The following is a 57,671-nucleotide window of genomic DNA, read 5'->3' as shown; positions in this document are numbered from 1 at the left end:
TGCTCTTATAGTACCTGGAATCTTGTAATAATCCATAATAGGTTGGGCACAATGATGACCTGTACGCACAGCAATACCCATTTTATCTAAAATTGTTCCGATATCGTATGGATGAATATTACCTATATTAAATGAAATGACTGAAGTTTTGTTTTTAGCCGTTCCATAGATTTTTAAACCCTCTATTAGAAGTAGTTGCTCTGTTGCATATTCCAGAAGTTTGTTTTCGTAATTAGCTATGTTCTTAAAACCTATACTATTCATATAGTCAATAGCAGCACCAAAGGCAATTCCACCTGCAATATTAGGTGTACCTGCTTCAAATTTATGAGGTAAATCTGCATAGGTTGTTTTTTCAAAAGACACTTCAGCAATCATCTCACCTCCTCCTTGATAAGGTGGTAATTTCTTTAACCATTCTTCTTTACCATAGAGTATACCAACACCTGTTGGACCACACATTTTATGAGCTGAACACACATAGAAATCCACATCTAAAGCTTGTAGATCTGGTTTTATATGTGGACAAGATTGCGCTCCATCTACTAAAACAGCTGCTCCAACTTTATGAGCTTCTTTAATCATATACGCGATAGGATTGATCGTTCCTAGGGCATTAGAAATATGATTGACAAAAACCAATTTTGTGTTTTCGTTTAAAAGCGCATCAAATTCTGAAAGTATCAATTCCCCGTTTTCGTTCATAGGAATGACTTTCAATCTAGCACCTGTTCTCTCGCAAAGCATTTGCCAGGGCACTATATTACTATGGTGCTCTAAAGCAGAAACTATAATTTCATCCCCTTTTTTCAATAGCGAAGAGAAGCCATTGGCAACTAGGTTAATACCATGTGTTGTACCTGCTGTAAAAATAATCTCATGAGCATGTTTGGCATTAAAATGATGTTGTATTTTAATACGTGCTTGCTCATAAGCGTCGGTAGCTTCTTGACTTAGGCTATGTACACCTCTATGAATATTAGCGTTGTAGTTTGAATAATAATCTACTATAACATCAATAACCTGTTGTGGTGTTTGTGACGTTGCAGCATTATCAAAATAGATTAGTGGTTTTCCATTAACTTCACGATTGAGTATTGGGAAGTCTTGTCTTATGGTTTTAGCATTAAAATCCGTATGTTCTGCTAGTTTGCTCATTTACAAATCAAATCCAATACTCACACCTAATTTGTTAGCTATAATTTTAGTAATTCTGTTTTTAATTGCAGGAATTTTTACAGAATCTAAAACATTATTACTAAAAGCAAACATTAACAACGCCCTAGCCTCTTTTTCAGGAATACCTCGAGAACGTAAGTAGAACATGGCGCTTTCATCTAGCTGACCTATAGTACAACCATGAGAACATTTTACATCATCAGCAAAAATCTCTAACTGCGGTTTAGTATTGATACTTGCCTTATCACTAATAAGGATATTATTATTTGCCTGAAAGGCATTTGTCTTTTGAGCTTCTTTTTCTACAATAACTTTACCATTAAAAACACCTGTTGCATTATCATTAAAAATACCTTTATAATCCTGATGACTTTCGCAATTAGGTTCTATATGATGTACTAATGTATTATGATCGACATGTTGCTTATTACCAATAATGGTAATACCTTTCATAGTAGAATCTATGCGCTCACCATTTTGGTAAAAATTGAGGTTATTTCTAATAAGCTTACCTCCAAAAGAAAACGTGTGAACCTTTGCTAAACTTTCTTGCTTTTGATTTACAAACGTATTATCTATTAAAGATGCACTTTTTTTATCATTCTGAATTTTGTAATAATCTACAATAGCCCGTTTGTTTGTGAAAATTTCAGTAACACTATTAGTTAAAACAGGATTATCTGTTAAGCTCTGATGACGCTCTATAATTTGAACATGAGAATTTTCATCTACAACTATTAAGTTTCTTGGCTGAAGCATTAAAGCAGCTTCATTACCTGTAGAAAAATGTATAATCTGAATTGGTTTTTCAACCAATTTATTTTTTGGAATATGTATATAAGCGCCTTCTGCAGAAAATGCTGTATTTAAAGATGATAAACCATCTTTAGAAGCAATTTTGTTGAAGTAATTTTCAATCACCAATCTGTATTTTGGTTTTGATAGTGCTGCTGACATCAAACAAACATCAATACCATCATGTGTAGTTTGTGATAAATGCGATGAATATTTTCCATCAATAAAAATGATTTTATAACAATCAATCTCATGTATAAAATACTTCTTTACATCTTTATACTCCAGAGCATTTTCGTGTTTTGGGAATACGCTATAATCGTGTTTTAAAACCGAATTTAATGAGGTATACTTCCAGGCTTCTTGTCGCTTAGTAGGAAATCCTTCAATCTCAAAATTCTTGATAGCTTCAGTTCTAATATCATGAACAGGTGAATCTATGTCTACCATATTTTCAAAGGCCATGAAAGAGGATACTAATTTTTCTTTTAATTCCATTTTGCTTAGAGATTAAGCGTTTACTTCTTCTTTAATCCAATCGTACCCTTTAGCTTCTAACTCGTGAGCTAAATCTTTAGATCCAGATTTTACAATTTTTCCATCATGCAATACATGTACATAATCTGGAACGATATAATCTAATAATCTTTGGTAATGTGTAATAACAATGACTGCATTATCTTTAGATTTTAGTTTGTTTACACCATTAGCTACAATTCTAAGGGCATCAATATCCAATCCAGAATCGGTTTCATCTAATATTGCTAGTTTTGGTTCTAACATTGCCATCTGAAAGATTTCATTACGTTTTTTCTCACCACCAGAGAATCCTTCATTAAGTGAACGCGACAAAAACTTACGATCTATCTCTAACATCTCAGATTTTTCACGAATCATTTTAAGCATTTCATTAGCAGGCATATCTTCTAACCCTTTAGCTTTTCGTGTTTCGTTTATAGCAGTTTTCATAAAGTTAGTAACACTAACTCCAGGAATCTCTACAGGGTATTGAAACGATAAAAACACTCCTTGGTGAGCACGTTCTTCTGGTCCTAGTTCATCAATATTTTCACCATCTAATAAGATTTCACCTTCTTCAACTTCGTATTCTTCTTTACCCGCTATTACAGATGCTAATGTACTTTTACCAGAACCATTAGGTCCCATAATGGCATGCACCTCACCTGGTTTTACATTAAGGTTTATCCCTTTTAAAATTGGTTTGTCTTCTACACTTGCGTGTAAGTTGTTTATCTTTAACATAGTCTTTAATTTCCTAGTTTTATAACGTCTTCTTTCTTTGGGTCTGTAGCTTCTAGCTTTAAAATTTCTTTAATTTCTAATTTGTAAGGCCAACCCTCTTCATCTTCGTTTTTTTTAATTTTTTTGACTCTGGCAGTTAGCATTACACCATCTGTGGCTTCTTTTTTTAATGGCTTGGCTTGTTCGTTTAATCTTTTTAAGTTCTCATCCATTACAACACCGTAAATTTCTGTTGGTGTCTGAAAAACCGCAGCATCAGCATAATACAAATATTCACCTTTCATTGTAATGAAACCATCATTTGCATCATAAGATTTTGCACGATTGTCTTCTAAGTTTACTTCAGGCTTTGTTTCATTTTTACAAGCAACCAAAGTCAAAGCAATTAATAAAAGTGATGTTATTTTTTTCATATTTATTTTTAGAATTAATGAGATGCTTAGATTGAATCTCACACCTCAAATCATATTAACCTACAGATCCTTCTAAACTGATTTCTAATAATTTTTGAGCTTCAACAGCAAATTCCATAGGTAATTTGTTTAAGACTTCTTTGCTAAAACCATTAACAATTAATGCAATTGCTTTTTCAGTATCTATACCACGTTGGTTACAGTAAAAAATCTGGTCTTCACCAATTTTACTTGTTGTAGCTTCGTGTTCAATTTGAGCTGATTTATTTTTGGCTTCTATATAAGGAAAAGTATGTGCTCCACATTCATTACCCATTAATAAACTATCGCATTGCGAAAAGTTACGCGCATTGTCTGCTCTAGAACTTATCTGCACCAATCCACGGTAAGAATTCTGAGATTTCCCTGCCGAAATTCCTTTAGAAATAATGGTAGATTTGGTATTCTTACCCAAGTGAATCATTTTGGTACCTGTATCTGCTTGCTGATAATTATTAGTTACAGCTATAGAATAGAATTCGCCAACAGAATTATCTCCTTTTAATACACAAGAAGGGTATTTCCATGTTACAGCAGAACCTGTCTCTACCTGAGTCCATGAAATTTTAGCATTGTTTTCGCAAAGCCCTCTTTTGGTTACAAAATTGTAAACACCACCTTTACCTTCGGCATTACCAGGAAACCAATTTTGAACTGTTGAGTATTTTATTTCTGCATCGTCTAGTGCAATCAATTCTACTACTGCTGCATGCAATTGATTCTCATCTCTGCTTGGCGCTGTACAACCCTCCAGATAACTTACGTAGCTACCTTTATCTGCTATCACTAAGGTTCTTTCGAATTGACCTGTACCAGCTTGATTAATTCTAAAATAAGTAGATAATTCCATTGGGCAACGCACACCTTTAGGAATATAGCAGAAAGAACCATCACTAAAAACGGCAGAATTTAAAGCCGCATAAAAGTTGTCTTTTTGAGGTACAACTGTACCAATGTATTTCTTTACCAATTCAGGATGCTCTTGAATAGCTTCAGAAATACTCATAAAAATTATGCCTTTTTCTGCTAAAGTCTTTTTAAAGGTTGTCGCAACAGAAACAGAATCTACAACCACATCCATTGCTACACCTGCAAGTTTCTTTTGCTCATCTAGAGAAATACCCAGTTTTTCAAAAGTTGCCAAAAGTTCTGGATCTACCTCATCTATACTATCATATTTTGGTTTGCTATTTGGTGCAGAGTAATAAGAAATAGCTTGAAAATCTGGTTTCTCATAATGCACATTAGCCCATTCTGGTTCGGTCATTTCTTTCCAAACTTTAAAGGCTTTAAGTCGCCATTCGGTCATCCATTCTGGCTCCTCCTTTTTCTTAGAAATTGCTCTAACAATATCTTCATTTAAACCATTAGGAAATGTTTCAGATTCTATATCTGTATAAAAACCATATTCATATTCTTTGGTTTTTAACTCTTCCCTTAAATCGTCTTCTGTATATTTACTCATCAGTATTTTTTAAAGTGAAAATGATTCCCCACAGCCACAAGTGCGGTTTGCATTAGGATTATTGAATACAAACCCAGTACCATTTAATCCCCCTGAATATTCTAATGTTGTACCAATTAAGTACAAGAAACTTTTTTTGTCTACAATGATTTTTATACCATTATCTTCAAAAACCTTATCTCCTTCTACTTGGGTATTATCGAATTTTAAATCGTAAGACAAGCCTGAGCAACCACCACTCTTAACACCTACTCTAACATAGTCATTTTGTGGATTATAGCCATCGTCGGTCATGAGTTCCATGACTTTTTTCTTTGCTTGTTCAGAAACTTTAATCATAATGTTTAACTAGATTAGTTCTAAATAGAATGCAAATATACAATATAACAAAGGTTAAACCATATTTACTAACATTATATTAGCATATGATTTAATAGAATTTACCTATTGGTTATTATAAAAAATTTGGTTTGGAAATCTGGAGCTTTAAATGAAATAACCGCCTAAGTGTAGATTGAATATCTTTATTAGTAATACTAAGTTCTTCAAAGTTACCATGAGTATCCGTTTTTACAACTGTATTACAATGACTACATGTTAGCTCTGCGGTTTGGTCAGTATATGTTTTGGACTTCACATAATTATGACCAAACACTGCACAAGGTAGTGCTTTGTTTGAAGTAGGTTTCATTTAAAAAAATTTGGGATTGAAAATTTAGAAAATTCACTTCATAATAATGCTTAAATACTCTAATTTTCGACAAAATACACTAAAAAAGTAGATTATTCTTACAAAACTTAATTATGGAAGTCTGGATTATTCAAAAATGACGGATCTGAAAGTGTTAGTAAAAATGCTTTTAAATCAGCTTTTTCCTGCAAGGTTAATTGTACTCCTCCTTGTGCTAATTGTTTCATTAAAGGATCAATTGTTGGTGAATTTTGAAGTCCTTCACTATAATGATCAATGACCTCATCTAGGGTTGTAAATCTACCATCGTGCATGTAAGGTGCTGTATATGCTAAGTTACGTAAAGAAGGGGAACGAAATTTACCATTATCGTTTGGGTCGCCCGTTACAGCTCCTAATCCTAAATCCGAAAAATTACTATCTAAACCATTGTTATGAAAATCATTATCTGTCCAAAGTGGATTATTAGGATTGCCATGACAATGAAAACAATCTCCTTTATCTTCTCTGAGAAAAATATCTAAACCGTTTAACTCTTGTGATGTTAACGTTGCCTGACCTAGAGAATACCTATCAAATTTAGAATTCGCAGAGATGAGTGTTCGCTCAAATTGAGCTATAGCTTTTGTGGTTAACTCTTTAGTTATTGTTGATGTCTTAAATGCCAACCTAAAGAGTTCAGGGTATTCGGGATGTGCCTGTAATCGCTCAATAACATTATCCCAATTACTATGCAACTCAATTGGATTTTGCACAGGTTCTTCCGCTTGGCGTTCTAGGCTAAGTTCTTTTCCGTCCCAGGTAAAGCGTTCGTTGTAATTCCAGGCCAGATTGAATATTGGCATTGAGTTACGTATTCCTGCTATACCATCAATACCAATACTTGTTGGCGAATTATCTGTAAATGCACTTTGAGGTGAATGGCAAGAAGCACAAGATTTTGTACCGTCAGCCGATAGAATTTCATCAAAAAAGAGCTTTTTCCCTAGCGCTACTCCCTCAAGGGTTTGCCTATTATCAGTGGGTATAACAGGTGGAATAATATTATCAGAAAAAATTTCGGGAATACTTAAAGGTTGAGGAGTGGGTTCGTAACCCGAATCATCATTTGAGCAATTCAAACACGTCAAAAGAATTAAAAAAAAACACCTTTTCCTCATCTCCCATTTTATTGCTGAGTTACATCACCTAATGAAAATACATTTTGCCCATTTTCGAACATCATAATCTGAGCATCAGAGTTTGGCATTAGCATTTGATTGTAGATATTTAGGTCCCATGTATTAGGGTTTTTAAACCATTCTGCTAAATCAGCTTCTACTTCAATCTCTGTAACATTTGCTATAGCTACAGGACCTAGATTTACTGTAAAAAAAGTATCCTGAGGAAATATTGGGTTAGGCCCTGGATTATCCACAGCTCTAATCGCGTGGTAATTAAAACCTTGCTCATCTGAATTTGTATCCAAATATTTACCATCAAACTGCATATAATGATAACCACCACCTAAATTGTCTGGGACATTAAAATTAGCAGCGTTTAAGTCTGGATAATTCCCTGTATTATAGGTATTGTTTAATCCAAATGTAAACGACACATTACTATAATTACCTATTGGAACTAACGTGCTTAATGTGTAAAGTAACCCATTATCATTTGTAACATCTACTAGATTATGTGCTTCGAATGTTAAAATTTCTCCTTGTGCTCCAGTAAATGTAATATCTGAGATGACATAACGTAAGCGCTCTATGCTTAACATCTCCCCATTTTCATTGGTATATTGAATCGTATTAAAATCTGAATTTGTCACTGGTGCGCCATCCCAATTATGAGTGAACTTAAATGTCGTTGCTACCTGAAAATTTTGAGTAGAGTCACCATCAGTACTACAGGAAAAAAAACTTAAACCTAAAGTTACAAGGATGATTAAAACCTGTTTTTGTAATTTGTTTTCGTAAGGAGCTTTCTTTTTCATTTTTTTATTTTTTAATCGATTTTTATAACTAGTAAATCAGTAAACCCTTTGTTTTCTATTATGTCACCATCACTACTGGTAGAATCTCCAACTGCGATTATGGAGCCATCATTAAGCTCAGCTATACCATATGTAAAATCAATATTTGAGCCTCCTACAGTAGTTTCCCATTTTAAGTTACCGTTAGTATCAACTTTTAATAGCCATGCGTCATTTTGACCTTGATTAATGGCTACATCTATATCGTTACTTCGAGAACTGCCAGCCAGTAAAAAACCATCGTTTTGAGACTTAACCAAAGCACGAGATACATCAAAGTTACTACCACCAATTGTCTTTTCCCAAATTAAATCGCCATCTGAAGATATTTTTATAAGCCACAAATCAGCAGCACCATTGTTTTTTGAAACATTATTATCATTACTTCTTGTATCTCCAGCAATGAGATAATTACCATCATTTGTTTTTACAATTGCTCTTGCTTCGTCTATTTGAGTTCCACCAAAAGATCTTTCCCAAATCATTTCACCTGTCGAAGAAATTCTGAGTACCCAGAAATCATAAGTTCCTAGATTACCAGAAATATCAGTATCATCACTGTCAGAGCTACCTACAATTACAAAACCATTATCATTAGTTTGAATAACATCGTTAGGAGTATCTGTAAAATTTCCTCCAAAATATCTGCTCCATTCTATGTTTCCAAAAGCATCTAGTTTTAAAGCCCAATAATCGCCACCTGCATGTCTATTGGCTGTACGTGATGAATTACCTTCTCCACCAGAGGCAGTGACATCTAACACACCTGTAATCAGATAACCTTGATCATTGGTTTGGATTACTGATATTCCTGTATCTGCACCTTGGTATCCGAACGATTTTTGCCATGTCATATTACCATCAAAATCTAGCTTTGTAAGCCAATAGTCTTGTGATCCTGCATTTTCAGTAACATCACCATCACTGCTAAAGCTATAACCTAAAAGTGCATAACCACCATCTTGAGTTTGAATGATATCACTCCCTCTTTCATCTAAAGAGCCTCCAAAGGTTTTTTGCCATTGTAAATTATCTTGGGCATCAAATTTCATTACCCAGTAATCAAAGCTTTCGTTTAGCTTATCAGTAATATCCTCATCGTTACTTTGTGTATACCCTAAAATAGCATAACCGCCATCAGTTGTATTTACAACGGCTTGTCCACTATCGTTTTTAGTACCACCAAAAGTTTTAACAAAAGTAGCCTCTATATCTATAGAGCGATTTGTAGAATCGTCATTACTACAGCAAAAAAGTATTAAAAAAGAAAGCGTAGTACACAGATATGATAACCTTTTAATAAACATATCATTTAGTTAGGTCTAACTATATATAAACCACCATCAATATCGCTTACAACTATATTTCCACTATCAAAAAAAGGATAGATATTCCAAGCACCATTAAATGCTGTATTGTCATTTGGTATATAGGTATCAATAAAACCTGATTCTACCATAACACCAGAAGCAATATTTGAAATATCTATAGCTCTAACTCCAGCTGTATAATTAGCCACGTAGAAAGTATTACCAACAACGTAACCATTATGGTCGATAGCTCCTGTTGGCCCAAGATATTCCATATGAAATACCGGATCATCTAGATCAGTAAAATCAAAAACAATAGTTCTTGAATTGAGTCCAAAGTCAATCTCATCAGTCTCGTCTCCTAATAAAAAATATTCCATGTTTTCGGTAAACCACCCTTGGTGCGTATAGCCAATATTACTGTAATCTATTGTAGAAATCTGAACTGGATTATCTTTATCTGTGACATCCACAATTACCACTTCATTTTCGTTACTTCCAATTAAAATCTCTTTACCTGTATGGTCTGTATCTGGTCCATTATAGGTAACCACCTGTGCATCATGAGAGTATGCATCATCAGCATAACCACCAGCTGCAACAGGACTGGTTGGGTTTTGAATATTTATAAAATGAGGCCCACCATTAAAAGTTGTAGTTCCTACAGCATAAGCAAAACCACTTTCTTCATTAATAACAATATTATGCGCCTTTCCAAATTCAGTGTATGTGGCATCTGCTGTGAATGTTTCAGGAGGATTTGCAACATTTCTTAAACGTGTTAAATCGAAGACCTGCATACCATGACCAGCAGCTTCGCTTACAATAAAAGCGTGATTATTATAAGTCTTAATATCTCTCCAATCACTATTTACTGTAGCTGTAGGTAATACACCAAGTAAAACAGGATTAGCAGGATCGGTCATATCTACAAAAGCCGCATTAGTTGATGTACCGACTAAAGCATATTCTCTCCCTGTTTGTGGATCTGTCCAACCCCAAGAATCGTTACCTTCTGCACCATCACCACCAAGCACATCAATTGGGATATGACTCATTAAATCAAAACCGTTACATGGATGACCATTAGCAAAACCATTAACGCATGGAAAATTAGCGGTTTGATTATTACCCGAATTATCATCGTCGTCCGAACAGTTAAATGAAAACAATACCAGTAATGCTACCAGTATACGAAGCGTAAATTTCATAATCTTTTTTTTAGCAATTTACAGTAAATTTTGCATTTGATGGTAAATCCAAATATAATTAACGCTAATTATCACTAAATTATTTAAAAAAGCATAATACTTTTGCAATATGATAGAAGATAAAAATCCGAAACGTACACCATTGAGTGAATTAGGTGAATTTAAACTCATTGAGCACCTTACTGAACATTTTGAAGTCACTCAAAAATCTACTGTGAAAGGTATAGGTGATGATGCTGCAGTTTTAAATTTTAAGAATAAAGACATTGTTGTTTCTACAGACTTGTTGGTTGAGGGAGTGCATTTTGATCTAAGCTATGTACCATTAAAACATTTAGGTTACAAAGCTATAATAGTAAATTTATCTGATATTTATGCAATGAATGCCAAGGCCACTCAAGTTACGGTATCGATTGCTGTTTCTAACCGTTTTCCTTTAGAAGCCCTAGAAGAAATCTATGCTGGTATAACTACCGCTGCTAAATTATATAATATAGATGTTGTCGGAGGAGACACAACGTCTTCAACTTCTGGACTGGTTATTTCTGTTACAGCAATAGGTGAAGTTGACAAGGATAATAAAGTATTGCGCTCTGGTGCCAAACCTAATGATTTGCTAGTAGTTTCTGGAGATATAGGTGGTGCCTACATGGGATTACAAGTGCTAGAACGCGAAAAAGAGGTCTTTAAAGTTAATCCAAACAATCAACCTGACCTCTCCATGTACAGCTATATTGTTGAACGTCAGTTGAAACCAGAAGCCAGAAAAGATATTGTAGAGTTATTGCATACACTTGAAGTAAAACCAACCAGTATGATAGACATAAGCGATGGATTATCTTCTGAGGTTATTCATTTGTGTAAACAAAGTAAAGTTGGTGTTGATGTATACGAAAATAAAATCCCATTAGACCCTCAGGTAATTTCTACTTGCGAAGAATTCAATATAGATAGCACCACAATAGCTTTAAATGGTGGTGAGGATTACGAATTATTAATGACGATTTCTCAAGAAGATTTTCCAAAGATAAAAGGAAACCCAAATCTTACGGTTATAGGTTATATGACTGAACAAGATAGAGGAATGCACTTGGTAACAAGAGCTGAGGAGAAAATACCGATAATTGCAAAAGGATGGAATGCGCTTAAAAATCCATCATAAGAAGCTTTTGACTTCTCTCTAAGCGTTTGTTATGAACGCGATTTAATACTGAATTTATTTCTTTGAATTTTGGCGTTAGCGGAATGAATTTTCCGTTACCATCTATAGTCATTTCTGACTTGCAGTTTTTGCACTTGTATTCTTTTACGTGGTAAGTCACATTTTTTGATACTGAATAATCATGACCAAATAATGAGCAGTAAACATTTTTCATTTTAACTTCGTAGTCTTATAGAGATTAAGATCAATTAGGATACTTAAATATAAGAAAACAAGTTATTCACAGGTTATTAACAATCAACAAATCGATGAACTGATTGATTTCTGCTTCAAACGCATCATTCTGTTGTTATAAATACGCTCTAAAGCAGAATTTATTTCTTGAAATTTTGGAGTCAATTCTGTAAGCTTACCATTGCTATTAGTGGTGAGTTGTTTTTTACAACGTGTACAAGTATATTCTTTAACGTGGTTGGTTACCTTCTTTGTCACTTCGTAATTATGGCCAAAAAAGTCGCAATATAATTTATTAGGCATAAGTAGGTTGTTTAAGCTAGATTTGTTTCAGTGGGATAAACTTAGGAAAAAAAATATCAAAAAAACGCCAAAGAGTTTTATTTTTCGATAAAATGTTTTAAAAAGTAGGATAAATCTGATTTATTTTCAATATGACTCATATGACCTTCAGATAATTCTCCATGATTAATAGACGTGTTTTTTATTTGAGCTTTAATCTTATCCGGATTAATTAGTGCGTCTTTGCTTCCTGTTAAGATAAGTTTTTCACCATCGAGCTGCTTAAAAATCTTTAACCGATTTGGTCTTAGAATCATTCCTTCTTGTGCTGCTATGTAACCTTGCACCGAAGTTTTTAAAGCAATTTGTAAAGCTTCCTCGTAATCTTGTTTATAGGTTATTTTGCTTTTTGGGGCAAATAAATTAGCAAAAGACATACGCACTAAATTCTCATAATTAGTATGCGCCATTTTTATAGCACGTGTCCTCATTAACTTTCGCACTTCAGTATCTGCTTCAAATGTAGAATTCATCAAACACAAACCTTCAAAAAGATGAGGCTGTTCTTCAGCTAATGCTACATAACCTCCCATAGAATGTCCAATAAATTTTGCCCTTTTAATTTTTAAATGATTTAAAACACTATGAACAGCTTTGGCCATGTTTTCCATAGTATGTACATAACCTACACAATCGGTTTGTCCATGACCCAATAAATCAACACAAATAACGCGATTGTTTTTAGTTAATTCTGGAATAAATTCGGTCCACATTGTACTGGTTTCCAAAAAACCATGTAACAAGACAATCACGGAACCTTTGCCAGATTCAGTATAATGAATATTACTGTTTTTATAGTCTAAAATCACAAATGCAAAGATAGGTTTTGAAATTATTTTAACAGACTAATCATCACTAACATTTAGTATATTTGAAGCTTCTCATTATAAATCAAAATTCACATGATTTTAAAACGATTATTGATCTTAGTTTTTGTCTTAAGTAGTATGACTGTATCTGCTCAAATGGAAGAGGCAGAACTCGATAAACTGATTAAAGAAACACTTATCACTTTTGACGTTCCTGGTATTTCTGTTGGAATATTTAAAGATGGGAAAGAAGTCTATGCGAAAGGCCATGGTGTACGCTCATTGACAACTAAAAAGGATATGAATTCTAACACCTTAGTTGGTGTGGCTTCTAACAGTAAAGGCTTTACCTGTTTTGCTTTAGCCATGATGGTGGATGCCGGGAAATTAAAGTGGGATGATCCTGTGCGTAAGTATATTCCAGAATTTCAATTACACGATTCCTGGGTTACTGAAAATTTTACGGTTAGAGATTTGGTGACACATCGCAGTGGCATGGGATTAGGTGCAGGAGATTTAATGTTCTTTCCAGAAGGCAATGATTTTACAGTACAGGATGTAATCAATAATGTCAAATATTTAGAGCCTGAAACCTCTTTTAGAAGCAAGTTTGCTTATAACAATAACATGTTCATTATTGCAGGTGAAGTGTTGAAGCGTGTGAGCGGTTTGTCTTGGGAAGAATTTATCGAATCCAAGATTATGAAACCTGTTGGGATGAAAAATTCCAAAGCATCCTACAATAGAGTCACTGATAAGTCTAACATTATTGATGCACATACCAGAGCAGAAGGTAAGGTGATTCAAATTCCGCATGATTGGAGTGAAACGGCAAATGCTGCTGGTGGTATTGTGAGTAATGTGCATGATATGATGACCTGGGCAAAATTCTTAATGAATGATGCTGTGACGGAAAGTGGAGAACGCTTATTAGATGAACGCCTATTTCATGAGTTATGGCAATTGCAAACTCCGTTGTCTGTTAGAAAAGGAGATTGGTATAACTCTAATTTTAGAGGATACGGATTGGGTTGGTTTGTCACTGACGTTAAAGGAGGCCACAAACAAGTCTATCATACAGGAGGCTTGATTGGGACTGTGACACAATTTACCATGATTCCAGATTTAGATTTAGCCATCGTAGTCTTAACCAATCAGATGAATGGTTCGGCGTTTAACACCATTACCAATACCATTAAAGATTCGTATTTGGGTTATGAAAATAGAGATTGGTTAACAATGTTGGGTGCTCGAAATGCCAACTACTTAAAATATAATGACAGCATAAAAGCTGATGTTTATGCTAAGGTTGAAAACTTGCAAAGAGCTACTTTCCCAACTCCAAAATCAATTGAAGGCACATACACTGACGATTGGTTTGGTGACATAATTATTACGGATATTAATGGGTATAAGTTTAAGATTGAATGCAAACGCTCTCCAAGATTGTTTGGAGAATTATTACCCTATAATGCAACGACTTTTGTAGCCAAGTGGAACGATCGAAGTTATGATGCCGATGTCTTTGTTCAGTTTACTTTTGATGAAAAGGGGAATGCCGTTTCTGCTACTATGAAATACATAGCGCCTATAACAGATTTTAGTTTCGATTTCCATGATTTAGAACTTGCAAAGACCAACTAAGTGAACATACAACGCAAAGAACTTTTAGTCACAAGTTTTGCTTTATTCTCGCTTTTTTTTGGAGCAGGAAACTTGTTATTACCTCCATTATTAGGTTATAATGCAGGTGATAACTGGCTTTGGGTGACTATAGGTTTTATGATTACAGCAGTGCTCATTCCGATTATAGGGATTTTAGCACATTCGAAATTACAAGGCACGATGTACAATTTTGGAAAAAAGGTCTCGCCTTGGTTCAGCTCTGTTTATTGTGTTATTGTTTATATCATTTCGGTAGCAATTCCTTCTCCACGAACAGCTTCCGCAACGCACGAAATTGCGATTCATCCAGCCTTTGGAACGAGCCCATTATTGACCAGTGCTATTTACTTCGCTTTGGTTTTGGTGTTTGTTTTGAACCGTTCTAAGATTCTGAATTTAATCGGAAAGTTTTTAACGCCATTTATTGTCATCATGCTTTTGGCAGTGATTAGTATAGGTTTATCGTCTTCGGCTTTTACAACAGGAACATCAACATTTAAAACGCCTTTGGTTTCAGGAATTTTGGAAGGTTACCAAACCTTTGATGCCATTGGAGCTGTGGTTGTTGGAGCTGTGATTATTGTGTCGCTCAATTTTAAAAATATGAAGGTGAGTCAGTTTGAATCTAAACGCAAACTCATACGACAATCTGGTTTTATAGCAGGTGGAGGTTTGTTTATTATTTATGCAGGACTTATAGCTACAGGCGCTTATTATGGCTCTGAGATTAAAGTGGATACAGCCTTAAGTTCTGATATGCAACGTGCTAGTTTATTACGAGGGATTAGTATTGCCGCTTTAGGTAATTTTGGAAATACCGTTTTGAGTATTCTCATCTCTCTGGCATGTTTTACCACAGCGGTTGGTATTGTGGCTGGAACAGCAGATTATTTTAGAGGCTTGTTCAATAAATCGAATACCGCTTATATCATCACCGCTGTTATTGCGTGTATTGCAGGAGTTGGAGTTGGGCAATTAGATTTTAATACTATTATTCATATTGCACTGCCAGTATTGATGTTTATTTATCCAATTACAATTGTTCTTATAATTTTAAATGTGCTGCCTAATCGCATAGCAACACCATTAGTGTTTAGAGCTGTAGTTATGGTGACCTTTATTTTTAGCATTCCTGATTTTTTAAGTTTTATTTTATCAAAAGGAAGCTTAGATTCTATTGTAGAAATTATTCCTTTGGCAAAATATAATTTGGGTTGGGTCTTACCAGCAGTATTAGCTTTGGTGATTACAGCGCTTGTGCAACCAAAACAAAAGGATATTTAAGATGAAGTACATGGGAAGCAAGGCACGTTTTGCCAAAGACTTATTACCCATTATTTTAAAGGACAGGCAACCTAACCAAGTCTATCTCGAACCTTTTGCTGGTGGTATGAATATGATAGACAAGGTCGATGGCATCCGCATTGCTAATGACCAACACGAGGAACTCATGGCCATGTGGCAAGCTTTGATTTATGACCATTGGGATCCGCCAAAATCCGTAAGTGAAGACGAGTATAGACATATTAAATATAAGCCAGAGGAATACCCAAAACATCTGGTCGCTTATGTTGGCTTTAATTCGTTTGGAGGTAAATGGTTTGCAGGTTACCGACGCGATAAACAAGGGAAGCGCGATTATTGGTCTGAACATTATCGAAACATTACCAAACAAGTGCCCAGCTTAGAAGGCGTACAACTCTCATGTCAATCCTATCTCGATTTAGAAATACCAGAAAACAGTATCATTTACTGCGACCCTCCTTATGCAGCGACCACCAAATACAGAGATGGGTTTGACCATGATGTATTTTGGGACTGGTGTCGCCAACAAAGTAAAGCAGGTCACCAGGTTTTTATAAGTGAATATAAGGCTCCTGAAGACTTTACCTGCATTTGGGAAAAAGGTGCTAAAACCACCTTCTCCTGGCATGCTAAAAACCTATCCACTAAAGAGAGTGTGGAGCGGTTGTTTGTTTTTAACTAGTAAACTAATAAATTAATGAAATTTTGTATTTATCCACTTGTTTATCCCATTCATCATCTTTGAGAATAGACTCAAAGGGGTTCTGCTTCATTATTGGGTGATAGCTTTTTTTGTTTATTTCTTTCCTATTCACAAGATATATCCAATATTCATTTTTTTTGACTTTAGCAACTTCATATTCATTTTTGGACCAAAAAAAGTATGGTGTATCACCTTCATATGATTTTACTTCTATAAATCGATTCTGATTATCGTCATACTCATTATCATAGGAAGCAATGTCATAACCAGCGTTTACGACATACTCAGCTACCCAATCAATCTTCTTTTTTTGATTTAATCTTTTAGTTTCAAAATTCAATACAAATTTTTCAGCTTCTTCTCCATAAATTTGCTTTTGTTCCATTGATTCGCGAAACTCTTCAATTCCAATTTTTCTTTTTTTGATTTCAGGCAATACAGATTTATCAAATAGCCTTTTATACCTTGAATTTATAATGAAGCAATTAATTTGTGGTGTAGGATGATTTTTAATTGTTTTAAAATCAATAAGTAGTTGCTTGAAATTAGAGTATTTTAATCCAAAAGCTGCATTATTGATTTGTAGTGATTTATAAATTATATCGTGCGATAAATGTTCTGAACAAAAAATATTGTGGAATTCATCATCATTCTTTAGTGCTTGAAATAAATGCTCATTAAATTTATCAACCATTTGATTGACACTGTTTAGATAATTATAAATTCCTGTATTTAAAGTGATCAAACCCTCTGAATTATTCAGTATATCTATTTTTAATGCTAGTTCAACACACCCATCAAAAACACTTCTATCATCTATTATTTTATTAAAAAAAAGTTTATCTATATCTCTTCGTCGGAAACTTACATCTTGATTTTTTTTAAGTGTGGTAAGTAATTCAAAGAAATAATTTGGAGTCCCAAAATTGCTGTATTTTCTAAGTTCTCTGAGCATAATTGGAAATCAGTTCTTTGATAATATCAGTTTCATCGCTATCATCAATTTGCTTAAATAAAGGAATTTCATCGTTTATTATTTCCTCCATTCGTTGGATTTTTAAATGAAGCCTTGAATTAATTACTTCATCTATAGAGTTAGTAGATACGAAATAATAATATTTTGTAATCTGGTCGTTATTTAATCCAACTCTATGTATTCGATCCTTAGATTGTAAAAAATTAGAGCAATTATAATCTCTTTCAAGATAAATGGCATTGTGACAACCTTTATGAAGCGATATTGATTCTGCGACAGAAAATGGGTTAGCTATAACTACACTAAAATCATCGTTTTTAGGATTATTGAATGCTTTTATTGTTATTTCCCTTTCATCTTGCGGAACTAATCCAATTAGAAGTTTTGATTTAATATGATTATCCTTTAGATATGATTGAAGTTCAAGAGCATTTTGAATAAAAATAGTCCAAATAATGACTTTTCCATTTTCAGGAAAAATTTTAGTTTTAAGAGTATTTAAAATGGCATCAAACTTTTTAGGAACTTCAAAAGTTGAATAGTTGACTATTTTATTAAAGAATTCTGAATCATTTACAAACTCATCAGTGTCCGCAGTAAAAACTGCATTTGGGTCATATTCACCAGTTAATTCGTTATTTTCTAATGAATCTTTAAGTGTTTTGGATAGTAAAGAAGGATTGGTTGCTGCTTGTCTTAAACGAATAAGTTTTGCCTTATTGAGAACATCTTTAACTGTTGCTGAACTATTTACTTTAAAATGCTCAATGTATTGAGATTCTATAAAATCATATATCTCTCGTTGATATGGTTCCATATCAATTTGAATATAGTTTTCTTCAATTGGCGGAAGCTTTAAATCATCTTTTTTTATTCGGATAAAATATGGCGAAATATTTTCTTTTAACTCCTGTACACGATTGGAGTCAATTGAACTATTTGCGGTCATATCTTCTAAATTGTGATAATGGAACTTGAGTATTTGCTTAAACTTAAAAGGGTATATAAACTTATATAGATTAAAAATATCTTGATAGCCATTTGGCACAGGTGTTCCAGTAAGAATAACTCTTGAAACGGCCTCTTTTGATATTTCGGTAACGCTTCTTCCCCAAACACCTTCAGGGTTCTTTATTCTGTGAGCTTCATCTACAACTACCATTGTTTTATTTCGCTTTAAGAAGTCAATAATATCAGTTTGAAATCGATCAACTCCTCCGTGAAAAATAAGTGACAATTCAGGCGCATTTGGAGAGTAAAAATGTTCTAATTTTTTCTCAAAAGAAATGCTTGGGTCCCCAGATAATCTAAAAGAACTTGTTTTTATTCCAAAGCATTCTTCGTATTCATTTTCCCAAGGAGCAAATGAAGAAAGAGGACCAATAACAAGAAGTTTATCTACGTGCTTATGGTCTTCATTTGGTAAACTTTTTAGATACGCATAAGCTCCGTAAACGATAGAAGTTTTTCCTGCTCCAGGAACTGCAAAATTGCATGAGTTTTGAGCAAAAGCCATATGGAAAGCAGAGAGTAATTGAAGAGGATAGAGTCTTCTATCCATTATATCTTTTAATACGTTTTGAAATTGGTCAAATTGTTGAATTAAAAGTTCATTTTTTTTAAATTCGTTATTTCGGATTGATTTTGCATTTTCACTAAATAATTCAAAGTTTTCTTCTTCTTTATGGTATGATTTTAATTCATCTTTTATTGCTTCTGAAGCTGAATAACTTATATCAAATTTCTTTAGTAATCTTTGGACTTCTTGAAGAGTTTTTATTTGGGTTTCTTCACGAAACGGAATTGAAATTACTTGATTTTCTAATTCATAACCAAGTCTTTTAAATGAAAATAAGAGTCTTTTGTTGTTTAATAGAGTTTCATCAAATCCAAATAATGCAAAAGAGTTTTCTTCTTTATTAATATCAATTTCTAATGGCATTATAGATTTTTATTTATTTGATAACCAATTTGTTGAATTCTCTTGGTTTTATCTTGTACATCTTTTATTTCATTATCCGGAATTTGTTTAATATCAATACTTTCCAATAAATTAATAATATGAGATAAAACTCTTGAAGGTGATTTCTTTTGAAGGGAATCAAAAACTTTGTTTCCAAGTTCTTCAACAAGTTTTTGGACAGATTTTGAATTGAAGTTTTTATTGTTTTTATTTATTGAATTAAAGGAATCTAGCGCTTTATTGATTAATTTTTCTGGTTGATCCTGAGATTGTTTATTTCTTAATTTTGTATAATGATTATCTACATTCTCGTCTAGTTTTTCTCCAATTTCATCTTTGAATTTACTATCTATACTATTTAAGTGAGCTTCTAAGTTTTTGACATTAACATCAATTTTAGGTTCAATAAATGCATTTGTTATACTTCTGTGTTCATTATGAAATGAATCCCATATTTCTTTATTTCCAAAGAAATGATTTTGTTTCTGTCCTTGTGCTACATATCTGAATTTTTCATTTTTATATTTAATTCTAATCAAATCATAGCAAAGAGTTTTTAAGTCGTCAACATCATCATCCTTATAATAATCAAACGCTTTTCTTGAATTCTCTCCATATAGATTTATTAACCAAGTAGTTAATCCTCTAAATTGTTCTTCTCTTTCGTCAAGAGTTGTATAAATTCCATTGTATTCGAACCAATCAAGGTATTCATCCATTGAATTCATTACTGCTAATGTATATTCAATATCATTAGAGCTTTTTATATTTTTATAGTTTCCAATCCACTCGTAAATTCTTTTAATAGCCTTTTTATCGACCGTTTCTGGTGAGTAAAATGATTTACCACTAAGTTGCATATATAGACTCTGTACTTTTAAATAAATCTCAATTGGATTGTAATCAAGTTTTCTTTCTTCTCCTAATTGGTATTTGGTCTCAAATTTTTCGATTTCTAGAGGATTCCCCTCATATTCTACAGGTAAAATAACAGCTTTGAAATAATCTATGTGATCAATTTTATTAAGAAGCATTGCTCTTCTGTTTCCATCTATTATTATTCCGTCTTGAGTAATAATTCCAACTTTTTCTTGCCCAATTTTATTTAGACTCGCAAGAGTTTCTTTGTTTTTTTGAGCCTTTGAATTCCATAATAAATCTTCTATTAGCTTTTTGCCCACATCACTTTCAACATCTATTTTCAAGTTTTGGTTTTCATATGATTTTGTGCGACTTAGAATCCTTCCATTATATTTGTTGTAAACAAGATAGTCTAATGGTATTTGATATACATCCATTGGTTCTAATTTGTCTTTCCATGGTATATCAATTCGACCAACAGGTTTTTCTGTTTTAATAATATTTTCAATCTGTTGAATTCTAACTTTTTTACTCATATTTATTTCTGATTGGCTTTTGTTGATATTTTATTTATGGCGTAAAGAGCAAATAGTTGTTCAACAGGGATAATATTTTTGTGTTTAAAAATTAAGGTTTCATTTTGGATAAAATCAGTTGTTTCAAATTCAATATTATTTATAATTCTAGATAATTCTTCAACTAACTCCGTTGGTTCAAGAAGTATATCATTCGAAACTTGCATCTCATAAAGTTCTTGAATTTGTTCGGATGAACCTATTTTTTCAGAAAACCCATTATTAATAGTTTTAATAAAATTTGGACCTGAATTCTTTTCAGCAATTATAGGTTCTATTGTTTTGTAAAACCCATCAATAACATTTTGATTTTTAAAACCTTCGCCTGTTCCATACTGAATTGAAGTAAACCATTTATCATCGGTTTGAGAATTTTTTTCAATATCAAAGTTTGAGAGTGTTACAGTTAAGTTACCGGTTTTAATAGGATGTCTTCTAAATCTTGAGTTTTTAGTTCGTCTTGGTTGGTTGTCAAATTTTCTCTCTTTAAAATCATTAAGGTTTTGAACTCCTTTAAGTTTAGGTTCTTTTTCTATTTTTAATTGTTCAGGAGTGTTAAAATCAAGTTGAACCAAAAGCTCGTTTGCAAAGGCTCTGCTAACCGATGGGCATACCGCATTTCCGACCAATCTCCATTTACTATTTATTGTGCCTAAGAATTGATATGTAAATGGGAAGCCCATAATACTTGCTACTTCTCTCACAGTTGGACTTCTATACTCTCCATTTCCTTTTCTAGAATATTCTGATTTGTATACTAATGATTCTCTAGATGTTCCACTTTTTGTAGCGGTTACTGTCCTACTTGGTTTGTTCTTGTTTTCTGGGAAAGACATTTTTCCCATACAATAATGATTTAGCTTGTATTCCTTTGATTGCCTCCACTCGCTTTTATAAAGTCCACTATCGTAGAAATGATCACTTAATGAGTTGAGAGTAATTTCGATTTTGTATATAGGGTCTAATATCTTTCTTGAAGACTTTTTACAATTTGGTTTAGGAATTTTTTGTATTAGTTTACCTAGAGTATTCCATTTTTGAAGAGAATCGTTTTCATTATTTGAATGTGACGGTTTTGGAACAATCAACTTTCCCTTATTGATAATTTCTCCCGAAATAACTCTCTTTCTGGCTTGATAAGAGCCATAGTCAGCAGAGTTAATTATTTCAGTGTTTTCTTTTAAGTTAAGGGCAATTGTATTTGGTTTTATATAATGAGCATATGCCCAATATTCTAGGCCAAGATTTTCAAAAGTATATGATTCTTTTAAATGTTTTCTAGAATTGACTACGTTTTCCATAAACCAACCTTTGAGTTTAGAATTTGGTTGGTGTTTTTTGACAGCGACAACTTTCAAAAATGTTTCAGTAAGTTTAACCCCAAGAGACTTATCAGCTTTTCCTGATTTATTAGAGTTAGAAAAACTCACACATGGTGGGCTTCCAAGTATTATGTCTGTGTCAGGAGTTTTGTCAATTTCTTCAATGGAGTTTTCAAAATCAAGAATATTTTTAGGATTACAGTTTAAGCCGAAATTATGATTATAGGTTTCAATAGCTGGTTTCCAATGGTCATAACCTTTGATTATTTCAAAGCCCATTTGTCTAAACCCTTCTGAAAACCCACCAGCACCACAAAAGAAGTCAATTACACTTAAACTTGGCATATGTATACAGTTTTTCAAACTTAATCAAAGAATATAGATCAAACAATACGTAAGCCTACGTATTTTTAAACAAATGAATAAATTATAATAATTTTATTATTGAGGGAAACCGTAAAATGACTTAAGCATTCATAATATCCTCAATCTCCTCAATGGCAATTGGAATATTACGCATCAAATTAAACGGTTCTCCAGACTCTTGGATAACCACATCATCTTCTAAACGAATCCCAAAGCCTTCGTCTGGGATATAAATACCAGGTTCAACCGTAAAAACCATATTAGCTTGCATGGGTTCGTGGAGTAACCCATAATCGTGTGTGTCTAAACCAATATGATGCGACGTGCCATGCATAAAGTATTTTTTATACGCTGGCCAGTCTGGATTTTCGTTTTGTACATCAGCTTTGTCAATAAGACCTAAACCTAGCAATTCAGAGGTCATCAGTTTGCCAACTTCTACATGGTATTGCTCCCAAAGCGTTCCGGGAACCAGCATTTTAGTAGCTTCGTCTTTAACACGGTTCACCGCATTATACACCGCTTTTTGTCTATCGGTAAATTTTCCTGAGACTGGTATGGTACGCGTCATATCACTAGAGTAGTTCGCATACTCGGCACCAACATCCATTAAAATCAAATCACCTGCTTTACACTGTTGGTTGTTTTCTATATAGTGTAAGACATTGGCATTATTGCCTGCGGCAATAATAGGTGTGTAAGCAAAACCTTTAGAACGGTTGTTTAAAAACTCGTGCATAAACTCAGCTTCGATATTGTATTCCCAAACGTCTGGTTTTACAAAATTAAGCACACGTCTAAACCCTTTTTCGGTAATATCACAGGCCTTTTGCATCAGGTCTAATTCTATTGGGTCTTTTACTGATCGTAGACGTTGTAAAATAGGATTGCTCTTAGCTACACTATGCGCAGCATATTTGTCTTTTAACCATTTCGTAAAACGATCTTCGCGCGTTTCGGTGTCTACATTAGCGCGGTAATGTTCGTTAGTGTTAATGTATACGGTGTCACATTGGGTCATGAGTTCAAACATAATCTTTTCCATGTCCTGTAACCAATACACGGTTGTAATACCAGAAGTTTTTAAAGCAGCCTCCTTTGTGAGTTTTTCACCTTCCCAAACGGCAATATGCTCGTTCGTTTCTTTTAAGAATAGAATTTCACGATGTTTTTCCTTTGGGCAATCTGGGAATAGCACCAAAATACTTTCTTCCTGATCCACACCACTTAAATAAAAGATATCTCTGTGCTGTTCAAAAGGCATCGTACTGTCTGCACTTACAGGATAAATATCATTAGAATTAAATACCGCTAAACTGCTTGGCTTCATCTGAGCCATAAAGTTTTTACGGTTATTTATAAAGAGGTTGCGGTCTATTAAATCGTATTTCATTTGGTCGCTATTTATTGTTATAATTTGGTCAAATGTTATGCTTAATTCATGTTCTTAGAAAAGGATCAAACGTTATTTTGACAGCATTTCATCGAAAAAGAATTTTTCGTTCCCGCGAAATCGGGAACCTTATTATTGAACTACCCAAAAATAATTAAATGAAGTTTTAATCCACCAGCCAAATGTCCTTATTTTATGTTTTTCCGAATTCTACTCATATGACGCGAAGAAATACCCAGAAAAGAGGCTAAATAATGTAGAGGTACTTTTTGGAGAAGCTCACTTTCGTTGTTCAATAGTTTTTTATAACGTTCTTCCGGAGTAAGCGTCAACAGGTCGATTCTATAATCATCAATTCTAAAAATTTGATGTTCAATAAGGTTGTAATAAAAGCGATTAAACGCCACATTAGTATTGAGTAAATCATTAAAGGTTTCGATATCTATAACCCAGAGTTGACAATCAAATAAGGCTTTAATACTTTTTCGGGAAGGGACTTTATTTTTAAAACTATTGAGGGCTGAGGTCAATGAATTCTTTAATGCGAGATAGGTGGTTTTTTCTTCGCCCAAAACGTCAATAGCATGTTGTAAAATTCCGCTTTCTATATAACAGAAATATTTGCAAACATTACCCGCTTTGACAAAGAAGTCATTTTTTTGAAGTGCTAATAGTTGAAAATGATCTAGTATTTCTGGAACATGATGTTCTAAGTCCTTATCGTTAAGAACGGATTTAAAATAGATTTCAAAATTGACTTTTGAAGCTTGCATTGTTTTTCGTTATTCCTTACTTAGGGATGTTTTTAATGAATCTAATAACATTCATTAATATGTGCTGTAGTTGATTCATTATTCTAAAGTTATTATAGTTTTTTTATAAAGCGTTTGTTAGTGAAATTGTATTTCTTTTCTTACTAATTGCGTGAAAAAAGTGATGTTTTTCTTCAAAAACATCGGTAAATTGCTATATTAGCCCGATGAAACGAATTAAACCCTAACTCTAATATGAAAAAAATTACTCTAAAATTCTGTTTATTCGCAATGTTTTGCCTTTTTGTAAAACAGCAAACAATAAACGCTCAGGAATTAACTTTCGAAGTTCCTTTGAACGCTCAGGTTCAGGCTTCATCTCAAATCGTTGAAGGTAAAGTTATCTCAAAAAAATCATATTGGGATACCAATCGCGAAAATATTTATACTGTAAATGTTATCGATGTTTATAAAGTATTTAAAGGATCGCAATTATCTACTGTTGAAATAATTACTCCGGGAGGAACTGTTGGTTTGGAGGCTCAGGTTATAACTCCAAGTCTTCAGCTACATAAAAATGACGTTGGTGTTTTTATCTTAAAAAATAACACAGTAAACATTACTACTCAGCACAGTGCTTTTGAAACCTACAGTGATGCACAAGGCTTTTATAAGTACAATGTTTTTAATAACACCGTTGTTAATCCCTATACTAGAAAAGAAGGTATCGCTAACTTCTATAACGATATTACTAACCTTACCAATACTAGTTATTCTAATGTTAAGGATTTTAGTATTGATACAACGGCCAACAGAGGTGGAGTTAGTATTACCTCGATTAGTCCAACAACTGCAACTGCAGGGACATTGACCGAGCTGGTTATTACAGGATCTGGTTTTGGTACAACAGCTCAAAATGTTGGATTTTCTAATGCAGATGATGGTGGTGCTACATTCGCTATAGCTTTACAAACTGAGATTATTAGCTGGACGGATAACCAAATTACAGTATTGATTCCAACAGATGCTGGTACAGGATCTATAGCTATTATTAATTCTGCTGTAACAGCAATATTAGACACCTCAGCTCAAACTCTTAATATAGAATATGCGCAATTAAATGTTGTATCTGATGGAGTATCAGCAGGGACTAACGTTGCCTATCCAACTCAACACATTAATGATGATGGCAATGGTGGGTATACATGGCAGATGTTTACAGATTTTGATGCTGATGCTTTAGCAAATGCATCATTTTTAAGAGCATTAGACACTTGGAGGTGCGAAACAGGTATCTATTGGACGATTGGCTCAGTAACTACTACAGATGTGGTAGCAAGCGATGGTATTAATATTGTACGTATGGATAATGGTAGTGAATTACCAAATGGTGTGCTTGGGCGTTGTACATCTCGATTTTCGGGTTGCTTCACCAATGGTGGTACAGACTTAGATTGGAGAGTAGTAGAATTAGATATTGTATTTGATGATGGTATCAACTGGCAATATGGACCTTCTGCTCCTTCATTTTCACAATTTGATTTTGAAAGTGTTGCCGTGCACGAACTGGGTCATGGCCATCAATTAGGACACGTCATAGATAGTAATGTAGTAATGCATTATGCATTGTCTAATGGAGAATCTCAAAGAAGCTTAAGTACAGGAGATATTAACGGTGCAGGTGATGTGCAAACCCGAAGTACTACTGCAGTAGTTTGTGGTGAATCATTAATGCAAAACTTTGACTGTGCAGTACTTTCTGTTTCTTCTGAAGAACTAAGTGCTGTAATCAATATCTATCCAAATCCATCTAAAGGTACTTTTTATATTAACAATTCGGGGGTTATAACTCTAAACAATGCAGAAGTATACGATATTAATGGTAGACTCATTATGCAAAAGCCGTTAGCTAATACACCGCTAAACCAAATTGACTTAACCAATGTTAGTAATGGGGTTTATTTTTTAACAATACGTAGTAATGAAGCTTCAATAACAAAGAAACTTATTATAGATTAGTTCTTAATCTTAAAATAGATTAAAAAAAGACAACTCTTAAAGTTGTCTTTTTTGTTTCTTATATTTTGAAATTTACCTTTTCGTAAATCTATAATATTGCCACCTGTGCTTTTCTGAAGTAATTAATTATAGAATACTAGGAACGATTAGGAATCGTTGGCAAGTCTGCAGGAATAATTAATTGATAGTCATAAGCATATATAAGTTGTCTTAGTTTGTGATATGAACCATCCTTAGGTAGTGCAATAGCTTTATTTTCAATAGCAGCTCTAATGGCTTTTAGATTTATGATGGTCCACTGATCTTGTTTTGCTAGTGGCATAAATAGTTTATAGCGTTTGTAACTACGCTTATACTTTTCAAAATAATTAATAATACTTCCATCTTCAGAAACTTCATAAGGTATCCAAGACCCAATTGTTGTGGCTTTGGTTCCATTTTCATTTGCTAAGTACTCTACTAATTCACCTATATCATATGCACCATTAGACAAGATTTTTCTAGCATGTAAGCTTCCTATTTTGGTATAAACTTTAGGTTGCTCTTCAGTCTTTAGGGCTTTTTTATAATTCTTCATAAAATTATCTCGCATGTAACTAATGCGGTCAGCATGAGAATCATTTCGCCAATGAATATAAATATCCCAACTGATTTTTAAATCTTTTATAATAGCCTGCGCTTTTTTATTAGATGTGTCAAAGGCATTAAAATAATTTGTTACAGCTGGCTCTTTGATTATAAGACTATAAGCTCCCTCATTTTCTTTCTTAAACTCTCCTATAAAATGTTTGAACATAATAGCTTTTGCTTTATTTTGTAATTGAACAATATCTTGATAATTGGCATTGTTTTTAGCAGTTTTTGTGAGCTCGTCCATTAAGTAAAAGGTAGAAAAATAAAACTCTTGATCAAGCCCCCAAAGATGCATTCCGTTGCTACGAGCAGCTTGCAAAAATTTCGCATCACTTACATTGTCAAAAAACGGAATTGGTACTGCAGTGTCGCCCCCTTGCGATACAGTGTAAGCAGAATTGAATGCTTTTAATTGAGCTGTCGTTTTGTTTGCAGGAGTGGACAGCACAGTAAGTTTTTCTGCAGAATGAGGCCCTACTTCTATTGCAAAATACTTAAATCCAGAATCAGCTAACAAAGGCATTAATGCTTCATTAATGATTGAGGTTTGCCTAGAACCATGTATTTCTCCATATACTACAAATTGAGAAGTACGAATAATATCTTTTAAGACCTCAGCGCCTTCACCACTTAATTTAGTATTTTCAATAGTAAAGTAATTAGTGTATGTCTTTAAGAGTTCAGTATCTAACTGTTTTGCAACTTTCTGTGCACTCATGGAAAGACACATTATTAATAATAGTGTTGTGATAATGTTTTTCATGATATGGTGTTTTTAAAATTAATATCTGTACAATGATAATTGTCCTAAAGTCCAAAATTGTTCCTACTTAGATCAGTAGTATCTATAACTCCATCAACTGTTATAATTTTTACATCAATGTGTTCGTCCTAAAAACAAATAAGTTGATGGTATAAGACATAAAGTTGGTATAATCGTATCGTTATTTTCATAGAATCCTATTAAATTCGTTCAATGCGATTATCTAAAGAATTAAAATATAACATCGTTTTTGCCATTCTCCTTATGGTTGTAAGTGTAACATGGGAGTACTCTAATGACATCATTTTCAATCAGTCAACTGACATGTGGTTTAAGCCAGCTTCAATTGTGCTTTTTACAACAATGCATATTACCTATTTTTCAGTATATGCTATAAACTACCTGATATTTGCACCACGATTTTTAAAACCTAATAAAATAATAGAATATTGCTTGTCTTTTGTCTTTATGGTTTTTTGTTTTGCTGGTATTCGTTTTCTTTTTGAAGAGGTTTTATTGTTAGCATTATTCGATTTTCATAATTACAACCTCGACCGACCTAACATTGTGGCTATTTATTTAACAGACAGTGCTGTATATACCATTAGACCTTGTTTGTTTAGTAGTCTAATGTTCTTGTTTTTTAGGTTTAATGAGAATAAATCAAAAATGCACCAAATTCAATTACAACATCAAGATGCCCAAATGGCTATGTTACGATCTCAGATAAGCCCTCATTTTTTGTTTAATACTTTAAATGGGTTTTATTCAGATTTATATGAAGACAAACCTAAGACTGCTGAAGATATATTAAAACTATCCCATCTTTTGAGATATGTTACTTATGATGCTAAAGAAAATTATATGCCCTTGGATAAGGAAATTGCATTTATTAAAGACTATCTTTATTTTTACAGGAAGCGTTATGAACATGAATTCTATGTTGATTTTAGAATAAAAGGAAAAATCGAAGGGCAGAAAATACCTGCATTAATGCTCATCCATTTTGTAGAAAACTTATGTAAACACGGAATTATTAATGATGCCGACCAACCTGCAACAATTGAAGTTAACATTAATCAGCATAGTCTTGAGATTAAGACCGAAAATGCTGTAGATCCTTCAGAAAACTATATGGATAAAGGCATAGGAACCAAAAACATAAATAAAAGATTGAAACTCCTTTTTGGTGAACAATTTACACTCTATTCTAAAACACAAAATAACATCTACCAATCTTACCTAAAACTACCGTTGTAATGCAAAAACTAAACTGTATTATAGTAGATGATGAACCTGCTGCAATTAGATTATTGGAGCGGTATATTGCAGATGTTTCTTTTTTAAATTTTCAGGCTTCTTTTACAAAACCTCTAGAAGCCCTGGCTTATATAGAATCGAATACTATCGACTTAGTTTTATTAGATGTGCAAATGCCTCAATTAACTGGTGTTCAACTCTCTAGGATTATTAACCCAAAAACAAAAATCATCTTTACTACAGCCTATTCGGAGTTTGCTTTAGATAGCTACGAAGTAGCAGCAATAGATTATTTACTAAAACCTATAGCTTTTGAGCGTTTTTATAAGGCTGTATCCAAAGCTCAACCATCTAACAAAGATGTTTTGGCACCAAATAGAGATACCGAAGATTATATTTTTATAAAGACCGATGGAAAACACAATTTCAACAAAGTTTTTTTAGAAGATATCCATTTTATTGAAGGTTTAAAAAACTATGTTTCCGTACAATTAAACAAAGAGCAAATTATTACTTATAGTACTTTAAAGCACTTGTCTAAACGATTACCAAGCAATCAGTTTATCCAAATTCACAAATCATATATTATTGCACTAACACATATCAAAAGAATAGAAAATGATGCTGTTTGGATGGAGGGTCGACAATTACCAATTGGTAATACTTATCGAAAAAAGTTCTTTGAAATGATTAATAAGCGACAGCTTTAAGCTAAAAATAATGTAACTTAACTAAAGGTTCGTTTTCACAATTACAACAATAGTTTAGTCTTTGATTTACATAAAGACTTTTTTGATGCTTCAAGCAATATTCATTAATTTCATGCCACATAAAACCAACCAAAAATGTCCTATATAAAATTTCTTTCTTTTGTAGTATTTCTGAGTACTTATTTAGCATTTTCACAACAACCTGCAACTTCGGCAGAAATTGTAGCACAAGCCTTAACGCAAAAACGACAGATGGCTCAATCGTCATTGGTTAAAAATGTACCCTTTAAAAATATTGGTCCTACAATTATGAGTGGTCGTGTGGTAGATGTGGATGTAAACCCAGAAATGCCCTCAGAGTTTTATGTAGGATATGCATCAGGTGGTGTGTGGCATACAACTAATAACGGAACTTCATTTACTCCTGTTTTAGATCGTTCAGATACGCAAAATGTAGGTGATATTGCTGTGCATTGGCCAACCAGAACTATCTATGTTGGTACTGGTGAAAACAATGCATCGCGTTCATCATATGCTGGTATTGGGATTTTAAAATCAACAGATAACGGAAAAACATGGTCTAATGTTGGTCTTATGGATGCACATCATTTTGCTCCAATTTTAATCCATCCCGATAATCCCGATGTAGTTACTATTGGTATAACTGGTCATTTATACTCCCCAAATAACGAACGTGGTGTTTACAAAACTATAGATGGAGGAAAAACATGGACGCAAACACTTTTTGTAGATAATATGAGTGGTGTAATTGACTTGCAACACAGTCCAGATAATTATAACGTTATGTATGCTACATCTTGGACAAAGGATAGAAAAGCATGGAATTTTACTGGTAATGGAACAAATTCAGGTATTTATAAAAGTACTGATGCTGGCGAAAACTGGACAAAAATTTCAACTGCAGATAGTGGTTTTCCAACTGGTGAAGGAGTGGGTAGAATAGGTGTAGCCGTTTTTAATGATGATATCGTTTATGCAGTACACGATAGCCAATTTAGAAGACCTGATGATAAAAAGAAAGATGATAAACGTGGGTTGACAAAAGAAGATTTTAAAACAATGTCTAATACAGATTTTTTAGAATTAGACGATAAGAAACTCAATAGATTTCTAAAAATAAATGGTTTTCAGGAAAAATACAGAGCAGAAAATGTAAAGCAAATGGTGCGCTCTGGCAATGTAAAACCTATAGATTTAGCTAAATATTTAGAAGATGCCAATTCTATGTTATTTGACACTCCTGTGGTTGGAGCTGAGGTTTATAAAAGTATTGACGGAGGAAAAACATGGAAAAAAACACACGAGGATTACTTAGATGGGATTTATTTTAGTTATGGCTATTACTTTGGGCATATCCATGTATCTCCTGTCAATGAAAATGATATCTACATCTATGGTGTACCAATTGTGAAATCTAAGGACGGAGGAAAAACATGGACATCGATTAGTGCAGAAAATGTACATGCAGATCATCATGCACTTTGGATCAACCCTAAGAATCCAAACCATTTAGTAGATGGAAATGACGGTGGAATAAATATTACTTACGATGATGGCGAAAACTGGATAAAAAACAACTCACCTTCCGTTGGGCAATTTTATGCCATTAATATCGATAATGAAAAACCTTATAATGTATATGGAGGCCTACAAGATAATGGTGTTTGGAAAGGACCTCACAATGCACGCGAAAACAAAGCCTGGCATCAACAAGGGCAATACCCATGGGAATCTATAATGGGAGGTGATGGGATGCAAATTCAGATTGACAATCGTAATTCTAATATTGTATATACAGGTTACCAGTTTGGAAACTATTTTAGATTAAATTTAGAAGCCAATACACAAACCTACATTCAACCCAAACACACTTTAGGTGAAAATCCATACCGATTTAACTGGCAAACACCTATTTTACTTTCTCCGCATAACCAGGACATCTTATACTTAGGTGGTAATAAACTCATGCGATCTATGAATCAAGGCAGAGATTGGAAAGCCATAAGTGACGATTTAACCAATGGTGGTAAAAAAGGAAATGTAGCCTATGGCACATTAACATCTATTAGCGAAAGTCCATTTGAATTCGGATTAATTTATACAGGTAGCGATGATGGTTTAGTGCATGTCACTAAAAATGCGGGAAGTAGTTGGACAAATGTTTCAAGTACTTTCCCAAAAGATTTGTGGGTAAGTCGTGTCATTGCTTCTCAACACAAAAAAGAACGGGTTTTTGTTACATTAAATGGTTACCGTTGGGATGATTTTAAAGTTTATGTCTATATGAGTAATGATTATGGACAAACGTGGAAAGATATTAGCGGTAATATTCCTGTCTCGCCAGTTAATGTTATTAAAGAAGATTCTGAAAACGAAAATGTACTGTATTTAGGAACCGATAATGGAGCCTACGTATCCTTTAATATGGGTGAATCTTGGGATGCGTTTTCAAATGGAGTTCCTAATGTTGCTGTACACGATATTGTTATTCAACCTAAGGCCAAAGACCTATTATTAGGAACTCATGGGCGCAGTATATACAAAGCCAATATTGCTCCATTACAGCAAATGAATACAGATATAGCATCGAAAACTATTACAATTTTCAATCTAAGTCCAATACATCATTCGAGCCGTTGGGGAAATTCTTGGAGCCAATGGTTAGAGGCCTACGAACCAGAAAAGACAATTCAGTTTTACTGTAATACTTCAGAAGAAAAAACCATTAAAATTCTTTCTGAGAATGGGAAAGAATTAAATAGCATAAAGATGAACGCAGATAAGGGTTTTAATTATGTGGGTTATAATTTAGAATTAACAGAAAAAGGAAAAAAGGCTTTGATGAAAGAAGATACGAGTATTGATATCAAAGAAGCCAGCAACGGAAAATATTATTTACCTAAAGGCGTTTATACTATACAAATAGATAATTCCAAGACTAAGCTTGAAATAAAATAATATTTTATGAATCCAGGTAGAATTCTACTATTGTTAAGTTTTATAATTTGCTGCTCTTGTAGTGAAGACCAAGATGATAATCCGCAACCCAATCTCATCATTAAATTCAATTTTGACACCAATCAAATACGCTTAGATAATTTGGGACAACCAGCAACGATCCCTAATGGCAATGCTGCTCAAACTCCATTAATTAAAAGAATGAGTGCCAATTATATTGAATTTGCTCCAACGGCAACAACACTATTAGGTCAGGGAGAAGTAATTTATGAAGGAGCAGAAACAAATGAAGGTGGTGATATAGCCATAGATTTTCAACAATCCATTTTCGCAGGTGATGATGAGATATTTTTAAGTATGCCTTTAAGCCAGGTTGAAGCAGGAACCTACAAATGGGTAAGAGTATCTCTAGCCTATCAGGAAGGCGACATCCAGGTTTTAGCAGATAATACAGGTGAAGTTACTGGGCGCTTGGCCAGTTTTGTTGGTTATAATAACTATATAACAGATTTAGACTTAAATGAAAGTACCATTACAGTCAATGATGATAAACTACAAGGGTTTTGGGCCTTTGAAGCGCTTGGGTTTACCACTCAAGGCCAAGCACCAGAAGGTGCAACAACTGTGCCCAATCCATTATTTGCGACTTCACCTGTACCACAAGGTTCATGTATAATCACTGGGCAATTTTCTAATGCTTTTACTGTAACAGGAAATGAAAACCAAGATATTACCATAACATTGTCTTTTTCAATAAACGATAGTTTTGAATGGATCGAAGTCAATAACGATGGAAAATATGAGCCGTCGGCAGGTGAGCAAGTTGTAGATATGGGACTTAGAGGGTTAATTCCTAGCGTTTCTAATTAAAACCATTCTAAATAAATAATTATGACATACGTCAGTTGCTAAAACGTGTATTCTACTGTATTTTTGTAGAACTAACAAAAAGATTAGATCTACAATGAGCGGAATTCTAAATTCGTCGATTGGAAGAAAGTTTGCCATGGCGCTTTCGGCACTCTTCCTAATGGTTTTTTTATTACAACATTTTGCAATTAACATTCTTTCAGTTTTTAGCCCAGATACATTTAATGATGTCTCACACTTTATGGGAACGTTTTGGGTAATTCAATATCTTTTACAACCCGTACTGATTTTTGGTGTTCTATTTCATTTTGTAATGGGTTTTATACTTGAATATAAAAACTGGAGTGCAAGAAAAATTGGTTATGCAAAAACAAGTCGAGCTGCAACCTCTACATGGATGAGCAGAAATATGTTGTTAACTGGAGCTGTAGTATTAGCATTTATGGTACTACACTTTATTGATTTTTGGATTCCTGAAATCAACACAAAATATATTGTTGGTGATATGAGCGGTCTTATAGATCCAGCAAATGCTGAAAGTGGATTAAGGTACTATGAGGAACTAGTACATAAGTTTCATCATCCATTACGTGTGGGTGCTTATGTAATATCATTCGTGCTGTTAAGCTTACACCTTTTACATGGCTTTAATTCAGCTTTTCAATCTGTCGGAGCTAATAATAAATATACAAAAGGACTTAAAGGTTTTAGTAAAGTATATGCTATTGGTGTGCCTTTAGGGTTTGTTTTTATAGCTTTATTTCATCATTTCACCCACTAAACAAAAGATAATATGTCAATATTAGATTCTAAAATACCAGAAGGTCCTTTAGCGGACAAGTGGACAAATCATAAAAATAAAATAGACCTTGTAAATCCAGCTAATAAACGTCTTATAGATGTTATTATCGTTGGTACAGGTTTAGCAGGTGGTTCAGCTGCCGCTACTTTAGCCGAGTTAGGTTATAACGTAAAAGCATTTTGTTTTCAAGATTCACCAAGAAGAGCACATTCAATTGCAGCTCAAGGTGGAATTAATGCAGCAAAAAATTATCAAGGTGATGGTGATTCCACATACCGATTGTTTTATGATACTGTGAAAGGTGGTGATTACCGTTCGCGTGAAGCCAATGTCTATCGTCTAGCGGAAGTATCAACAAATATTATTGATCAATGCGTAGCACAAGGTGTACCATTTGCTAGAGAATACGGAGGACTCTTAGATAACCGTTCATTTGGCGGTGTACTTGTATCCCGTACATTTTATGCAAAGGGTCAAACTGGTCAACAATTACTCTTAGGTGCTTATGCTGCTATGAATCGTCAAATTGGTCGTGGTAAGATTAAGATGTATACACGTCATGAAATGTTAGATGTGGTTATTGTAGATGGAAAAGCAAGAGGTATTATAGCGCGTAACTTGGTAACAGGTGAAATAGAAAGACATTCAGCTCACGCAGTTGTATTAGGAACTGGAGGTTACGGTAATGCATTTTACCTCTCAACTTACGCAATGGGTTCTAACGTTACTGCAGCTTGGAAGGCCCACAAACGTGGAGCATTCTTTGCTAATCCTTGTTATACACAAATTCATCCAACTTGTATTCCTGTTTCAGGTGATCATCAATCTAAATTAACATTGATGTCAGAATCATTAAGAAATGATGGACGTATTTGGGTGCCAAAACATAAAAAAGATGTTGAAGCTATTAGAAATGGTAGTTTAAAACCAACAGATTTAGCAGAAGACGATAGAGATTATTATTTAGAAAGACGATATCCAGCCTTTGGTAACTTGGTCCCTAGAGATGTTGCGTCTCGTGCAGCCAAAGAACGTTGTGATGCAGGTTATGGTGTTAACCAAACGGGGGAAGCTGTTTACTTAGATTTTGCTTCTGCCATAGAGCGTTATGGAAAAGAGCAAGCTTATGTAAAAGGCTTAAATGTTGATGATAAAGCTATCGTTACAAAACTAGGAAAGGAAGTTGTAGAGAATAAGTACGGAAACTTATTTCAGATGTATGAGAAAATTGTAGATCAAAACCCATATGAAACACCAATGATGATTTATCCTGCGGTTCATTATACCATGGGAGGCCTTTGGGTAGATTACAATTTAATGACAACAGTACCTGGTTTATATGCTATAGGAGAGGCTAATTTCTCTGATCATGGTGCCAACCGATTAGGAGCTTCGGCATTAATGCAAGGGCTGGCTGATGGATACTTTGTGTTACCGTATACTATAGGTGATTATTTAGCACACGATATTAGAACAGGTGAAATTCCAACAGACACAAAAGAATTTGAGGAAGCTGAGAAAAATGTCCGTGCTGATATCGATAAGTTTATCAATAATAAAGGAACTAAATCTGTAGATCATTTCCACAAACGTTTAGGAAAGATAATGTGGAATAAATGTGGAATGGCGCGTAATGAAAAAGATTTAAAAGAAGCTATTACTGAGATTGCTTCACTAAGAGAAGAATTTTATAAAGATGTATTTGTTCCGGGAACAGAGCATGAATATAACGAAGAATTAGCTAAAGCAGGTCGCGTTGCTGACTTCTTAGAGCTTGGTGAGTTATTTGCTAAAGATGCATTAGAACGTAATGAGTCTGCTGGTGGACACTTTAGAGAAGAATATCAGACTGAAGGTGGTGAAGCTTTGCGTGTAAAGGATTACCAGTATGTATCAGCATGGGAATATAAAGGACAACCTAGTGATGCCGTTCATCATAAAGAACCTCTAGAGTATAAAAACATTGAAGTAAAAGAAAGGAGCTACAAATAATATTATATTAATGAATAATTCAATCTTAAAATTAAAGCTAAAACGCGTAGATCCAGTTAAATACGCCATGATTGCAACATTGACATATCTGGCTATAATATTATTAATATTTGTTCCGATGATGTTAATCGCATCAGTTGTTGGTGCTACTCAAGATTTAGTTGGTGGTTTTGCCATGCTTGGCGGTGGTATCTTTGCTATAATATTTATTTTAATTTTTTATGGAGTTATCATATTTATCGTAACATTATTAGCAGCTTTACTTTTAAATTTTATTCTGAAAAAAACTGGTGGCTTACCAATTGAATTTGAGAATACAGAAGTAGATGTTACCCAAGTTGGTCAAGACTTTTTAAAAGAAAAATATTAGACATTAAATTCATAATCGCATGAATCTTACACTTAAAATATGGCGTCAAAAAAACGCAAATGATAAAGGAAAAATAGTTGATTATCCTATTAGTGATATTTCTCCAGACATGTCTTTTTTAGAGATGTTAGATGTTCTTAACCAAGAATTAATTGAGAAAGGAGAATCACCAGTAGCATTTGATCATGACTGTAGAGAAGGTATTTGTGGTACTTGTTCTTTATATATTAACGGTAGAGCTCATGGTCCTGAAACCAAAATTACAGTATGTCAATTACACATGCGTAGTTTTAAAGATGGAGATACCATTTACATAGAGCCTTGGAGAGCTGAAGCATTTCCTGTAATTAAGGATTTAGTAGTAGATCGCACATCTTTTGATCGTATACAACAAGCTGGTGGATTTATTTCGGTAAATACTTCGGGTAATACACAAGATGCAAATGCTATTCCTATTAAAAAAGAAAATGCAGATAAGGCATTTGATGCAGCAACTTGTATTGGTTGTGGTGCTTGTGTAGCGAGTTGTAAAAATTCGTCAGCCATGTTATTTGTATCTGCAAAAGTATCTCAGTTTGCTTTATTACCACAAGGACAGGTTGAAGCAACAGATAGAGTACTAAATATGGTAAAGCAAATGGATGATGAAGGTTTTGGTAACTGTACCAATACTGGAGCTTGCGAAGTAGAATGCCCAAAAGGTATTTCTTTAGAAAATATTGCACGTATGAATCGCGAATATTTAGCAGCAAGCTTAAAAGGCTAAAAATTATAACATATATTTATAAAAAATCCTGAGTTAATCCTCAGGATTTTTCTTTTATTTGATAGCAATCAAATCCCTAACATGAAATACAAGTTACTTTCTTTATTATTCTGTGTATTGTCTATTACATATAGCTGTGCGCAAACTACAGATACAAAAAAAGCTACGTTTAATGAAGCCAAACTTCTCGAACGGTTAGAAGAATTAAGCTCTGATAAGTACGAAGGACGAGAAACAGGTAAAAAAGGTAATGACTCTGCAAGAGCATACATCATAAATGAGTTTAAGTCATTAAACATTTCGGGGTTTAATGGTAAATTTGAGCAGACATTCACGTTTAGTTCCAGAAACAAAGGTTATCGAGGGGTTAATATTTTAGCAGAAATTAAAGGCGCAAAATATCCTGATAAATATATTATTATAAGTGCGCATTACGATCATTTAGGCATACGCGATGGAATAATATACAATGGGGCAGATGATGATGCTTCTGGTGTTTCGGCATTAATCAGCTTTGCAGAAAGCATGATTAAAAACCCACCTAATCATTCTGTAATTCTGGCAGCATTTGATGCTGAAGAAATAGGGCTACAAGGAGCTAAACATTTTGTAAAAACTATAGAAAAAGACAAGGTCATTCTTAACATAAATATGGATATGATAAGTCGTAGCCAAAAGGATGAGCTATATGTTGTTGGCGGAAGGTATAATGATAAATTAAAATCGATTATTGACAATTTTGAAAACCAGACCTCAACCAAATTATTACAAGGACACGATGGGACTGATGGAAAACAAAACTGGACAATGGCTTCGGACCATGGTCCATTTCATTTAGCAAAAATTCCTTTTTTATATTTTGGAAATGAAGACCATGAAGCTTACCATAAGCCAACAGACGATTTCGAAGATATCACGCCACAGTTTTATAAAAATGCCGTTAATATTATTTTAGCTGTTTTTAATACTATTGATGCATCCGGACTGTAAATTATAAAAATGCAAAATCCTAATTCATTTTACAAAGAACAATTAGAAAAACATAAAGCTGAATCTAAACGCATATACAAACAAATGGGATTGTATAGCCTGCTTAGGCTTTCAATTTTTGTAATAGCAGCATTTGGTGTTTACTTAACGTTTCAAAAATGGCAAATCGCAACTATCATAGCTGTTATAGGAATCGCTGTTTTCTTGTTTTTACTTTCAAGGTATACGGATTTAAAAGCAAAGCGGTTTTTGCATAAAAGATTAGCAATAATTAACGAAGAAGAGCTTAAAATAGCGTCAGGCGATTTCCATAATAGACCTTCTGGTTTGCAATTTCAAAACCCAAAACATTATTATAGTTTAGATATCGATTTATTTGGAAAAGGTTCTTTCTTTCAGTTTATAAATAGAACAACTATTAAAGAAGGAACAGAAACACTTGTTAAACATTTACTTGCAAACAATATCTCCAATATTGAGAACAGACAAGAAGCTGTAAAAGAATTAGCAGCATTGCCAGAATGGAGGCAGCATTATTCTGGAGTTGCACAAGGAGTTGAAATAGAGCATTCAGCAAATTCAATAATTAAATGGCTAAAGGATTACCAACCATTTTTAAATACAACACTTTATTGGTTAACTATTAGTTTTAGCGTAGCATCAGTTGCTGTTCTATTTTTAGGTGTTATGGAGATCATTCCTATAAAGTATGCCGGTTATTGGTTGCTTTTGGGTCTTGCTATTACAGGTAAATATTTAAAGAAGATTAATAACGTTGCTCAAAATACAGAGAAAACAAAAGATACATTTAGACAATATGCTTTATTATTAGAACAAATTGAACAAAAAGAATTTACATCGCAATTACTAAAAGCCCAACAACAGAAAATACAATCTAAAAGCTTAAAGGCCTCTCAAATATTTTCGAAATTCTCAAAAACTTTAGACGCTCTAGATAATAGAAATAATTTTATTTCTGCCATTTTTGGTAATGGCTATTTACTGTGGGATATTAGGCAAACCTATCATGTAGAACAATGGATTTCCACATATGCTGATAAGGTAGAAGACTGGTTTGAAGTCGTTACATTTTTCGATGCCTTTAATAGTTTAGGAAACTATGCGTATAACCATCAGCAGTTTACCTACCCCATTATAACTAAGCAAAATACTACAATTACGGCTAAAGAATTAGGGCATCCATTACTAAACTCAGAGAAACGAATTGACAGTAATTTAAAGCTAAATGAAGAACAGTTTTTTATTATTACCGGAGCAAATATGGCTGGTAAAAGTACCTTTTTAAGAACCGTTGCACTACATATAGTTATGGCTAATGTAGGTTTACCCGTTTGTGCTAAACAAAGTAAGTACAAGCCTATTAAACTTATTACAAGTATGCGAACCACAGATTCGTTAACTGATGATAGTTCGTATTTTTTTAGTGAACTTACTCGCCTAAAATTTGTTGTAGATACTATTGAAAAAGACAAAAACTATTTTGTAATCCTCGATGAAATCTTAAAAGGCACCAATAGCACAGATAAAGCCATTGGTTCTAGAAAATTTGTAGAAAAATTAGTGAAGCTTAATGCTACAGGTATCATAGCCACACACGATCTAAGTTTAACTAAAATTGAAGTCGAATTAGAAGCTGTTAAAAACTATTTCTTTGATGCTGAAATTATAAATGATGAACTTTTCTTCGATTATAAACTCAAACAAGGTGTTTGCCAAAACATGAATGCTAGTTTCCTGTTGAAGAAGATGGATATTGTTTAATATACCGTTTAGAACAAAGCCAAAAAATCTCTATTCCAATACATTAATAAAGAGATTAGATTTACTATGGCTTTGAGTGAAAATAAACAAAAAACCCTCTCTAAAATAGAAAGGGTTTAAATTTTATAAGAACTATTATTTCTTAAGCCTCAAACGGCTCAATAGAAACGTAAGACTTGTTGTCTTTTTTCTTAGTAAATTTTACGATACCATCAACTTGGGCATGTAAAGTATGATCTTTTCCTTGGTATACATTCTCACCAGGATGATGTGTGTTACCACGTTGTCTTATGATAATGTTTCCTGCAACAGCAGCTTGTCCACCAAAAATCTTAACACCTAAGCGTTTCGATTCTGATTCTCTACCATTTTTCGAACTTCCGACTCCTTTTTTATGTGCCATTTTATTTCGATTTTAGATTTTTTAAAATTAACTTAAAGCTGCAATTAAATCAGCTTTCTTCATAGAAGAAATACCAGTAATTCCTTTTGCTTTAGCCATCTCTTTTAATTCAGCAACAGTCATTTTGCTTAAATCTTGAGTAACTTCTACTTTTTCAGTAGCTTTCTTAGCTTCTGGCTTTGCAGCAGCTTTAGGTTCAGCTTTTTTAGTTTCTTTCTTCGGTGCAGCTTTTTTAGCTCCAGAAGCAGTAATGCCTTCAATAACGATTTCTGTTAAGGCTTGTCTGTGTCCATTCTTAACACGGTAACCTTTACGTCTCTTCTTTTTGAAAACTATTACTTTGTCACCTTTAAGGTGTTTTAAGACTTTAGCACTTACTTGTGCTCCGTCTATAGCTGGGGCGCCTAAAGTAACATCGTTACCATTTCCTATTAAAAGAACGTTATCGAAAGAAACTTTCTTACCTTCTTCAGTAGACAAACGGTTAACAAAAACTTTTTGGTCTTTTTCAACTTTAAATTGATGCCCTGCTATCTCTACAATTGCGTACATAGCGTAACGTTTTTATTTATTTGTTTATAAATTACAATGTGCTTTTCTCAGAAAGCGGATGCAAATATACTCCTAAATTCGTAATCTACAAACGTTTTAAGGCTTTTCGGGCAGTTTCTCATCGAATTTCGAAGGGATTGAACCTTAGGAATTTAATATTGAGTCACTTTAAATTGAGTTTTCACATTTTATTATGTTAAAAAAGACTAATGATTCCTTATTTTTGCAAGGCTTTGTGTAACAATATGCATGTAGCTTAGACATACACTAAAATAATTTTAAAATTTAAACACTATTAATAATGAAAAAAAGCTTATTTACTCTAGCGCTTTTGTTGCTTATTGGGTTTCATTCCAATGCGCAACAAGTAGAATTTGAGGAGTACGATTTAGATAATGGAATGCATGTTATTTTGCATCAAGACCATTCGGCTCCTGTAGTAACGGTTTCAGTAATGTACCATGTTGGTGCTAAAGACGAAGATCCAGAGCGTACAGGTTTTGCTCACTTTTTTGAGCACTTATTATTTGAAGGAACAGAAAATATTCCTCGCGGAGAATGGTTTAATATTGTAACCTCTAATGGTGGTAGCAATAATGCAAATACTACAGACGACAGAACTTACTATTACGAAGTATTTCCTTCTAACAGTGTAGAACTTGGTCTTTGGATGGAGTCCGAACGTCTATTGCACCCTGTTATAAACCAAATAGGTGTAGATACACAAAACGAAGTGGTAAAAGAAGAGAAAAGATTACGTGTAGATAATCAGCCTTATGGAAATATTTTGGCTGAAGTTAAGAAGCGTATGTTTAAAGTTCATCCATACAAAGGAACCACTATTGGAGAAATGGAGCACTTAGATGCTGCAACTTTAGAAGAGTTTCAGGCTTTCAATAAAAAATATTATGTGCCAAATAATGCCGTTTTAGTTGTTGCTGGAGACATTGATAAAGCTGAGGTTAAGAAAATGATTAAGGATTATTTCGGTCCAATTCCAAGAGGAGAAGAAGTAACCAGAGATCTTCCTAGAGAAGAACCAATTACAGAATCTATGAGAGATAAGGCTTATGATCCTAATATTCAAATTCCAGCAGTAATTGCAGCATACAGAACACCTTCTTTTAAAGACAGAGATGCTTATGTCCTTGATATGATTTCTAGTTATCTAAGTGGCGGAAAGAGTTCTGTATTATACAAGAAGATAGTTGATGAACAAAAACAAGCTTTAGCAGTTCAGGCCGTTAACTTAAGTCAAGAAGATTATGGACTTTATGCTTTATTTGCATTACCATTAGGAGATATATCTCTCGATACTTTAATCACAGAAATGGATGAAGAGGTTGCTAAAATGCAATCAGAATTAATCTCCGAGCGTGATTATCAAAAACTTCAAAATCAATTTGAGAATCAATTTGTAAACTCTAATTCTAGTGTTTCTGGTATTGCTAATTCTTTAGCACGTTATTACATGTTGTATGATAATGTAAATTTAATTAATAATGAAATTGACATTTATCGCTCTATCACAAGAGAAGAAATTAGAGACGTTGCTAAGAAGTATTTAAACCCAAACCAACGTTTAATACTCGAGTATTCACCAAAGAAAGATGATCAATAAAATAAAAATTAATAGTAATATGAAAACTAAAGTATCAGCATTTATTGTATTGTTTTTAATGGCAGTAGGTGTAAATGCACAAATAGATAGGTCTAAACAACCAGAACCAGGTCCAGCTCCTAAAATAACATTAGAGAAGCCAGGCGAATTTAAATTAGATAACGGAATTGAAGTTTTAGTGGTAGAAAATCATAAATTACCTAGAGCATCTTATTCTTTAACAATTGATAATAAGCCAATTGCTGAAGGTGAAAAAGCTGGTGTATCTAGTATTCTAGGGTCAATGTTGGGTAATGGAACTACCAATGTTCCTAAAGATGAATTTAATGATGAAATCGATTTTTTAGGAGCTAATTTAAATTTTGGAGCTCAAGGAGCTTTCGCGAGTTCTTTATCTAAATACTCTGATAGAATTATTGAGTTAATGGCTGATGCAGCTATCAACCCATTACTAACTAAAGAAGAGTTTGAAAAAGAAAAAGAAAAACTTATTGAGAGTTTAAAATCTCAAGAAAAGAGCGTAGATGCTGTAGCAGGAAGAGTTGGAGGAGCATTATCTTATGGGAAAAATCATCCTAGAGGTGAATTTGTTACCGAAGAAACTGTAAACAATATTGAGTTTGGTGATGTATTGGCATTCTACGAAAAATACTTTAACCCAAACAATGCCTATTTAGTAGTTGTAGGTGATGTTGACATAAGTGAAGTAAAACGTCAGATTAAGGCAAATTTTGGTAAATGGGAAAAATCTGCAGGTGTAGATATTACAATACCAGAACCTAGCCCTAATGCACAATACACACAGGTTAATTTTGTAGACATGCCAAATGCGGTACAGTCTAATATTTCATTGACTAATAATGTGGATTTTAAAATGAATGATGATGATTATCATGCTGTATTAATAGCTAATAAAATATTAGGTGGCGGTTTTGGTAGTTATTTAAATATGAATCTTCGTGAGGAGCATGGCTATACCTATGGAGCGCGTTCTAACATCAGTACAAGTAGATGGAATGCTTCTCGCTTTACCGCTGGTGCATCTGTTAGAAATATGGTAACTGATAGCGCTGTAGTAGAAACGCTTAAAGAAATTAATAGAATCAAAAATGAGCCTGTAGATTCTAAAGATCTCGCAAATGCAAAAGCTAAGTATGTAGGTGATTTTGTTTTAGCTTTAGAGCGTCCACAAACTATTGCCAATTATGCGTTAAGAGTTAAATTGAATGATCTACCTGAGGACTTTTATGCTACATATCTTTCAAAGATTAACGCAGTAACCAAGGAAGACGTTATGCGTGTAGCTAATAAACACTTTAAACCAGAAAATGCACGTATCGTTGTAGTAGGAAAAGGAAGTGACGTATTAGAAAATTTAGAAAAAACAGGTATTCCTATAATGTATTATGATGCATATGCAAATAAGACTGAGAAACCTGTGTTCTCTAAACCATTACCAGAAGGATTAACTGCACAAACCGTAATTAAAAATTATGTAAAAGCAGTTGGAGGTGAGGACAACTTAAGAAAAGTTAATTCTACTCTAGTTATTGCAGATATGACAATACCAGGAGCCCCATTTAAGCCAAAAGCTACTACAAAGCAAATGGCACCTAATAAGTTTAAAATGGAAGTTGTTGCTGAAGGTATGGGAACATTAATGAAGCAAAATTTTGATGGTGAGAGTGGTTACATGGAACAACAAGGAAGAAAAATTCCAATGGAGGACAAAGAGTTATCTTCAAGAAAAGCAAACAAAGGATTGTTTGGTGAATTATACATGGAACCTTCAACTATTGAATTAGACAGCAAAACTACAATAGACGGAATTGATGTCTATAAAATTAAAGTTACTAAAGACGATAATACATCTTACAGATATTATGATGTTAAAACAGGTTATTTAGTAAGAACTGAAGAAACAGTTGAAGCGCAAGGGCAATCAATTACTAATATTACTGATTACTCTAATTACAAAGATGTTAATGGTATAATGATACCTTACACTAAGAAAGTTACTGTAGGACCTCAATCATTTACTTTTGACACAACAGAAGTAAAAATAAATGAAGGTGTAACTGCAGAGGATTTTAACTAAATCCTTCTTTTTAATTAATAAAAAAACCGAAGCTTTCGCTTCGGTTTTTTTATGCTTTACGCCTATGAGATAAGTAAACCCCTATTAATATCAGTAATGCTGCTAAACCTTGTATAAAACTAAAAGTCTCACCATCTAAAATTCCCCAAATTAAAGCTATAATAGGCATAACATAAGTCACAGAAGATGCAAAAACTGGTGTAGATATCTGTACCAATTTATTAAAGACTACTTTAGCTAATGCTGTTCCAAAAACTGAGAGAATAATAACATAGATTAAGGCATAAGGCAAATTAGAATTATTAAGACGCTCAACAGTAAAAAAGTCTGTAAATAGAAGAATAACTAATGCTGGGATAATAATAAAAACATAGTTGCCAGCAGCTATTGCCAAAGGTTTTACATCTTGTAAATACCGTTTTATAATATTTACATTTGCAGCATACATTAAAGTAGAAGCAATAACAAAACTTGCATATAAATAATTTTGATTAGGATTCAACTCAGATCCTTTAAATATTAAAATCGCCGTACCTATAAAACCAATTATTACGCCTAAAACCTGACGCTTAGTAGAAGCAATTTTAAATACCGTAAAACCTAATAAAATAGTATTTAAAGGTACCAGAGAATTTAATATTGACGCTACAGCACTATCAATTTCTGTTTCCGCAATTGCAAAAAAGAACGCAGGAAAAAACGATCCTAATAACCCAGAAATTAATAACCATTTCCATTTAGATTTAGGAATACCTTTTAATTTAGAATAACCAAAAATTAAAAGAATAATACCGGTAATTATAGTCCTTAAAGCACCTAATTGATATGGTGTGAGACCCAAAAGTGATTTCTTAATTAAGATAAAAGAACTTCCCCAAATTACAGATAATAATAAAAGGTAAATCCACTTGATACTAGGGTTTTTCATACAAAAACTATGTAAAAGAATCACAAAAATCGTTAATTCTTATGCAAAAACATCAATATTTATTAGATTTAGCCAAAATTAAATAAATCCATGAACACATTTAAGAATATATGTATTATCGTAGTTATGGCTTTGGTATTTTCTTCATGTAAAAATGAAGTTAAACCAGAAGTTAAAACTGTAGATCTAGAAGTTGCTGAAAAAGATGTTTCTCAAGCTTTAGACCCCAATGCTACTTATGCTAAAGTAGAGTTTGGTATTGAGGGAATGACCTGTGCAATGGGTTGTGCCAAAACCATTGAAAAGAAGATGGCAAAAATGGAAGGTGTAAAAACAGCTAAGGTAGATTTTGATAAACGATTGGCAATGGTCGAGTATGATGAAGCTAAAGTTACTCCAAAATCTTTAGAAGAAGCAGTAACTAATGTCGCTGACATATACAAAGTAAAAGACATTAAGATTGTTGATGAGTTTGAAGGTCATGTAAAAAAAGCCTGTAAAGCAAATTGTGATAAATCTTGCTGTGCCAATAAATCTGAAGCAAAGAAAAAGGCTTGCTCAGAAGAATGTAAAAAAGCCTGTTGTACAGAGGCTAAAAAATCGGAATAAGAAGAAAACTTTTTACAAATAGATAAAAAGCGTTATCCTATTAAAAAGGATAGCGCTTTTTATTGTAGAAAACATTATAGCACTTGAAATAAGGTATAAGCTATAATCAAACACCCAAAAGGTAAAAACCACAAAAGATATATAGAGGCTGGTTTGGCCTTTAATTTAGCATTAAGGATATTTCGTTTTTTACCATTATAACGCATCCAGTTTTTGAAAATTACTACCGCTGCAATTACAGTAAAAAACATCCAAAATTTAATTATAGACATTGTTATGAGGCGCATTTGGTTAGCAAATGCCATAAAGAAAGTACCTAATGCAAGGATAATAGCAAGCTCTAAAAAATTAATATAGAGCATTGCTAAAACAAGGCTACGTTTTTTTATTCTCTTTTTATAGTAATTAAAGATGGTGATATAGAAAGTGTCTAACATTAAATACTGCTATTTTATACGCTGTTATAATATAGTAACTCATAGGTTATTAAATTAAAAAACCAACTCTTTTGAGTTGGTTTTTTAATTTAATTCCGTTCTTATTTTTTATTGAGGAGTTAATATCTTAACATCGCTCAAATCAATAGTAGTAGATACTGTAGCATTGTTACTGTCGTAAACAAAGGCAATAACCGCATCGCCAGTAACACCAGATAAATCAATCAAATCTGTTTGGTCATATTCATTATCAAAAAAGCCTGTGTTAACTGGTAATGCAAGGATTTGATCTGTACCGATTTCTGTCCAAGTAGCAGTTGATGGGTCATTCCCAGAAACATAATCATTAGAATAATATACTCTTAAAGGATCTCCATTGCTAAAAGCATCAGCTATTTCTAAAACTAATGACTCATCAGCTTGAGCATCAAAATCAAAGGATGGAGATATTAACCAGCTTACCATTTGCAATATTGTTCCACCTGAAAAAGCAGAGCCTCTGGCATAAAACTCACCATCAAAATCATTAGCTTGCCATTGACGTGTTCCAACAGTATTTACAACCTCCCAACCTGTAAGTCCATCTGTGAAATTTTCTTCATATACAATATCAAAATCGTTAATATCAAAAGGATCACAACGTTCTACATCTTCAAAATTAATATCCTCAGGAGAGTTTACAACAACATTAAATACCTCACCAAAGAAATCTTTAGTTAAAACAGCTGTCATACTACCTCTACCTGATGGTAAAGTTAAGCCTTTAAAATCAGCAAATGTACTTGTACTAAACGTTGATGTAGCAGGGCCAGCACAACTTTCTAATATACGCTCACCATCAAATTCATCAAATGCTTCAGAAGCGTAGCTCAAAGGGTTGTCACCTGTTGCTTGCTCTCTGTTAAATTGTACATCCTGTAATTCAATCATTAAATTAGTTCTGTTATTAGTAAAATCTTCAATACCTAAAGGCATAGGTACTATCATTGCTTGTTCAGCAGATCTAAATATTACGTCATTCTCTTGAGCAGAAGGAATTTTACCAATTCGCTCACCATCAAGTGTACCAAGTGTTAAAACACCGTTTGAAATACCTGCATATAACCCGTTTAACTTTACATACACTTTTCGACCCACTTCATATCTTACAAATAATGGGTTAACATCAATTAAAACCTTGATCCCAACAGTTGGATTTTCAGGATTATTTTGAATTATAATTTCTTCAAAATAGTTTCCTCCTTCATCAGAAGATACAACATACCCTTGAACAAATTCTGTTTGTGCATCATTGTCATAGAGCACAAAATCTTCATCATTATCATAATCAATTCCACCACCATGAAGTTGGGCTACATCTCCAGCAATAGAAGTTATCTCTATAACATCACCATCTAAATCTGGCTCCGTAACAGAAGTGTTAGGTGTACTAAACTCATCATCTTGTACACAAGCGTTAAATACTACTAAACCTATAAGAAGTAGTATTAATTTGTTAATTTTTAAAGTTTTCATTTTTTTAATTTTATTTTGTTCTAACATAGCTTTTTTAAAATCTTACATATACGTTAAGGTAGTATGTAGTACCATTTCCAAAGAAATATCTAGGACCAAATACAGGGCCATTATCTCTAGATTTATCTTCTTGTAAACGACGGAAATTAGCTAAACGTGATTGCTCAAAACCACCCGTTCTATATTCCTCGTTAAACACATTATTTATAGTAGCAAAGAAACCTACGAAGTAATCTTTTATTTTCCAAGATTTTCCTCCTATAATATTAACGAGCATATAATCGTCAAACTGTTCTTGTTTTAAGAGTTCTTTAGCGACAACAGGATCGTAATCATTAAACGTATTACCATCGAAATCTGATGAAAAGTTAGCTGATCTTGCTAAATTACTAACATCTACATAAGCGTTAGAAAAGAAGTTACTCGTTACACCTATATTCCAAAAATCAGGGTCTCTGTATTCAAAACCAACCTGAAAAGCTCGCTCAGGACCACCAGCAACATGGTAACCATCTAATTGCGTAGTACCATCACCAAATCTTACTTCTGAGTCAATATCACTTCTATTTTGGAAATCGACACTTGTTAAATATAAGTCTGGGTTGTTTTGAAATGTATATTGACCAATTGAAGCAGCGCCTTTTAATTTAATTGTAGGCGTTACTTGGGCTTCAATTCCTATTTCTACACCAACATGTCTACGTTCAATATTAGTTAAAACCTCTTGTACAAAGGCATCACCTCTATCTACTCCTAAGCCTGCTAGGTCTTCAGTAAAATAAAAGCCTATATCTGAGCCATCCTGGAATCCTGAATAAAAACCAGTAACTCTGGCCTTAACAATTGGAGATCTAAAGATATAACTAACATCTACAGATTGAACTTTCTCACTTTCTAGACCTATGACTTTAGCATTAGATTGTCTTGCATTACTAAAAGAGTTTCTAATCGATGGTGCTTTAGTAAAGTAACTTGCATTAACATCAATTAAATGTTTACCTGTAACCTTATAGGTAAAGCCTCCTTTAACACCATAATTAGAAAAATCTAACTTATCACTTTTACCAAAAGAACCGTCGTTACCTCCTCCTTGGAAAAATCCATTTTCATAAATACCTGTTCTTTGATATGTTGTTTGAGAAAGACTTACACCAGCATAAAAATCAATCTTATTGTATTTAAACTGTGCTTGGGCAAAACCACTGATAACATCAGCATCTATCTCGTAATTATACTTATAACGATCACCTTCTCTGGCAATTCTATTTGGGTTTCTAACATTACTTTGTGCTAGATTTGCAGCCACTTCATCACTAATAGTAGAATTGTCATTTTCTTCTGCAAAGAAATCTACATCAAGGTAACCCGTACCACCCAATAAATCTTCGACACGTGCAAAATTTTCACTTTTTAAACTTCTATAATTTAATGCCGCATTTAACCTAATATTATCTGCCAATTCAGCGTCTAAAATAGAATTAAATGTGAGTTGTTGATCTTTTACAACATCAGCTTGTAATGCATATAATGAGTTGCCTCCTTGAGCTCTAAGGGTTGCATTACCTTGATAAAGTGCATTCCAGTCCCATTGACCATCATCAAGAAAAGCTTGTTCAGCTAAATAAGCTTGTTGGTAATCATAAGCTGTTGGATTAGCATCTTGTAAAAAGAAACTCGGTAAGTTTTGATAGTATGTAGGGTCTGGGTTACGTGCACCACCTAAGTATGCATCTTCCCCATTTATAGTTACTAATCTAGTACCTCCATTGTCAATTCTAGTATTGGCGATTTCACCAAATTGGTAGGCAACATTAGTATTCAATTTTACTTTAGAAGAGATATCCCAAAAGTGATTTAACATTAGAATTGGCTCATTGGTTTCGCGTATTCTAGAATTACGTATATCACCATTTTGAATCCCCCAAAATGGATTATATCTACGTCCTTTTAAGTCATTTACTTCTTGAGTAACTGCTGTAGAACGACCACGTCTGTTTTGTGCATATATACCTGTAAAGTTTATACTATGCTTATCATTGATTTGTTTTTCAACAGCTACAAAAAGAGAATTTGCATCGTATAATGTTCCATCGATATAACCTTCTTCACCAAAACGTCTCGAGCCTAATACAGAATAAGACCAACCTCCTTCTAATAGACCAGAACTGTAGCTCCCCATTACTCTACCTTGATAGCTTCTGTTAGCCGACGCATAAGATATACGACCGCCTCTTCTGTATTTCGAAGCACGCATTACAATATTGTTGGTTCCTGCTAAATCACCAAAGTTGTAGTCGTTTGCAGACATTCCCATAGAGAATTCCTGGTTACGTTGAACATCGTTCAATCCTCCCCAGTTAGCCCATTGTGGTCTCCCATTAAATTGTTTGTTCATTTCAACACCATTGATAAGTACCTTTCCGTTGGCATTATCTAAACCTCTTGGTCTAAAAAATGTAGCACTAAAATCAAATGCTGCCGCACTAAGAAATACATCTCTAGATGCCTGTAGTAGACCAGAGATGTTATCTGTTAAACCATCATCTTCACTATTCAGATTGGCATCCGAGATAGAAATAGTGAATAAATCTTTTTTGTCACTCGTGTCAAAATCTAATGTCATACCACTAATATCTACGGTCTGACCTTCGTTTACAACGATAGGGTAACGTTTTGTAACATAGCCTACTTTTTCAATTTTAAGAACCTGTTCACCAAGTGGAACGTTAGAAGTGAAACTAAATTCACCTTTTCCATCCGTCTTTTGGGTTTGTCCGGTTTCTTCAATAGTAATTGTTACATCAGGAATTGGTTCTCCTGTAGTTCCATCCAAAACACTTCCTTTAACAATGGTTTGTTGTGCGAAACCTGTTAAAGAAAAGGCGATAGTGAACAGAAAGAGTAAAAAACTTTTTTTCATGCCTAATTTTAATATTGATTGTTACTGTAAGTTAAATTATGTTTATTTGAGGCGTGCAAATGTACATCATTTATAATAATTACATACTTTTGGCAAGCAATTTGCTTTGGATATAACAATTAGATAATATATCAATCATGAAAATATTAAAACCACTACTCTTCTTGCTAGCTATAGCTTGTATTTCTAACGTTTATGCACAAGAAGAAAAACGCTTTAAAATTCATACTGTTGCGTTTTACAATTTAGAAAATTTATTTGACACCATCAATGACCCCTTAAAATTTGATGAGGCTAGTCCAATAATGGAAATGAAAGCTAATCGTTCTGAAATTTACAAACAAAAAGTTAAGAATATGGCTAGGGTTATTGCAGATATTGGTGCTGACAAGGCCAACAATGCTCCTGCTGTTATTGGCGTTTGTGAAATTGAAAACAGAAAAGTTCTTGAAGATTTAGTAAATGACCCTTTACTTCTAGGTAAGGATTATGGAATTATTCATTACGATGGTCCAGATAAACGAAGTATAGATGTAGCATTGCTTTACCAAAAAGCATTGTTTGAACCTATAGATTCTAGTGCTCACGAATTATTGATATATGATGATGTTACAAGAAAACGGGTTTTCACAAGAGATCAATTATTGGTTAAGGGTAAATTAGATGGAGATTTAATACACATTATTGTTAATCACTGGCCTTCTCGTAGTGGTGGTGAAGCCCGAAGCCGATCTAAACGTGTTGGTGCAGCAAAACTAAATAAGCGCATTATCGATTCTTTGCAATCTATAGACCCATATGCTAAAATCTTTACTATGGGAGATTTAAACGATGATCCTACAAACGAAAGTGTAAAGAAGGTTCTAAAGGCAAAGAAAGAAAAGAAAGATGTACCATTAAAAGGAATCTATAATCCGTACGAAAAGATGTTTACAGAAAAAGGTTGGGGAACTACAGCCTATAGAGATGCTTTGAGCTTGTTTGATCAGATAATGATGACACAGCCTTTATTAGAAAATGATTATTCATCATTTAGATTCTGGAAAGCTGGTATATATAATCCTGCATATATGTTTAACAAACGTGGACGCTACAAGGGTTATCCTTTAAGAAGTTTTGCTAATGGTGGCTTTACAGGTGGTTTTAGTGATCATTTTCCAGTATATGTTTATCTTATAAAAGAGGTAAAAGAAGACGACGAAAAAGTTGAGGATTAATCCTTAAACCTCGAGTTATAAAAAAAGGCGCAAATTAAAATTTGCGCCTTTTTACTTTTTTAGAACCATAGGTTCCATGGAATTTTTGCCAGAACTAGTACTAGAGCCAAAGTGTAAAAAATAGCCAACACTTTAAATTTTGGTTTAGATACTAATTTCTTCTTATGCTTAGAATAACCAATAGTTACTAAGGCAACTGCAATAATCATAGTTAACGGATGCTCAACAATAAGGTTTCTTAATGCTGAATTTTTCATAACTTCTCCCATACCGCCTACTTCACTTATTGTACTAAAATAATCTTTAGAGAAAAATAGTATAATACCTAGCAATAGCTGAATATGCATAGTAATTAATGCAAACAAAGAAATTCTAAAGTCTTTAGCATCAAACTCTTTATCGCCAAAGAATTTGATAAGTGCGTTAACCGTTGCGAGTATTAATACAAGTAAAACCAAATAAGCCCAGCCCGAATGTAAAAATTGTAAGGTTTCCATTTTATAAAATTTAGATTACAAAAATAGGGATTTGATGATGAATAAGATTACTCCGAAATCGTAATTTTATGTTTCAACTCATTACCTAGGGCATCCACTACTGTAATAATGTGTTCGCCTCCAGAAGATAAGACAGCCATATCATGAATATCTTTTGTGCTACCAACAAATTTATTGTCAATATACCAATACAACTCCAACTCTGGTTTAGAATGTGCCACTTTTAAGACTAAATCATTGGTGTTACCTTCAAAATCTTTAGGAAGAAAAACAGTACTTTGCTGATTAGGGTATATAAATTCCATGGAGATAACCGAAGCTTTAATACAATCCTTGCGATACGGAGGAAGTGGTTTGTAAAATGGATTTTTATTCTGAAAATAATAAGCTTGTAATGGAGGTAAGACAAACCAAGGTGTATTATTAATACTCGAAACAGCTTCACAGGACGAGTTAACTTGAAATTTTTTTGTAGTATCTAAATGTACCAATTGATGAAATGGGCACGGCTTTGTTTTTTGGCCGCTGACTTGAATATATCGCCGCTCAGTGTCATCACAGATTGCAGAGGCTCTATAACCACTCTTTTTGCAAATACTCACCGCTATCATTTCATCATAAGGTTTTGCAAACCATTCACTATTGGGCAATATGTCAAATACATCAAACAAAATTGGAGCTGCCGTTTGTACACCAACTAAACCTGGCCTTCCTTCACCATCTGCATTACCTACCCATACACCAACTACATAATTTTTAGTAGTCCCAATTGCCCAAGCATCTCTAAAGCCAAAACTAGTTCCTGTTTTCCATGCGATATCTTGCGAGGAATCGTAGAACTCCCAACTTTCATCACTTTCTGGTCGGTTAACTTGCTTCATACTTTCAAACGTAAGATATATAGAAGCCGCATCAAAAATAGTTTTCTCATTGGTCAGTTCACCAAAATCAATACTAGATTCAGAATCATATATAGGTTGAATAAATTCTTCAGTAAAATACTGACTCGAATTTTCGTTAAAATGATTTAAGGTCGATGCCATAGCTGCATAACTTCTGCACAAATCCCAAAGATTGCTTTCTGCACCTCCTAACACTAAAGATAAACCATAATGATTGGCATTATACTTTAAATCTTTTAACTTTAATTGCTTCAGGTAATGATAAAAACGGTCTAAACCAAAATCTTGAAGCATTCGTACAGCAGGCACATTTAATGAACGCGATAATGCTTCATTGGCATGGACTGCCCCATCATAAGATTGATTAAAATTTTCGGGTTGATAACTTCCAAATTGTGTTGGGATATCAGCAATCAAGGTGTTTGGTAATAAATCACCAGCATCGAGCATTGATGCATATAGAAAAGGTTTTAAAATGCTACCTGTGCTTCTAGGCTTGTTAATGATATCAACACTGTTTTGATGCTCCTTATCAGTAGGTGAATTACCAATATAAGTTAAAACCTCTCGTGTCTTAACATCTAAAACTAATACTGAAATATTATAAATTTCATTTTGCTTTAATAGATTGTAATGTTGTTTTACAATGCCGTTTGCTTGCTTTTGCAATGATCCTTTAATTGTTGTTTTAATCCGTTCTCCTTTATTTTCCTTCGCTACTTTTTGAAGCAGATGCGGAGCGATTTGAGGCAAAGGATAAGGCTTTAGAGGTAAACTTTCAGCAATTGATAATTCATAGGTTAACTTATCAATTGTACCTTTTTCAAAAAGTTTTTTTAATAAACGATTACGCTTATCTAGTAATTTTTTTTGATTCTTTCCTGGGTAGATTAAACTTGGTGCATTGGGTAATACTGCGAGTGTAGCACTTTCTGCCCAAGATAAACTGTGAGCATTACGGTTAAAGTATCTCCAAGACGCAGCATCAATACCAACTACATTACCTCCAAAAGGGGCATGACTAGAATATAAGTTTAAAATATCTTCTTTTGACAACCTCAATTCAAGTCTTGTGGCTAAGATAATTTCTTTAAGTTTTTCAATATAAGTTCTCGATTTTCCTTTTCTAGACAAACGAATCACTTGTTGCGTTATAGTACTTCCTCCGCGTTTTACAGAACCCGATTTTATGTTTTGTTTTAAGGCTTTAAAAATTGAAATAGGATTAAACCCAGGGTGCTTATAAAAATATTCATCTTCAAACTGAAGAATACATACCTTAAATTTATCTGGAATACTATCGCTTTCTGGAAATCTCCATTGTCCATCATCTGCAATTAAGGCACCCAACAATTCATTTTTACTACTAGTAATAACGGTTGCGGTAGGATCTTTAAATAATTGCTTAGGTAAACAGAAATAATAAGCAATAGCCAAAACAAAAATCACTAAAGATTTTATTTTATTTTGCTTAAAATGTCTGATTAATCTATCCATATACTATACAATTGCTATACAAAAGCAGATTTAAATACCTTATCGTCGAAAAACAATCAACGTTACACAAATTTATCTATATATTTAAACGTGTAAAAACATTGCTTAGATCTTAAGTTTTTCATAATTTTTCTCATTCCTTTAGCGCATAAAGCATTAGGAGTTAATTTTCAGATTTACTTAATATAGTTCTACAGTGTTAAATTTTTATGTGAAATAATTTAAACTACTTTGAAAAACCACTTAATTAATTATATGATTATGGTATTAAAAATGCTATATCGAAAACTTATAAAACTTGAATATTTAGTGGTTTTTATTTGCCTATTCTGTTTTAATTTATCCTCAGCTCAACTTAACCCAACATTTGTAGAAGATGCTATTTCGCTTGGTGGTGATTGTTATCGAATTACAAATGCTATAAATAACCAAAGGGGAGCGGTTTGGTATGAAAATACTATCGATTTTAATTCAGATTTCGACATGATTTTTGATCTTAACATGGGTAGTAATGATGCTAATGGAGCTGATGGAATTGTTTTGGTTTTTAAAACGTCTTCAACACCAGAAGTTGGTAATTCTGGTGGTGGATTAGCTTATCAAGGAATAAACAACAACCTAGCTATAGAGTTTGATACATGGCAAAATGGCGAAAATGGCGACCCGTTTAGTGACCATATAGCTTTAATATCTAATGGTAATGTAAGTCACACTAGTCCCACTAATTTAGCAGGTCCAATTAATGCTTCACTAACCTCGAACAATATAGAAGATGGACAATTTCATGAGGTCAAAGTTTTATGGCGAGCAAATACACAGACCTTAAGTGTGTTTTTTGATTGTGATGAGCGAATTATCTATTCTCAAGATTTTGTAAATACTATTTTTGGAGGTACGTCAGATATTTATTTTGGTTTTGTGGGTTCAACAGGAGGTGCAGTTAATGTACAGCAACTGTGCTTTAAAAGACTTACATTTATTGACGACTTTTTTTTAGAAGATCAATCAATATGTAACGGCACAACTTTAGATTCTGTTGATGCTACATACGAAGGAGCCGTTAGTTATTCTTGGAGTCCAACAACAGGTATAAGTAATCCTAACATCCCAAATCCGACTTTTTCACCGACTACAAACACAACCTATACAGTTACTATAACTGATGAATGTGGGGAAATAATTACTGAAGACTTTACAATAAATATATTACCTATTGAAACACCTGTTTTTGATGCCATAAATCCAATCTGTGAAGGAGAAAGCCTAGACCCTCTTCCTGGCACCTCAAACAATGGAATTACAGGAAGTTGGAGTCCCGCTTTAAATAATATGGTTACAACAACTTATACATTTACTCCAGATAATGATCAATGTGCATCTTCGACAACATTAGAAATTGTTGTTAATCCACTTGATGATGCAACATTCGATGTTACTCCTACCTGTGATGGTGCCACGGTAAATAATCCTCTAGCTACACCAGGTGGAGTATTTGAATTTACTGGTTTTCCTGGAGTAGGAGTAAATATTGATCCTGCTACAGGTGAAGTAACTGGAGCTATTTCAGGATTACCTTATGTAGTTCAATACACTACTGCAGGTGCGTGTCCAGATGTCTTTACATTAACATTCACTGTTTTAATTCAAGACGACCCATCATTCACAGTAACACCTACCTGTGATGGTGGTACAGTCACAATAACAGGTGATACAGGAGGTATCTTTAGT

48 protein-coding genes (1 of these 48 running past the window's edge) are annotated in these 57,671 nt (G+C 33.6%); 20 read left to right on the top strand and 28 right to left on the bottom strand.

Annotated elements, in window-relative coordinates:
• The 11 genes from Q0912_RS12635 to Q0912_RS12585 form a co-directional block, all read right to left on the bottom strand.
• Window positions 1-1,158, bottom strand: partial view of a cysteine desulfurase gene (locus Q0912_RS12635; protein ID WP_299115617.1) — the 5' portion only. 81 nt of this gene lie to the left of the window's left edge; only the first 1,158 of its 1,239 coding nucleotides appear in the window; the start codon lies at window positions 1,156-1,158; its stop codon lies beyond the left edge, outside the window.
• On the bottom strand, window positions 1,159-2,472 hold the full coding sequence (sufD, locus tag Q0912_RS12630; protein WP_299115615.1) for a Fe-S cluster assembly protein SufD: 1,314 nt from the start codon (window positions 2,470-2,472) through the stop codon (window positions 1,159-1,161).
• 12 nt (window positions 2,473-2,484) lie between these two features.
• Entirely contained in the window at window positions 2,485-3,237 is a 753-nt protein-coding gene (gene sufC, locus Q0912_RS12625) for a Fe-S cluster assembly ATPase SufC (protein ID WP_299115613.1), read from the bottom strand.
• A 5-nt stretch (window positions 3,238-3,242) separates the two neighbouring features.
• The gene (locus Q0912_RS12620; protein WP_299115611.1) at window positions 3,243-3,650 is read right to left on the bottom strand and encodes a hypothetical protein; all 408 of its coding nucleotides are present in this window, start codon (window positions 3,648-3,650) and stop codon (window positions 3,243-3,245) included.
• Window positions 3,651-3,705: 55 nt separating this feature from the next.
• The gene (gene sufB / locus Q0912_RS12615; protein ID WP_299115609.1) at window positions 3,706-5,154 is read right to left on the bottom strand and encodes a Fe-S cluster assembly protein SufB; all 1,449 of its coding nucleotides are present in this window, start codon (window positions 5,152-5,154) and stop codon (window positions 3,706-3,708) included.
• 9 nt (window positions 5,155-5,163) lie between these two features.
• Window positions 5,164-5,493 carry an iron-sulfur cluster assembly accessory protein gene (locus tag Q0912_RS12610; protein ID WP_299115607.1) on the bottom strand — a complete coding sequence of 110 codons (330 nt, stop codon included), beginning with the start codon at window positions 5,491-5,493 and terminating at the stop codon, window positions 5,164-5,166.
• Window positions 5,494-5,608: 115 nt separating this feature from the next.
• Window positions 5,609-5,845, bottom strand: coding sequence for a hypothetical protein (locus Q0912_RS12605; protein WP_299115605.1), 237 nt, complete (start codon window positions 5,843-5,845; stop codon window positions 5,609-5,611).
• Window positions 5,846-5,952: 107 nt separating this feature from the next.
• A complete protein-coding gene (locus Q0912_RS12600) occupies window positions 5,953-6,966 on the bottom strand; it encodes a cytochrome c peroxidase (protein ID WP_366125135.1) in 1,014 nt (337 codons plus the stop codon).
• Between the two features lie 47 nt (window positions 6,967-7,013).
• A complete protein-coding gene (locus Q0912_RS12595; RefSeq protein ID WP_299115601.1) occupies window positions 7,014-7,823 on the bottom strand; it encodes an MbnP family protein in 810 nt (269 codons plus the stop codon).
• Window positions 7,824-7,834: 11 nt separating this feature from the next.
• Window positions 7,835-9,169, bottom strand: a complete 1,335-nt coding sequence (locus tag Q0912_RS12590) for a hypothetical protein (RefSeq protein WP_299115599.1) — start codon at window positions 9,167-9,169, stop codon at window positions 7,835-7,837.
• A gap of 5 nt (window positions 9,170-9,174) precedes the next feature.
• Window positions 9,175-10,383, bottom strand: a complete 1,209-nt coding sequence (locus Q0912_RS12585) for a choice-of-anchor B family protein (RefSeq protein ID WP_299115598.1) — start codon at window positions 10,381-10,383, stop codon at window positions 9,175-9,177.
• A 109-nt stretch (window positions 10,384-10,492) separates the two neighbouring features.
• On the opposite strand from Q0912_RS12585, the gene thiL reads away from it, so the two are divergent.
• Window positions 10,493-11,545 carry a thiamine-phosphate kinase gene (thiL, locus tag Q0912_RS12580; RefSeq protein WP_299115596.1) on the top strand — a complete coding sequence of 351 codons (1,053 nt, stop codon included), beginning with the start codon at window positions 10,493-10,495 and terminating at the stop codon, window positions 11,543-11,545.
• A gap of 297 nt (window positions 11,546-11,842) precedes the next feature.
• Here thiL and Q0912_RS12570 read toward each other — a convergent pair whose 3' ends face one another.
• Together Q0912_RS12570 and Q0912_RS12565 are read right to left on the bottom strand one after the other, a co-directional pair.
• Window positions 11,843-12,082, bottom strand: coding sequence for a DUF1660 family phage protein (locus Q0912_RS12570; protein ID WP_299115592.1), 240 nt, complete (start codon window positions 12,080-12,082; stop codon window positions 11,843-11,845).
• Between the two features lie 77 nt (window positions 12,083-12,159).
• Window positions 12,160-12,930: an alpha/beta hydrolase gene (locus tag Q0912_RS12565; protein ID WP_299115590.1), complete on the bottom strand. Its 771-nt coding sequence runs from the start codon at window positions 12,928-12,930 to the stop codon at window positions 12,160-12,162.
• Between the two features lie 93 nt (window positions 12,931-13,023).
• Here Q0912_RS12565 and Q0912_RS12560 point away from each other — a divergent pair, with 93 nt between their 5' ends.
• Genes Q0912_RS12560 through Q0912_RS12550 form a run of 3 tightly spaced genes read left to right on the top strand, consistent with a single transcriptional unit; the run spans window position 13,024 to window position 16,582 of the window.
• Window positions 13,024-14,574, top strand: coding sequence for a serine hydrolase (locus Q0912_RS12560; protein ID WP_299115588.1), 1,551 nt, complete (start codon window positions 13,024-13,026; stop codon window positions 14,572-14,574).
• On the top strand, window positions 14,575-15,879 hold the full coding sequence (gene brnQ, locus Q0912_RS12555; protein ID WP_299115586.1) for a branched-chain amino acid transport system II carrier protein: 1,305 nt from the start codon (window positions 14,575-14,577) through the stop codon (window positions 15,877-15,879).
• Between the two features lies 1 nt (window position 15,880).
• Window positions 15,881-16,582: a DNA adenine methylase gene (locus Q0912_RS12550; protein ID WP_299115584.1), complete on the top strand. Its 702-nt coding sequence runs from the start codon at window positions 15,881-15,883 to the stop codon at window positions 16,580-16,582.
• 4 nt (window positions 16,583-16,586) lie between these two features.
• Here the strand turns inward: Q0912_RS12550 and Q0912_RS12545 are convergent, their stop codons facing one another.
• The 6 genes from Q0912_RS12545 to Q0912_RS12520 all read right to left on the bottom strand — a co-directional run bounded on the left by Q0912_RS12545 (window position 16,587) and on the right by Q0912_RS12520 (window position 24,832).
• The gene (locus Q0912_RS12545) at window positions 16,587-17,558 is read right to left on the bottom strand and encodes a DUF3883 domain-containing protein (RefSeq protein ID WP_299115582.1); all 972 of its coding nucleotides are present in this window, start codon (window positions 17,556-17,558) and stop codon (window positions 16,587-16,589) included.
• The gene (locus Q0912_RS12540) at window positions 17,542-19,521 is read right to left on the bottom strand and encodes a DEAD/DEAH box helicase (RefSeq protein WP_299115580.1); all 1,980 of its coding nucleotides are present in this window, start codon (window positions 19,519-19,521) and stop codon (window positions 17,542-17,544) included. Before Q0912_RS12540 ends, Q0912_RS12545 begins: the two co-directional genes overlap by 17 nt.
• On the bottom strand, window positions 19,521-20,939 hold the full coding sequence (locus Q0912_RS12535; RefSeq protein ID WP_299115578.1) for a hypothetical protein: 1,419 nt from the start codon (window positions 20,937-20,939) through the stop codon (window positions 19,521-19,523). The genes Q0912_RS12540 and Q0912_RS12535 overlap by 1 nt, the downstream gene beginning before the upstream one ends.
• A gap of 2 nt (window positions 20,940-20,941) precedes the next feature.
• Entirely contained in the window at window positions 20,942-22,645 is a 1,704-nt protein-coding gene (dcm, locus tag Q0912_RS12530; protein WP_299115576.1) for a DNA (cytosine-5-)-methyltransferase, read from the bottom strand.
• Between the two features lie 121 nt (window positions 22,646-22,766).
• A complete protein-coding gene (locus tag Q0912_RS12525) occupies window positions 22,767-24,059 on the bottom strand; it encodes an aminopeptidase P family protein (protein WP_299115574.1) in 1,293 nt (430 codons plus the stop codon).
• Window positions 24,060-24,247: 188 nt separating this feature from the next.
• On the bottom strand, window positions 24,248-24,832 hold the full coding sequence (locus tag Q0912_RS12520) for a Crp/Fnr family transcriptional regulator (RefSeq protein ID WP_299115572.1): 585 nt from the start codon (window positions 24,830-24,832) through the stop codon (window positions 24,248-24,250).
• Between the two features lie 234 nt (window positions 24,833-25,066).
• On the opposite strand from Q0912_RS12520, the gene Q0912_RS12515 reads away from it, so the two are divergent.
• Window positions 25,067-26,830, top strand: coding sequence for a T9SS type A sorting domain-containing protein (locus Q0912_RS12515; RefSeq protein WP_299115570.1), 1,764 nt, complete (start codon window positions 25,067-25,069; stop codon window positions 26,828-26,830).
• Between the two features lie 136 nt (window positions 26,831-26,966).
• Here Q0912_RS12515 and Q0912_RS12510 read toward each other — a convergent pair whose 3' ends face one another.
• Window positions 26,967-28,226 (bottom strand): hypothetical protein, encoded by a 1,260-nt coding sequence (locus Q0912_RS12510; protein ID WP_299115568.1) that lies wholly within the window; start codon window positions 28,224-28,226, stop codon window positions 26,967-26,969.
• A 213-nt stretch (window positions 28,227-28,439) separates the two neighbouring features.
• Here Q0912_RS12510 and Q0912_RS12505 point away from each other — a divergent pair, with 213 nt between their 5' ends.
• The 10 genes from Q0912_RS12505 (at window position 28,440) to Q0912_RS12460 (ending at window position 40,747) form a co-directional block, all read left to right on the top strand.
• The gene (locus Q0912_RS12505) at window positions 28,440-29,486 is read left to right on the top strand and encodes a histidine kinase (RefSeq protein ID WP_299115566.1); all 1,047 of its coding nucleotides are present in this window, start codon (window positions 28,440-28,442) and stop codon (window positions 29,484-29,486) included.
• Window positions 29,486-30,196 carry a LytTR family DNA-binding domain-containing protein gene (locus tag Q0912_RS12500; protein ID WP_299115564.1) on the top strand — a complete coding sequence of 237 codons (711 nt, stop codon included), beginning with the start codon at window positions 29,486-29,488 and terminating at the stop codon, window positions 30,194-30,196. Before Q0912_RS12505 ends, Q0912_RS12500 begins: the two co-directional genes overlap by 1 nt.
• Window positions 30,197-30,331: 135 nt before the next feature.
• A complete protein-coding gene (locus tag Q0912_RS12495) occupies window positions 30,332-33,175 on the top strand; it encodes a glycosyl hydrolase (RefSeq protein WP_299115562.1) in 2,844 nt (947 codons plus the stop codon).
• Window positions 33,176-33,181: 6 nt separating this feature from the next.
• Entirely contained in the window at window positions 33,182-34,045 is an 864-nt protein-coding gene (locus Q0912_RS12490) for a hypothetical protein (RefSeq protein ID WP_299115560.1), read from the top strand.
• A gap of 94 nt (window positions 34,046-34,139) precedes the next feature.
• Window positions 34,140-34,826, top strand: coding sequence for a succinate dehydrogenase cytochrome b subunit (locus Q0912_RS12485; RefSeq protein WP_299115558.1), 687 nt, complete (start codon window positions 34,140-34,142; stop codon window positions 34,824-34,826).
• Between the two features lie 12 nt (window positions 34,827-34,838).
• Window positions 34,839-36,839, top strand: a complete 2,001-nt coding sequence (locus tag Q0912_RS12480) for a fumarate reductase/succinate dehydrogenase flavoprotein subunit (RefSeq protein ID WP_299115556.1) — start codon at window positions 34,839-34,841, stop codon at window positions 36,837-36,839.
• A gap of 10 nt (window positions 36,840-36,849) precedes the next feature.
• Entirely contained in the window at window positions 36,850-37,209 is a 360-nt protein-coding gene (locus Q0912_RS12475; RefSeq protein ID WP_299115555.1) for a hypothetical protein, read from the top strand.
• Between the two features lie 19 nt (window positions 37,210-37,228).
• Entirely contained in the window at window positions 37,229-37,975 is a 747-nt protein-coding gene (locus Q0912_RS12470) for a succinate dehydrogenase/fumarate reductase iron-sulfur subunit (protein WP_299115554.1), read from the top strand.
• Window positions 37,976-38,056: 81 nt separating this feature from the next.
• Window positions 38,057-38,965 carry a M20/M25/M40 family metallo-hydrolase gene (locus Q0912_RS12465; RefSeq protein ID WP_299115552.1) on the top strand — a complete coding sequence of 303 codons (909 nt, stop codon included), beginning with the start codon at window positions 38,057-38,059 and terminating at the stop codon, window positions 38,963-38,965.
• A 9-nt stretch (window positions 38,966-38,974) separates the two neighbouring features.
• A complete protein-coding gene (locus Q0912_RS12460) occupies window positions 38,975-40,747 on the top strand; it encodes a DNA mismatch repair protein MutS (RefSeq protein WP_299115550.1) in 1,773 nt (590 codons plus the stop codon).
• Between the two features lie 142 nt (window positions 40,748-40,889).
• Here the strand turns inward: Q0912_RS12460 and rpmA are convergent, their stop codons facing one another.
• Complete coding sequence (rpmA, locus tag Q0912_RS12455) at window positions 40,890-41,150, bottom strand: 50S ribosomal protein L27 (RefSeq protein ID WP_299115548.1); 261 nt, start codon at window positions 41,148-41,150, stop codon at window positions 40,890-40,892.
• A gap of 27 nt (window positions 41,151-41,177) precedes the next feature.
• A complete protein-coding gene (rplU, locus tag Q0912_RS12450; protein WP_299115546.1) occupies window positions 41,178-41,702 on the bottom strand; it encodes a 50S ribosomal protein L21 in 525 nt (174 codons plus the stop codon).
• A gap of 301 nt (window positions 41,703-42,003) precedes the next feature.
• On the opposite strand from rplU, the gene Q0912_RS12445 reads away from it, so the two are divergent.
• Both Q0912_RS12445 and Q0912_RS12440 read left to right on the top strand, forming a co-directional pair.
• A complete protein-coding gene (locus Q0912_RS12445) occupies window positions 42,004-43,323 on the top strand; it encodes a pitrilysin family protein (RefSeq protein ID WP_299115544.1) in 1,320 nt (439 codons plus the stop codon).
• Window positions 43,324-43,342: 19 nt separating this feature from the next.
• Window positions 43,343-45,421: a pitrilysin family protein gene (locus tag Q0912_RS12440; RefSeq protein WP_299115542.1), complete on the top strand. Its 2,079-nt coding sequence runs from the start codon at window positions 43,343-43,345 to the stop codon at window positions 45,419-45,421.
• A 49-nt stretch (window positions 45,422-45,470) separates the two neighbouring features.
• Here Q0912_RS12440 and Q0912_RS12435 read toward each other — a convergent pair whose 3' ends face one another.
• The gene (locus Q0912_RS12435; RefSeq protein WP_299115540.1) at window positions 45,471-46,349 is read right to left on the bottom strand and encodes an EamA family transporter; all 879 of its coding nucleotides are present in this window, start codon (window positions 46,347-46,349) and stop codon (window positions 45,471-45,473) included.
• A gap of 90 nt (window positions 46,350-46,439) precedes the next feature.
• On the opposite strand from Q0912_RS12435, the gene Q0912_RS12430 reads away from it, so the two are divergent.
• A complete protein-coding gene (locus tag Q0912_RS12430; protein WP_299115538.1) occupies window positions 46,440-46,958 on the top strand; it encodes a heavy metal-associated domain-containing protein in 519 nt (172 codons plus the stop codon).
• 74 nt (window positions 46,959-47,032) lie between these two features.
• Here Q0912_RS12430 and Q0912_RS12425 read toward each other — a convergent pair whose 3' ends face one another.
• The 3 genes from Q0912_RS12425 to Q0912_RS12415 all read right to left on the bottom strand — a co-directional run bounded on the left by Q0912_RS12425 (window position 47,033) and on the right by Q0912_RS12415 (window position 51,830).
• A complete protein-coding gene (locus tag Q0912_RS12425; RefSeq protein ID WP_299115536.1) occupies window positions 47,033-47,395 on the bottom strand; it encodes a hypothetical protein in 363 nt (120 codons plus the stop codon).
• A gap of 108 nt (window positions 47,396-47,503) precedes the next feature.
• Entirely contained in the window at window positions 47,504-48,910 is a 1,407-nt protein-coding gene (locus Q0912_RS12420) for a DUF5689 domain-containing protein (RefSeq protein WP_299115534.1), read from the bottom strand.
• A 34-nt stretch (window positions 48,911-48,944) separates the two neighbouring features.
• Complete coding sequence (locus tag Q0912_RS12415; RefSeq protein WP_299115531.1) at window positions 48,945-51,830, bottom strand: carboxypeptidase regulatory-like domain-containing protein; 2,886 nt, start codon at window positions 51,828-51,830, stop codon at window positions 48,945-48,947.
• A gap of 137 nt (window positions 51,831-51,967) precedes the next feature.
• Here Q0912_RS12415 and Q0912_RS12410 point away from each other — a divergent pair, with 137 nt between their 5' ends.
• Window positions 51,968-53,047 (top strand): endonuclease/exonuclease/phosphatase family protein, encoded by a 1,080-nt coding sequence (locus Q0912_RS12410; RefSeq protein ID WP_299115529.1) that lies wholly within the window; start codon window positions 51,968-51,970, stop codon window positions 53,045-53,047.
• Between the two features lie 59 nt (window positions 53,048-53,106).
• Here Q0912_RS12410 and Q0912_RS12405 read toward each other — a convergent pair whose 3' ends face one another.
• Both Q0912_RS12405 and pbpC read right to left on the bottom strand, forming a co-directional pair.
• Window positions 53,107-53,544, bottom strand: a complete 438-nt coding sequence (locus tag Q0912_RS12405) for a hypothetical protein (RefSeq protein WP_299115527.1) — start codon at window positions 53,542-53,544, stop codon at window positions 53,107-53,109.
• A gap of 47 nt (window positions 53,545-53,591) precedes the next feature.
• Window positions 53,592-55,943 (bottom strand): penicillin-binding protein 1C, encoded by a 2,352-nt coding sequence (gene pbpC / locus Q0912_RS12400; protein ID WP_299115525.1) that lies wholly within the window; start codon window positions 55,941-55,943, stop codon window positions 53,592-53,594.
• Window positions 55,944-56,174: 231 nt separating this feature from the next.
• On the opposite strand from pbpC, the gene Q0912_RS12395 reads away from it, so the two are divergent.
• The coding region (locus tag Q0912_RS12395) for an L-type lectin-domain containing protein (RefSeq protein WP_299115523.1) at window positions 56,175-57,671 on the top strand (1,497 nt) is incomplete at its 3' end.

The sequence above is a fragment of the uncultured Winogradskyella sp. genome (assembly GCF_947498345.1).
In the GTDB taxonomy this organism is placed as follows: Bacteria; Bacteroidota; Bacteroidia; order Flavobacteriales; family Flavobacteriaceae; genus Winogradskyella.
This window is presented reverse-complemented; position numbering and strand designations above follow the sequence as displayed.

Excerpts from the sequence above, each read along its gene's own strand:
- sufD (WP_299115615.1), bottom strand. The coding sequence starts at position 2,472 with ATGGAATTAAAAGAAAAATTAGTATCCTCTTTCATGGCCTTTGAAAAT.
- sufC (WP_299115613.1), bottom strand. The coding sequence starts at position 3,237 with ATGTTAAAGATAAACAACTTACACGCAAGTGTAGAAGACAAACCAATT.
- Q0912_RS12620 (WP_299115611.1), bottom strand. The coding sequence starts at position 3,650 with ATGAAAAAAATAACATCACTTTTATTAATTGCTTTGACTTTGGTTGCT.
- sufB (WP_299115609.1), bottom strand. The coding sequence starts at position 5,154 with ATGAGTAAATATACAGAAGACGATTTAAGGGAAGAGTTAAAAACCAAA.
- Q0912_RS12610 (WP_299115607.1), bottom strand. The coding sequence starts at position 5,493 with ATGATTAAAGTTTCTGAACAAGCAAAGAAAAAAGTCATGGAACTCATG.
- Q0912_RS12605 (WP_299115605.1), bottom strand. The coding sequence starts at position 5,845 with ATGAAACCTACTTCAAACAAAGCACTACCTTGTGCAGTGTTTGGTCAT.
- Q0912_RS12595 (WP_299115601.1), bottom strand. The coding sequence starts at position 7,823 with ATGAAAAAGAAAGCTCCTTACGAAAACAAATTACAAAAACAGGTTTTA.
- Q0912_RS12590 (WP_299115599.1), bottom strand. The coding sequence starts at position 9,169 with ATGTTTATTAAAAGGTTATCATATCTGTGTACTACGCTTTCTTTTTTA.
- Q0912_RS12585 (WP_299115598.1), bottom strand. The coding sequence starts at position 10,383 with ATGAAATTTACGCTTCGTATACTGGTAGCATTACTGGTATTGTTTTCA.
- thiL (WP_299115596.1), top strand. The coding sequence starts at position 10,493 with ATGATAGAAGATAAAAATCCGAAACGTACACCATTGAGTGAATTAGGT.
- Q0912_RS12570 (WP_299115592.1), bottom strand. The coding sequence starts at position 12,082 with ATGCCTAATAAATTATATTGCGACTTTTTTGGCCATAATTACGAAGTG.
- Q0912_RS12560 (WP_299115588.1), top strand. The coding sequence starts at position 13,024 with ATGATTTTAAAACGATTATTGATCTTAGTTTTTGTCTTAAGTAGTATG.
- Q0912_RS12550 (WP_299115584.1), top strand. The coding sequence starts at position 15,881 with ATGAAGTACATGGGAAGCAAGGCACGTTTTGCCAAAGACTTATTACCC.
- Q0912_RS12545 (WP_299115582.1), bottom strand. The coding sequence starts at position 17,558 with ATGCTCAGAGAACTTAGAAAATACAGCAATTTTGGGACTCCAAATTAT.
- Q0912_RS12540 (WP_299115580.1), bottom strand. The coding sequence starts at position 19,521 with ATGCCATTAGAAATTGATATTAATAAAGAAGAAAACTCTTTTGCATTA.
- Q0912_RS12535 (WP_299115578.1), bottom strand. The coding sequence starts at position 20,939 with ATGAGTAAAAAAGTTAGAATTCAACAGATTGAAAATATTATTAAAACA.
- dcm (WP_299115576.1), bottom strand. The coding sequence starts at position 22,645 with ATGCCAAGTTTAAGTGTAATTGACTTCTTTTGTGGTGCTGGTGGGTTT.
- Q0912_RS12525 (WP_299115574.1), bottom strand. The coding sequence starts at position 24,059 with ATGAAATACGATTTAATAGACCGCAACCTCTTTATAAATAACCGTAAA.
- Q0912_RS12520 (WP_299115572.1), bottom strand. The coding sequence starts at position 24,832 with ATGCAAGCTTCAAAAGTCAATTTTGAAATCTATTTTAAATCCGTTCTT.
- Q0912_RS12515 (WP_299115570.1), top strand. The coding sequence starts at position 25,067 with ATGAAAAAAATTACTCTAAAATTCTGTTTATTCGCAATGTTTTGCCTT.
- Q0912_RS12510 (WP_299115568.1), bottom strand. The coding sequence starts at position 28,226 with ATGAAAAACATTATCACAACACTATTATTAATAATGTGTCTTTCCATG.
- Q0912_RS12505 (WP_299115566.1), top strand. The coding sequence starts at position 28,440 with ATGCGATTATCTAAAGAATTAAAATATAACATCGTTTTTGCCATTCTC.
- Q0912_RS12500 (WP_299115564.1), top strand. The coding sequence starts at position 29,486 with ATGCAAAAACTAAACTGTATTATAGTAGATGATGAACCTGCTGCAATT.
- Q0912_RS12495 (WP_299115562.1), top strand. The coding sequence starts at position 30,332 with ATGTCCTATATAAAATTTCTTTCTTTTGTAGTATTTCTGAGTACTTAT.
- Q0912_RS12490 (WP_299115560.1), top strand. The coding sequence starts at position 33,182 with ATGAATCCAGGTAGAATTCTACTATTGTTAAGTTTTATAATTTGCTGC.
- Q0912_RS12485 (WP_299115558.1), top strand. The coding sequence starts at position 34,140 with ATGAGCGGAATTCTAAATTCGTCGATTGGAAGAAAGTTTGCCATGGCG.
- Q0912_RS12480 (WP_299115556.1), top strand. The coding sequence starts at position 34,839 with ATGTCAATATTAGATTCTAAAATACCAGAAGGTCCTTTAGCGGACAAG.
- Q0912_RS12475 (WP_299115555.1), top strand. The coding sequence starts at position 36,850 with ATGAATAATTCAATCTTAAAATTAAAGCTAAAACGCGTAGATCCAGTT.
- Q0912_RS12470 (WP_299115554.1), top strand. The coding sequence starts at position 37,229 with ATGAATCTTACACTTAAAATATGGCGTCAAAAAAACGCAAATGATAAA.
- Q0912_RS12465 (WP_299115552.1), top strand. The coding sequence starts at position 38,057 with ATGAAATACAAGTTACTTTCTTTATTATTCTGTGTATTGTCTATTACA.
- Q0912_RS12460 (WP_299115550.1), top strand. The coding sequence starts at position 38,975 with ATGCAAAATCCTAATTCATTTTACAAAGAACAATTAGAAAAACATAAA.
- rpmA (WP_299115548.1), bottom strand. The coding sequence starts at position 41,150 with ATGGCACATAAAAAAGGAGTCGGAAGTTCGAAAAATGGTAGAGAATCA.
- rplU (WP_299115546.1), bottom strand. The coding sequence starts at position 41,702 with ATGTACGCAATTGTAGAGATAGCAGGGCATCAATTTAAAGTTGAAAAA.
- Q0912_RS12445 (WP_299115544.1), top strand. The coding sequence starts at position 42,004 with ATGAAAAAAAGCTTATTTACTCTAGCGCTTTTGTTGCTTATTGGGTTT.
- Q0912_RS12440 (WP_299115542.1), top strand. The coding sequence starts at position 43,343 with ATGAAAACTAAAGTATCAGCATTTATTGTATTGTTTTTAATGGCAGTA.
- Q0912_RS12435 (WP_299115540.1), bottom strand. The coding sequence starts at position 46,349 with ATGAAAAACCCTAGTATCAAGTGGATTTACCTTTTATTATTATCTGTA.
- Q0912_RS12430 (WP_299115538.1), top strand. The coding sequence starts at position 46,440 with ATGAACACATTTAAGAATATATGTATTATCGTAGTTATGGCTTTGGTA.
- Q0912_RS12425 (WP_299115536.1), bottom strand. The coding sequence starts at position 47,395 with ATGTTAGACACTTTCTATATCACCATCTTTAATTACTATAAAAAGAGA.
- Q0912_RS12420 (WP_299115534.1), bottom strand. The coding sequence starts at position 48,910 with ATGAAAACTTTAAAAATTAACAAATTAATACTACTTCTTATAGGTTTA.
- Q0912_RS12415 (WP_299115531.1), bottom strand. The coding sequence starts at position 51,830 with ATGAAAAAAAGTTTTTTACTCTTTCTGTTCACTATCGCCTTTTCTTTA.
- Q0912_RS12410 (WP_299115529.1), top strand. The coding sequence starts at position 51,968 with ATGAAAATATTAAAACCACTACTCTTCTTGCTAGCTATAGCTTGTATT.
- Q0912_RS12405 (WP_299115527.1), bottom strand. The coding sequence starts at position 53,544 with ATGGAAACCTTACAATTTTTACATTCGGGCTGGGCTTATTTGGTTTTA.
- pbpC (WP_299115525.1), bottom strand. The coding sequence starts at position 55,943 with ATGGATAGATTAATCAGACATTTTAAGCAAAATAAAATAAAATCTTTA.